The sequence below is a fragment of the Corynebacterium jeikeium genome, from assembly GCA_003955985.1.
Classification (GTDB): domain Bacteria; phylum Actinomycetota; class Actinomycetes; order Mycobacteriales; family Mycobacteriaceae; genus Corynebacterium; species Corynebacterium jeikeium_D.
This window is the reverse complement of sequence record CP033784.1, coordinates 1-57,671: the sequence shown is the minus strand read 5'-3', so window position 1 is coordinate 57,671 and position 57,671 is coordinate 1. Positions and strand designations below refer to the sequence as shown.

General features: G+C 58.2%; 47 protein-coding genes and 1 pseudogene (1 of these 48 running past the window's edge). 23 read left to right on the top strand and 25 right to left on the bottom strand.

Features of this window, described 5'->3' with window-relative positions; genetic code table 11:
* Window positions 1–269, bottom strand: partial view of a hypothetical protein gene (locus EGX79_00240; GenBank protein ID AYX80751.1) — the 5' portion only. The gene continues 64 nt to the left of window position 1, outside the view; only the first 269 of its 333 coding nucleotides appear in the window; the start codon lies at window positions 267–269; its stop codon lies off the left edge, out of view.
* Between the two features lie 4 nt (window positions 270–273).
* Window positions 274–2,877, bottom strand: a complete 2,604-nt coding sequence (gene gyrA, locus EGX79_00235) for a DNA gyrase subunit A (protein ID AYX80750.1) — start codon at window positions 2,875–2,877, stop codon at window positions 274–276.
* A gap of 181 nt (window positions 2,878–3,058) precedes the next feature.
* Here gyrA and EGX79_00230 point away from each other — a divergent pair, with 181 nt between their 5' ends.
* Both EGX79_00230 and EGX79_00225 read left to right on the top strand, forming a co-directional pair.
* Window positions 3,059–3,286 (top strand): CopG family transcriptional regulator, encoded by a 228-nt coding sequence (locus tag EGX79_00230; protein ID AYX80749.1) that lies wholly within the window; start codon window positions 3,059–3,061, stop codon window positions 3,284–3,286.
* Window positions 3,283–3,621: a hypothetical protein gene (locus EGX79_00225; GenBank protein ID AYX80748.1), complete on the top strand. Its 339-nt coding sequence runs from the start codon at window positions 3,283–3,285 to the stop codon at window positions 3,619–3,621. Before EGX79_00230 ends, EGX79_00225 begins: the two co-directional genes overlap by 4 nt.
* A gap of 13 nt (window positions 3,622–3,634) precedes the next feature.
* On the opposite strand, the gene EGX79_00220 is transcribed toward EGX79_00225, so the two are convergent.
* The 7 genes from EGX79_00220 to dnaA form a co-directional block, all read right to left on the bottom strand.
* The gene (locus tag EGX79_00220) at window positions 3,635–5,587 is read right to left on the bottom strand and encodes a phospholipase C, phosphocholine-specific (protein ID AYX80747.1); all 1,953 of its coding nucleotides are present in this window, start codon (window positions 5,585–5,587) and stop codon (window positions 3,635–3,637) included.
* Between the two features lie 47 nt (window positions 5,588–5,634).
* Window positions 5,635–6,510, bottom strand: a complete 876-nt coding sequence (locus tag EGX79_00215) for an alpha/beta fold hydrolase (protein ID AYX80746.1) — start codon at window positions 6,508–6,510, stop codon at window positions 5,635–5,637.
* A gap of 95 nt (window positions 6,511–6,605) precedes the next feature.
* Complete coding sequence (gyrB, locus tag EGX79_00210; protein AYX80745.1) at window positions 6,606–8,645, bottom strand: DNA topoisomerase (ATP-hydrolyzing) subunit B; 2,040 nt, start codon at window positions 8,643–8,645, stop codon at window positions 6,606–6,608.
* Window positions 8,646–8,934: 289 nt separating this feature from the next.
* Window positions 8,935–9,597, bottom strand: a complete 663-nt coding sequence (locus EGX79_00205; GenBank protein AYX80744.1) for a DUF721 domain-containing protein — start codon at window positions 9,595–9,597, stop codon at window positions 8,935–8,937.
* A 5-nt stretch (window positions 9,598–9,602) separates the two neighbouring features.
* On the bottom strand, window positions 9,603–10,802 hold the full coding sequence (recF, locus tag EGX79_00200) for a DNA replication/repair protein RecF (protein ID AYX80743.1): 1,200 nt from the start codon (window positions 10,800–10,802) through the stop codon (window positions 9,603–9,605).
* 9 nt (window positions 10,803–10,811) lie between these two features.
* Window positions 10,812–12,002, bottom strand: coding sequence for a DNA polymerase III subunit beta (locus EGX79_00195; protein AYX80742.1), 1,191 nt, complete (start codon window positions 12,000–12,002; stop codon window positions 10,812–10,814).
* A gap of 502 nt (window positions 12,003–12,504) precedes the next feature.
* A complete protein-coding gene (dnaA, locus tag EGX79_00190) occupies window positions 12,505–14,253 on the bottom strand; it encodes a chromosomal replication initiator protein DnaA (protein AYX80741.1) in 1,749 nt (582 codons plus the stop codon).
* A gap of 694 nt (window positions 14,254–14,947) precedes the next feature.
* On the opposite strand from dnaA, the gene EGX79_00185 reads away from it, so the two are divergent.
* The 8 genes from EGX79_00185 (at window position 14,948) to EGX79_00150 (ending at window position 21,468) form a co-directional block, all read left to right on the top strand.
* The gene (locus EGX79_00185) at window positions 14,948–15,085 is read left to right on the top strand and encodes a 50S ribosomal protein L34 (GenBank protein ID AYX82659.1); all 138 of its coding nucleotides are present in this window, start codon (window positions 14,948–14,950) and stop codon (window positions 15,083–15,085) included.
* A 20-nt stretch (window positions 15,086–15,105) separates the two neighbouring features.
* The gene (gene rnpA / locus EGX79_00180; GenBank protein AYX80740.1) at window positions 15,106–15,486 is read left to right on the top strand and encodes a ribonuclease P protein component; all 381 of its coding nucleotides are present in this window, start codon (window positions 15,106–15,108) and stop codon (window positions 15,484–15,486) included.
* Entirely contained in the window at window positions 15,446–15,778 is a 333-nt protein-coding gene (yidD, locus tag EGX79_00175) for a membrane protein insertion efficiency factor YidD (protein AYX80739.1), read from the top strand. Before rnpA ends, yidD begins: the two co-directional genes overlap by 41 nt.
* Window positions 15,779–15,864: 86 nt before the next feature.
* Window positions 15,865–17,013, top strand: a complete 1,149-nt coding sequence (gene yidC, locus EGX79_00170) for a membrane protein insertase YidC (protein AYX80738.1) — start codon at window positions 15,865–15,867, stop codon at window positions 17,011–17,013.
* Window positions 17,014–17,228: 215 nt separating this feature from the next.
* Complete coding sequence (gene rsmG, locus EGX79_00165) at window positions 17,229–17,969, top strand: 16S rRNA (guanine(527)-N(7))-methyltransferase RsmG (protein AYX80737.1); 741 nt, start codon at window positions 17,229–17,231, stop codon at window positions 17,967–17,969.
* A 278-nt stretch (window positions 17,970–18,247) separates the two neighbouring features.
* Window positions 18,248–19,204 carry a ParA family protein gene (locus EGX79_00160; GenBank protein ID AYX80736.1) on the top strand — a complete coding sequence of 319 codons (957 nt, stop codon included), beginning with the start codon at window positions 18,248–18,250 and terminating at the stop codon, window positions 19,202–19,204.
* A 21-nt stretch (window positions 19,205–19,225) separates the two neighbouring features.
* Window positions 19,226–20,503, top strand: a complete 1,278-nt coding sequence (locus tag EGX79_00155) for a ParB/RepB/Spo0J family partition protein (protein ID AYX80735.1) — start codon at window positions 19,226–19,228, stop codon at window positions 20,501–20,503.
* Between the two features lie 11 nt (window positions 20,504–20,514).
* Entirely contained in the window at window positions 20,515–21,468 is a 954-nt protein-coding gene (locus EGX79_00150; protein AYX80734.1) for a hypothetical protein, read from the top strand.
* Between the two features lie 26 nt (window positions 21,469–21,494).
* Here the strand turns inward: EGX79_00150 and EGX79_00145 are convergent, their stop codons facing one another.
* From EGX79_00145 to EGX79_00115, 7 genes are all read right to left on the bottom strand, one after another.
* Entirely contained in the window at window positions 21,495–22,679 is a 1,185-nt protein-coding gene (locus tag EGX79_00145; GenBank protein ID AYX80733.1) for an N-acetylmuramoyl-L-alanine amidase, read from the bottom strand.
* 410 nt (window positions 22,680–23,089) lie between these two features.
* On the bottom strand, window positions 23,090–23,410 hold the full coding sequence (trxA, locus tag EGX79_00140; GenBank protein ID AYX80732.1) for a thioredoxin: 321 nt from the start codon (window positions 23,408–23,410) through the stop codon (window positions 23,090–23,092).
* A gap of 393 nt (window positions 23,411–23,803) precedes the next feature.
* Window positions 23,804–24,742, bottom strand: coding sequence for a thioredoxin-disulfide reductase (gene trxB / locus EGX79_00135; protein AYX80731.1), 939 nt, complete (start codon window positions 24,740–24,742; stop codon window positions 23,804–23,806).
* A gap of 164 nt (window positions 24,743–24,906) precedes the next feature.
* Complete coding sequence (locus EGX79_00130) at window positions 24,907–25,557, bottom strand: sigma-70 family RNA polymerase sigma factor (GenBank protein AYX80730.1); 651 nt, start codon at window positions 25,555–25,557, stop codon at window positions 24,907–24,909.
* Between the two features lie 148 nt (window positions 25,558–25,705).
* A complete protein-coding gene (locus EGX79_00125) occupies window positions 25,706–29,326 on the bottom strand; it encodes a hypothetical protein (protein AYX80729.1) in 3,621 nt (1,206 codons plus the stop codon).
* 27 nt (window positions 29,327–29,353) lie between these two features.
* A complete protein-coding gene (locus tag EGX79_00120) occupies window positions 29,354–31,891 on the bottom strand; it encodes a hypothetical protein (GenBank protein ID AYX82658.1) in 2,538 nt (845 codons plus the stop codon).
* Window positions 31,892–31,897: 6 nt separating this feature from the next.
* On the bottom strand, window positions 31,898–32,746 hold the full coding sequence (locus tag EGX79_00115; GenBank protein ID AYX82657.1) for an NUDIX hydrolase: 849 nt from the start codon (window positions 32,744–32,746) through the stop codon (window positions 31,898–31,900).
* Between the two features lie 169 nt (window positions 32,747–32,915).
* Here EGX79_00115 and EGX79_00110 point away from each other — a divergent pair, with 169 nt between their 5' ends.
* Genes EGX79_00110 through EGX79_00095 form a run of 4 tightly spaced genes read left to right on the top strand, consistent with a single transcriptional unit; the run spans window position 32,916 to window position 36,141 of the window.
* Window positions 32,916–34,358 (top strand): CCA tRNA nucleotidyltransferase, encoded by a 1,443-nt coding sequence (locus EGX79_00110; GenBank protein ID AYX80728.1) that lies wholly within the window; start codon window positions 32,916–32,918, stop codon window positions 34,356–34,358.
* Window positions 34,358–34,999: a YqgE/AlgH family protein gene (locus tag EGX79_00105; GenBank protein AYX80727.1), complete on the top strand. Its 642-nt coding sequence runs from the start codon at window positions 34,358–34,360 to the stop codon at window positions 34,997–34,999. Before EGX79_00110 ends, EGX79_00105 begins: the two co-directional genes overlap by 1 nt.
* A complete protein-coding gene (locus tag EGX79_00100) occupies window positions 35,000–35,794 on the top strand; it encodes a branched-chain amino acid ABC transporter permease (protein AYX80726.1) in 795 nt (264 codons plus the stop codon). It begins immediately after the preceding gene.
* Window positions 35,791–36,141 (top strand): branched-chain amino acid ABC transporter permease, encoded by a 351-nt coding sequence (locus EGX79_00095; protein AYX80725.1) that lies wholly within the window; start codon window positions 35,791–35,793, stop codon window positions 36,139–36,141. Before EGX79_00100 ends, EGX79_00095 begins: the two co-directional genes overlap by 4 nt.
* A gap of 51 nt (window positions 36,142–36,192) precedes the next feature.
* Here the strand turns inward: EGX79_00095 and EGX79_00090 are convergent, their stop codons facing one another.
* From EGX79_00090 to EGX79_00075, 4 genes are all read right to left on the bottom strand, one after another.
* Entirely contained in the window at window positions 36,193–37,032 is an 840-nt protein-coding gene (locus EGX79_00090) for a hypothetical protein (GenBank protein AYX82656.1), read from the bottom strand.
* A gap of 62 nt (window positions 37,033–37,094) precedes the next feature.
* Window positions 37,095–38,225, bottom strand: a complete 1,131-nt coding sequence (locus EGX79_00085; protein AYX80724.1) for a DUF695 domain-containing protein — start codon at window positions 38,223–38,225, stop codon at window positions 37,095–37,097.
* Between the two features lie 108 nt (window positions 38,226–38,333).
* Window positions 38,334–39,317, bottom strand: coding sequence for a bile acid:sodium symporter (locus EGX79_00080; GenBank protein ID AYX80723.1), 984 nt, complete (start codon window positions 39,315–39,317; stop codon window positions 38,334–38,336).
* Between the two features lie 71 nt (window positions 39,318–39,388).
* Window positions 39,389–40,000, bottom strand: coding sequence for an SdpI family protein (locus EGX79_00075; protein ID AYX80722.1), 612 nt, complete (start codon window positions 39,998–40,000; stop codon window positions 39,389–39,391).
* A gap of 60 nt (window positions 40,001–40,060) precedes the next feature.
* Between EGX79_00075 and EGX79_00070 the strand changes: the two genes are divergently transcribed.
* Window positions 40,061–42,979 (top strand): leucine--tRNA ligase, encoded by a 2,919-nt coding sequence (locus EGX79_00070; protein ID AYX80721.1) that lies wholly within the window; start codon window positions 40,061–40,063, stop codon window positions 42,977–42,979.
* 70 nt (window positions 42,980–43,049) lie between these two features.
* Here the strand turns inward: EGX79_00070 and EGX79_00065 are convergent, their stop codons facing one another.
* The 5 genes from EGX79_00065 to EGX79_00045 form a co-directional block, all read right to left on the bottom strand.
* Complete coding sequence (locus EGX79_00065; protein ID AYX80720.1) at window positions 43,050–44,426, bottom strand: IS30 family transposase; 1,377 nt, start codon at window positions 44,424–44,426, stop codon at window positions 43,050–43,052.
* Window positions 44,427–44,568: 142 nt separating this feature from the next.
* Window positions 44,569–44,985, bottom strand: a complete 417-nt coding sequence (locus tag EGX79_00060) for a hypothetical protein (protein AYX80719.1) — start codon at window positions 44,983–44,985, stop codon at window positions 44,569–44,571.
* A 43-nt stretch (window positions 44,986–45,028) separates the two neighbouring features.
* Window positions 45,029–45,961, bottom strand: coding sequence for a universal stress protein (locus EGX79_00055; GenBank protein AYX80718.1), 933 nt, complete (start codon window positions 45,959–45,961; stop codon window positions 45,029–45,031).
* A gap of 158 nt (window positions 45,962–46,119) precedes the next feature.
* Window positions 46,120–46,611, bottom strand: a complete 492-nt coding sequence (locus tag EGX79_00050; protein AYX80717.1) for a MarR family transcriptional regulator — start codon at window positions 46,609–46,611, stop codon at window positions 46,120–46,122.
* A 521-nt stretch (window positions 46,612–47,132) separates the two neighbouring features.
* The gene (locus tag EGX79_00045; protein ID AYX80716.1) at window positions 47,133–48,218 is read right to left on the bottom strand and encodes an inositol-3-phosphate synthase; all 1,086 of its coding nucleotides are present in this window, start codon (window positions 48,216–48,218) and stop codon (window positions 47,133–47,135) included.
* A 655-nt stretch (window positions 48,219–48,873) separates the two neighbouring features.
* Here EGX79_00045 and EGX79_00040 point away from each other — a divergent pair.
* From EGX79_00040 to EGX79_00005, 8 genes and pseudogenes are all read left to right on the top strand, one after another.
* Window positions 48,874–51,351 carry a penicillin-binding protein gene (locus EGX79_00040; protein ID AYX80715.1) on the top strand — a complete coding sequence of 826 codons (2,478 nt, stop codon included), beginning with the start codon at window positions 48,874–48,876 and terminating at the stop codon, window positions 51,349–51,351.
* Window positions 51,352–51,543, top strand: coding sequence for a hypothetical protein (locus EGX79_00035; protein ID AYX80714.1), 192 nt, complete (start codon window positions 51,352–51,354; stop codon window positions 51,541–51,543). It begins immediately after the preceding gene.
* Between the two features lie 311 nt (window positions 51,544–51,854).
* On the top strand, window positions 51,855–52,142 hold the full coding sequence (locus tag EGX79_00030) for a 30S ribosomal protein S6 (protein AYX80713.1): 288 nt from the start codon (window positions 51,855–51,857) through the stop codon (window positions 52,140–52,142).
* 121 nt (window positions 52,143–52,263) lie between these two features.
* Window positions 52,264–52,830 carry a single-stranded DNA-binding protein gene (ssb, locus tag EGX79_00025; GenBank protein ID AYX80712.1) on the top strand — a complete coding sequence of 189 codons (567 nt, stop codon included), beginning with the start codon at window positions 52,264–52,266 and terminating at the stop codon, window positions 52,828–52,830.
* Window positions 52,831–52,930: 100 nt separating this feature from the next.
* Window positions 52,931–53,383 carry a 50S ribosomal protein L9 gene (locus tag EGX79_00020; GenBank protein ID AYX80711.1) on the top strand — a complete coding sequence of 151 codons (453 nt, stop codon included), beginning with the start codon at window positions 52,931–52,933 and terminating at the stop codon, window positions 53,381–53,383.
* A 735-nt stretch (window positions 53,384–54,118) separates the two neighbouring features.
* Window positions 54,119–55,711, top strand: coding sequence for a replicative DNA helicase (gene dnaB / locus EGX79_00015; GenBank protein AYX80710.1), 1,593 nt, complete (start codon window positions 54,119–54,121; stop codon window positions 55,709–55,711).
* Window positions 55,712–55,853: 142 nt separating this feature from the next.
* The gene (locus tag EGX79_00010; GenBank protein AYX80709.1) at window positions 55,854–57,050 is read left to right on the top strand and encodes an acyltransferase; all 1,197 of its coding nucleotides are present in this window, start codon (window positions 55,854–55,856) and stop codon (window positions 57,048–57,050) included.
* Window positions 57,051–57,139: 89 nt separating this feature from the next.
* A pseudogene (locus tag EGX79_00005) lies at window positions 57,140–57,671 on the top strand (FAA hydrolase family protein).

Here is a 57,671-nt window from a genome sequence, read left to right as displayed (position 1 = left end):
ACCGCGCCGAGAGCCATGAGCCCAATCGACAGCACCCACCACAGCGCTCCTACAGCGGCCGCCAGGCCAAGGACGAGACCCGCGCTGATGGAATCCTCCCCGCCGACCATTTCACTAATCGGAGCGAGCAATCCCATCCCGGAGAGCAAGAGGTAGAGCAGGCCAACCGCGGCAAGCCAGACGAGGAAGCAAATGAAACCAGTGGCCGCCGTAATGCGCATGGCGGACCAGGGGCTCACCTTGTCGACTACCAAGTTAGTTTCGGCCATGCGCTTACTCCTTCTCCGCCTCCGAGTCACCGGACTCGGCAGCACCGGTGCTCTTGGTGGCGCCGGTGCGCTTCGGGACTACGTCCAGCGTTCCGGCCTCAGAGACCTTAGAAGCGGTCTCCTCGCCCTCATCTTCGACGTTGCGGTCGATAGCCAGCAGTTCCACACCGTCAGCGAGGTTGACCAGGCGCACGCCCTTGGTGGCACGCGAGGTGGCGCGAATCTCGTTGACGTTGGTGCGGATGATGTCGCCGGCGGAGGTGACAGCGAAGATTTCGTCGTCGTTGTCGACCACCAGGGCGCCCATCAGCGGACCACGCTTCGGGTCGTACTTGAGCGTCAGCACGCCCATACCGCCGCGGTTCTGCGGGGTGTACTCGCTGAGCTTGGTCTTCTTGCCGAAGCCGCCGGTCGTTGCGACCAGCAGGTTGTGCTCTTCCTCGACCACGACCATGCTGAGCAGCTTGTCGTCGCCCTTGAAGCGCATGCCCTGGACACCGGCAGTGGCGCGGCCCATCGGGCGCAGCGCGTCGTCGGAGGCGGTGAAGCGGATAGCCTGGCCGCGCTCGGAGACGAGCAGCAGGTCATCGTCAGCAGAGCACAGACGGGCACCGATGAGGGAGTCGCCTTCGCGCAGGTTGATGGCAATCAGGCCAGCGGAACGAGCGGACTCGTAGTCCTCCAGGCGAGACTTCTTGACCTTGCCCTCGCTGGTGGCCAGCACCAGGTACGGGCTGTCCTGGTAGCTCTGAATCTGCAGCACCTCGGCGATGCGCTCCTCCGGCTGGAACTCCAGCAGATTGGCGACATGCTGGCCGCGGGCGGCACGAGTGGCCTCCGGCAGTTCGTAAGCCTTGAGACGGTAGACGCGACCCTTGTTGGTGAAGAACAGAATCCAGTCGTGCGTGGAGCAGACGAAGAAGTGGCGGACAATGTCGTCCTGCTTCAGGTCCGCACCGCGCACGCCCTTGCCACCACGGCGCTGGGCCTTGTAGGCATCGACCTTGGTGCGCTTGGCGTAGCCCGTGGAAGTAATGGTCACAACCACGTTTTCGCGGGCGATGAGGTCCTCTTCGGTGACGTCGCCCTCAGCGGCCACAATCTGGGTACGACGGTCATCGCCGTACTTCTCCACTACCTCGCCCAGCTCTTCCTTAACGATGGCGCGCTGACGCTCCGGCTTGGCCAGGATGTCCTTCAGGTCGGCGATCTCGAGCTCGATCTCAGCCAACTCGTCAATGATCTTCTGGCGCTCCAGAGCAGCCAGACGACGCAGCTGCATCGCCAAAATGGCGTCAGCCTGAATCTCGTCGATTTCGAGCAGACCCATCAGGCCCGTGCGCGCGGTATCAACCGTGGCAGACCGGCGAATCAGGGCGATGACCTCGTCCAACATATCCAGGGCCTTGACCAGGCCACGCAGGATATGGGCGCGCTTTTCCTTCTCGTCCAGGCGGAACTGGGTCCGTCGAACGATGACCTCAATCTGGTGGGCGACATACAGCGTCACCATCTGGTCAATGCGCAGCGTACGCGGCACACCGTCGACGATGGCGAGCATGTTCGCACCGAATCTGGTCTGCAGCTGGGAGTGCTTGTACAGGTTGTTCAGCACCACACGCGGTACGGCGTCGCGCTTGAGCTTGACGACGATACGCATGCCCCACTTCAGGTCGGATTCATCATCAATCGAGGCAATGCCCTGCAGACGACCATCCTTGACCTGATCCGCGATGTTGGCAATCATGCGGTCCGGGTTGACCTGGTACGGCAGCTCAGTGATGACAATCGACTGACGGGTGCCCTCCTGCTCAATCGAGGTCACACCGCGCATGCGAATCGAACCACGGCCGGTGGTGTAGGCCTCCTTGATGCCCTTGTCGCCGACAATTTGGGCGGCAGTTGGGAAATCCGGGCCCTTGATGCGCTCCATGACCGCATCCAGCGTGGTCTTTTCATCCGCTTCCGGGTTGTCCAGGCACCAGTTGATGGCATCCGCGACCTCACGCAGGTTGTGCGGTGGGATATTGGTGGCCATACCGACGGCAATACCGCCAGAGCCGTTCATCAACAGCTGCGGGACACGCGACGGCAGAATAACCGGCTCTGTCGTACGACCGTCGTAGTTCGGCTGGAAATCGACGGTGTTTTCGCGAATGTCGCGCACCATTTCCATGGCCAACGGCGTCAGACGGGCCTCGGTGTAACGCATAGCTGCGGGGCCGTCGTCACCGCGGGAGCCGAAGTTACCCTGACCGTCGACAAGCGGATAGCGCATGGACCACGGCTGCGCCATGCGCACCATGGTGCCGTAAATAGCGATGTCGCCGTGCGGGTGGTAGTTACCCATCGTGTCCGAAACCGGCTTTGCGGACTTCACATAGCCGCGCTCCGGGCGGTAGCCGTTGTCGAACATGGCGTAGAGAATGCGGCGGTGCACCGGCTTGAGACCATCACGGATCTCCGGCAGCGCACGGCCAACAATCACGCTCATGGCGTAGTCGATATAGCTCGACTGCATCTCTTCATTGATGTCGATCGGGCGAACCTGGTGGCCCAATACTCCACTTCCGAAAGATGAGCCGTCGTTGTTGTTATCGTCGCTCAATGACTGCTTCCTTTACTTAAAAGAGGTTCGCATCCATTCTACAGGGCTTTAGAGCCCGCTTTACGACGCCGTGTGCAACTTTTCGATACCATTGTGGTATCAAATCTGGGTTTTAGGCCTGATAGCGAGAAACAAACTAGCGCAGTTAAGAAGCGCAGTTAGATAGCAGGGAGCAAATGCGATGGCGATGACCTTGAGGCTCACGAAAGAACAGGACACCGCCTTGGCTCTGCTGGCGCACATGGAGGGCGTGTCTAAACACGAGGCCGTCATTCGCGCCATCGAATCCGCCGCCACGAGAGCCCTTCAACAAGGTCAGGCCCGGGAAATTACGGCAAGCGTAATTGATACCGACATGGCGCTGCTGCGAAAGTTGAGCTCCCCAAGGCCCCGCGGAGTACAAGAATGAGCGCGCCCCAGATTCAGCCTCTCAGCGAGGCCGCTATCCTGGCGGCTACCGATGAACTGGTGGCCACAGTGCCGGAATTGGCCGACGCTACACTTGCGAGGCCGTGGACAATCAGCGCTATTGTCGCCGCCAGCTCAGGAGTCATTGCTGGTCACCGTAGCTTTCCCGCGATTTCTGCGGCAGCGCAGGCGGTCGCTTACGCAACGTTTCACGTGAAACCACTAAGTTTTGGCAACACCGCACTGGGCGCACTACTTGCACACATACTCCTCACCACCAACGGCGAAGAGCTGTCATTCGCAGAGACGTGGGAGCTAGTCAAAGGTGGCACTTAGCCGGGGACAGGGCCTAGTCACCCTTTCGGGTAAACGGGCTCGTCGGAATGCGATTGCCGGACTCCAGCCGGCCCGTGTAATACGCCGTGGCCTCACCTTCAGTCAGCTCGACCTCGTACCAGCCATCACGGACATAATCAGCCGTCCGGTCTTGCCCGCCAACCAGAACACGTCCCGCCGCGTGCTCCAAAGTGACTTCCGGCAACGCCTTCGCCGTCTTGCTGAATACACGCAGGAAGCGGTCCGGGCCGCACACGGTAAGTTCGCGCTCCAGGAGTCCAATTCGCAGCTCTAACGTACCGAGCACCGTGTGATGCTCCACCCTATTGCCACTGTAAACAGCAAAAACAGCCTCACGGGAACCGTCATTGACCAGTACAAGATTGCCGTCTTTGAGGTAGGCGTGCAGCCGGTACGGTGTCGGCAGCGCGGTCGCCTGCTCGGACTCCTGCACAGGATAGTCACCGGCCGGCTCCGCCTCCCAGCGCTTCACAAACTCCGGCGCTGGTCCCGGCTGCTCTGGAAGCTGCATTCCCGTAGACGCCGAGAAGTCCAGTGTGGATACCAAATCACCACATACCCGACGACGCCAATCAGTGATATTTCCGCAGCTCACGCCGGTGACTTGCTCCAGGAAACGGATCACCGAAGTGTGATCGAAGACCTCTGAGGACACCAAACCACCCACCGACCACGGTGAAATGACAGTCATCGGGACGCGGAAACCGAGCCCCTTCGGCTTGCCCAGGTACCACTCCCCCGGCTCATTCTTCGGCGGCAACGGCGGCACCACATGGTCGAAGTAACCATCAAACTCGTCAAAGTTAATCAGGAAGACGGTCTTGGCCCACACCTCCGGGTTGGAGGCCAACGCATCCAACAGGCGGTAAGTGATATTCGCCGACTGAATCGGCGAGGACGCTCCCGGGTGCTCGCTTTCCGCAGACGAAGGCACAATCCAGGACACCTTTGGCAGCTGCCCGGATTCAACATCCCGTCGGAAAGCGTCGGTTAGCGTGCCCGGCTGGCGGCGGTCCAGCGCGCGATCATAGAGATCCCGTTCCGCCTCAGGCAGCTTCTCCACAGCGGCATTCAGGCGGTCGACCATCTCCTGCTGCTCTGCAGTTGGCGGCATCCCATCGCCCAGTTCCAGCAGCTTCTCGTGGAAACCCGTCATGTCGAGCCCAGGCAGCCCGGCCTCACGAATGACCTTGCGGCCAATATTTCGAAACGCGGCGAAGAAATCCAGGTTGTTGTCCGTGTAGTTATCCCACTCCTGGTAAACGCGCCATGGCACCCCAGCCGCCGAGAGATCCTCGGCATACGTGCGCCACCTGTACCCCGGGTGCGTCGGCTCGTACGCCGCATTGCCAACCGCTCCAGTCCCCCACGGTTCCCTTCGGGTATCACCTGAAAACAGGTAGTTGCGGTTCGGGCTTGTCGACGTAGGCATCGAGGAAAAGTAACCATCGCAGATAGTGAACGTCTCTGCGAGAGCGAATTGGAACGCGATGTCCTGGCGGTCATAACAGGCCATCGTGCCCTTACCCTTGGCCTCGATCCAGCCGTTACAGCGGCCGCCATTTAGTGCAACCTGCCCGTCTTCCCAACCGTGCGGCAAACTTGCAATGTACTCCACCGAGAGATCACCGCGATTAGCGGCGTTGCGAATCAGGTATGGACTGACCCCACTCTGGTTGAAAACGCCCGGCAAAGCGGAATTGTCGTTGTACCCCCGCACACCTCGGAGCGTGCCGAAGTAGTGATCAAAAGAGCGGTTTTCCTGCATCAACACGACAACGTGCTCAACCTGGTCGAGGGAGCCAGCCGGTCGGGGCTGCGCGAGTGCATGGAGCAACGATGGCGGCAGCAGCGTGCTCGCAGCGGTGACAGCACCGACTCCAGCGGCGGTCTGCAGGAAGTGCCGACGGGAAAATTCAGATATATTTTTAGGTGAAGTTGCCATAGGCATCTACGTTAAGAAGCGCAGATTACCAGCCGGCGAACTGCCGCTTAATTCTCCTCGATAAATCGCTCGAAACGGTCAACCACAGCCTGTGGCTCACGCGCCCACCGATTATGGCCAAGGCGCTGCTCAATGAACTCGTACTTCGCAGACTTAGGCAACATCCGAGCTAGCGCTTGCGCAGATTCCGCTGGGCAATCACGGTCACCGCCACAGTTCAGCAATAACGCTGGGGTAGTTACTTTCGGCATCTCAGCGGCATAGTCGATGTCTGCACCCCGTGGTCGCAGAAAGCCCGTGCGCGAGAAGCGCGCCCACTCCACCACATGATTGCGAGCCTGCCGACCGTAACCAGCCACATCGAACCTGCCTGCCGGCCAATAACCCAAAATCTGGGATACCACCTGCATAAATGGTGCACCGTAACGAAGCCGCTTGTACTCGTTGCCAGTAAAACACCTATAGTGCGGGGTGCCGGATCCGACCATCACCACGCCGGCCACATCCGCTTCCGGTCGGGCCAAATACAGAGAAGCAATCTGGCCGCCCATGGAATGACACAGCAAATAAACGGGAAGCTTCTCCCCTGCTGCCAGATGGTCGAATTCCTTCCGAGCACAAGCCACCGCCAAGGGATAATCCACCGACGCGAGATCCTGGTAGCCCCAATTGTGACGGCGGGTGGCCACCGCAGTTTGGTTACCCTGGCCGCGCAACTCCGAGGTCAGGACGCAAAAACCTCGACGCTGTAACTCTTGGGCAATCGGCCGGTAGTAGCGAGCACCCATGCCAAAGCCCGGCCAAATAACGACAATGCCCCGAGGCGAACCTTCGGGAAACCGAAGCGCCATCGGGGTCACGGAGCCATCTGGCAATGTCTCCTGCACAATACGTGGCTCGACTGGCGGTTCCCCGTTGACCATGCTTCCCCGAGTATCTTCCATTTCATAAACATTAATGGCTGAACGGAGGTTTTGTCAGGGGAACCGACAAGCCGATAACCAGACTTGGTATCGGCTTAGACGTCGAGGAAGCGAACGTCCTTCGCATTACGGGTGATGAACGAACGTCGTGAAGCGACGTCATCGCCCATCAGAATGGTGAACAGTTCGTCCGCCTTCTGCGCGTCCTCGAGGGCGACCTTACGCAGCACGCGGTGATCCGGATCCATGGTGGTATCCCACAGCTCAGCGGCGTTCATCTCACCGAGACCCTTGTAACGCTGAACACCATCGTCCTTGTTGATCTTGCGGTTGGCAGCCAGCCCCTCTTCCAGCAGCTGATCGCGCTCAGCATCTGAGTAGGCGTAGCCCGGCTCACCCTTGGCCCACTTGAGCTTGTACAGCGGCGGCTGGGCGAGGTAGACGTGCCCTTCATCAATCAGCGGACGCATCAGGCGGAACAGCAGCGTCAGTAGCAGCGTGGCAATGTGCTGACCATCGACATCGGCGTCGGCCATCAGCACGATCTTGTGGTAGCGCAGCTTCTCGATGTCGAACTCGTCGTGAATACCGGTGCCCAGCGCCGTAATAATGGCCTGGACCTCGTTATTCTTCAGCGTCTTATCCAGGCGCGCCTTCTCGACGTTCAAGATCTTACCGCGTAGCGGCAAAATGGCCTGGAACAGCGAGTTTCGGCCTGCCTTTGCAGAACCACCTGCGGAGTCACCCTCCACGATGAACAGCTCGGACTGCTTCGGATCCTTCGAACGGCAGTCCGCCAACTTACCCGGAAGACCGCCAAGATCGGTCGCGGACTTACGACGCACCAGGTCACGAGCCTTACGAGCCGCCTGACGGGCATGTGCCGAAGCAATGGCCTTGTTAACAATGGCCTTGGCCTCGGCCGGATTGGCCTCTAGCCAGTGACCGATGTGCTCATTAGTCATGCGCTGGACGAAGGAACGCACCTCGGTGTTACCCAGCTTCGTCTTCGTCTGGCCCTCGAACTGCGGATCGGCGACCTTCACCGAAATCACGGCAGCGAGACCTTCACGGCAGTCCTCGCCGGAGAGGTTGTTTTCCTTCTCCTTCAACAGGCGGTGCTCACGCGCATAGCGGTTCATCAGCGATGTCAACGCAGAACGGAAGCCCTCTTCGTGCGTGCCACCCTCAATGGTGTTAATGGTATTGGCGAAGGTGTGCACCGACTCGGAGTAACCCGAGTTCCACTGCATGGCGATCTCGACCTCATGGCCGTCACCTGCAGCATCGAAGGAAATGATGGTCGGGTGGATGATGTTCTTCGACTTGTTCAGAGTCTCGACATAGTCCCGCAGACCATTCGGGTAGTGGAAGACCTTGCGGCGCTCCTTCGGCTTGGTGGTCTTCTCTGCCTTCTCCTTCTGCTCCTCAACCGCATCCTTGGCGATCTCAGCGGATTCGGTCTCCGCCTGCTCCGCCAGAGCCTCGGCCTCGAGCTCCTCCTCGGAGACACGCTTGTCCACCAACGTGATGGTCAGGCCCTTGTTCAAAAACGCCATCTCGCGCAGGCGGCGAGAAATGGTGTCGAACTTGAAATCGGTGGTCTCAAAAATCTCCGGGTCCGGCCAGAAACGCTGCGTGGTACCCGAGCCGCGCGTCTTCTTACCTCGGATAATTTCTTCCGGAACAGCCTGGTCGAAGTTCTGGTACCAGGTGTAGCCATCGCGGATGACCTCGGTTTCCATACGCGTCGACAGCGCGTTAACCACCGAAATACCCACACCGTGCAGACCACCGGAAACAGCGTAGGACTCGGAGTCAAACTTGCCGCCGGCGTGCAGCTGAGTCATAACCACCTGCACCGTCGGCATACCCGACGGGTGCATTTCGACAGGAATACCACGGCCGTTATCGCGGACCTGAACGCCGCCGTCTTCCAGCAGAGTGACCTCAACATCGGTGGCGTAACCCGCCATCGCCTCGTCGACGGAGTTGTCTACAACCTCCCACACCAGGTGGTGCAAGCCACGCTCACCAGTTGAGCCAATGTACATACCCGGCCGCTTACGCACGGCCTCGAGGCCCTCGAGGATGGTAATCGATGAGGCGTCATATTGATGTTCGGTAGCAGCCACGGTTCGGCGCGTCTCCTATTCTTGGTTCTCTCCCCGCGCAACATTCGTCAGCGCGCGAAAAATAGGCCGGCGGTCAAGCGCTATCAGCGCCAGCCAGAACTACATAGGACTACTAGATAGGTCTGGCTAGTTTGGAAGTCGATAACGTCTCAAGAACCGCCTGCCGGTTTTCTCCTGCCCATCTTACCCCAACGTAGTCCCCTACTGTGGATATAGCCGATGCGCTCAAAGGACCAAATTTCGCAGTTTTACGCATACCGACGGGTATTCGTAGACCGTTTACCGACCTTTACCCGTAAGTATCACGCGGTCCTCGGCCCTCGATGTGCAATTTGCCCTTGCGCCAATTCGGCGCTTTTGGCCCAAGCACCTTAATTTCCTCAACCACTCCATCCCCGACGCGTTCCGCAATCGACTTCAAAACCTGTCGCTGTGCTAGCCGCAGCTGTGTTGCCCATGCTGTCGATTGGCACTCGACCACCAAAGTGCCGTCCTTGAACTCCTTGACCTGGGAGTGTTCCGCGACAACCTTGCCGACCATCGAATCCCACTCCGTCATGATCACACCGTGGGCAATATGGATCTGCCAGCCGCGATCAACTACTGCCTTATTCAGCACCGCACCAATCGGCGCAGGTCGACGGTCATATTTCCGGTACAGCCGAATCCCCGCCTCCTTCAATAAGCTCGGCGAAATCACCGTACCGGCACGATCTCGTACCACTGCTTGCGCTGCCCGCTGCTTATCGACGTCCGCAACAATCCCCTCCGCGGCCTTCACAGGCACACGGCTATCGAGGCCAGACCACGAGCCCTTCTTCTTCGGTGGCCGCTGGAGATTCGGTAACTTGTGACCGCCCTCCTTAGCGGCATCGCGCATGCGGAAGAAAGCGTCGCTGATCAGGTCCTTTTCTTCTTCCGGTGAGTTATCCGGCTCCATGTTCTCGACCATACCCGTCACTCTTCCGCGACTGGGTTTTCATCCAGCAGTGAGATTCTCCCCTGCTCAGTCTGCGCCACCGTCACCGTGTGATGAGTGACAGAAGAATCCTCGACCAGTGCCTGAGGCAACTCCTCCCCCACCGCCGAGGTGATCAACACCTGCTCAGCCTGCTGCGCGATTTCCATGAGAGCTTCCCGACGATGCCGGTCGAGCTCCGCAAACACGTCGTCAAGCACCAAAATCGGGTCGGGTCCATCGGCCCGGAGCAAAAAGTACGCGCCGAGACGCAGCGCGAGTGCAAAAGACCAGGTTTCGCCGTGGCTAGCAAAGCCCTTGGCGGGGTCATTGCCGAGAATGAGGTCGAGATCATCGCGATGCGGACCAACGAGACAGGAACCGCGCTCAATCTCCGCGGTGCGGCGCTCCGCCATCTTCGTCAGCAGCAGTGCCTCGAGCAGCTCCGGTTCGCTGGGCAATGGCCCGCCATCCAGGCTGTCGACCTTCGGCGCATAGGCAATCGTGGCTGGGCGCGAGTGCGGGGCAAGCGTGGCATAGGCCTCGCTGACATGCTCGGAAAGCTCGGCGATCAAATCCATGCGCGCAGCCATTAACGCCGCTCCCACCTGCGCCAATTGCGCATCCCAGGTATCCAGCGTGCTCAGTGCGGCCTGCCCCTCCGAGGAAGAATAGCCACGGCGCAGCGTCGAGCCCGCCGACTTCAGCAGCGCATTCTTCTGACGCAAAATCTTGTCATATTGAATGCGGATACCGGCGGACAGTGGCCGTCGTAAAGCGAGCAAATCATCGATGTATCGGCGACGGGAAGCGGGCTCGCCCTTGACCAGCGTGAGATCCTCGGGCGAGAAAAAGACCGACTTGACGATCCCCAGCAGCTCCCGCGGAGACTTCAGCCGCGTGCGATTAATCTGCGCTTGATTCGCGCGATGCGGATTGATGAGCAGATGCGCCGTCAGCTCGCGGCCATCATTGACTGCCGTCGCCGAAATGCGTGCCGACGGGGTCCCCGAACGAACCAGCGGAGCATCCGTAGACACTCGATGCGAGCCGAGCGTGGAGAGATATCCAACGGCCTCAACAATATTGGTCTTGCCGTAGCCATTTTGCCCGGTAAATACGGTAATTCCAGGCGTGAACTCGACTTCCAACTCCGGCCAGGAGCGGAAGTCCCGCAAGGACAAATACCGAATGTGCATAGCCGCAAACTAGCCCGGCAGGCGCACAGGCATCAGCAGGTAAGTGAAGTCGGTCTCCGGCGTTGGGTAGAAGCCGTCCTCACCGAGCTCCGGGATAGCTTCCGGCTCTGGAATGAGAATCGCGGGACGCGACGGCTGCGTAAAGCCCAGCAGAACGCGGTGGGAGCGAACAGCGCTGAGCCCCTCGAGCAGGTACTGCGGGTTGAAGGCGATCAGAAGTGGTTCCCCATAGAAGTTGCAGGCCACAGTCTCTTCTGCGTGACCGACCTCGTCGCCATGAGCGGAAAGGACAACCTGGCCGTCGGAGAAGTCCATGCGAATCTGCGCACCGTGATCCGCCATCAGAGACACACGACGGATGGCATCCTGCAGCTGGTCAACACGAGCAACAGCCATGGAGGAATGCTGCTTCGGCAGCAGCGGACGGAACTTCGGGAACTCGGCGTCCAGCAGTCGCGTGGTAGTGCGACGAGGATCGGCGAGGATAGCCAGCAGACCTTCGGAGCCGACCTCACGATCATCAGATCCGTCGCCGAATGCCAAGGTCACTGGCTCGCTGGAAGTGGTATCGAGAGTGCGGGCAGTCTCCGCGAAGGTCTTTGCCGGGATGAGCAGCTTGGTCTCCCCCTCCGGGATCTGCTCCCACTCGAAACTGCGAACCGCCAGGCGGAAACGGTCGGTGGCAGCGAGAGTGACCTCGTTACCTTCGGTTTCCATCCGGATGCCGGTCAGCATCGGCAGCGACTCATCCTTGCCGGCAGCGATAGCGACCTGACCAATAGCCTCAGCCAACAGAGCGGCATCGACAGTGCCGGTAGCAGCCGGAGCTTCTGGTAGCTGAGGGTAATCCTCCAAGGTCAGGCTTGGTAGCTCGAAGCGGGAAGAACCACAGCGAACGATGACCTTCGTGCCATCAAAGTGCATCTCTACCTGCTTATTCGGCAGCTTAGAGACAATGTCAGAAACCAACTTGCCATTGACGGCGAAGCGACCGGGCTCATCGACCTCTGCGCTAATACGAATCTGAGTCGAGACCTCGTAGTCATAGCCAGCGAGCTGCAGACCATTGTCATCCGCGAGAAAAATCATGCCACGCAGAATCGGCTGAGTCGGGCGTGCAGGCAGGTTACGAGCAACCCAGCTCACCGCACCCGCGAGATCGTCCTTAGCCGCGCGAATACGGACTTCGGTCTGCTCCATCGTTCCTCCACCGGTATTGGATGTCTGTTATTAGCCGTCTTTTGTGTTGTCAGCACGCTATGTCAGCGCACATGACTGGAGTTACAAAGATTCCATCGTACAACTCTACTGCAGACTGCCAAAGACCTCACTGGCATTCTTGTAGTCCGTCTAGTGCTTAATCCTAGTTCTTGCTCGTTCTTGGCATTTATGAAGTTGTGCGCGAGAGGTTGCTTGCCAGAGGTTGTGCGCTGGCCCCCTTTTATCTAGAAGTTTCTAGAGATTTTTAAAGTCGGGAGTAGTAATAGGGGGTGTGCACATTGTGAAATTACATGATTCCCGCTGGTCTTCACTGATTTCGCGCTGTGGATAACCAGTGCGTCTAACTGTGGATAACTTGGGGTGTCTGTGGATAGTGTTCGGGCTTCATCTTTCATCCACAAAATTTACGAGTTGTCCACAGCTCTGTGCACGGAAAAACCGCAGTTAATAACAAGAATTCCGCACGCCGAGCCCAAGGTTTTTAAGCCGTGCCGCGAGCTCGGTCTCGAATGCGTGTAGTCAGGTCGTTGACCTGGTCCTTTGAGGGCTTCTTCTCCTGAATTTCCTTAACAATCTTGCGTTCAGCGTGCAAAACCGTCGAATGGTCACGATTTCCGAACTCCCGGCCAATCGACGGCAACGAAAGCTCAGTGAAGGACCTTGTCAAGTACATCGCGATCTGGCGAGCATGAGCGACCGGGCGAGTCTTACCCGGGCCCACCAAATCCGCAACCGTTAGGTCGAAGTACTCAGCGGTGGTGGAGATGATGATCTCCGGGGTAATCTGCACCTCGATTTCGTCGGCACCGAGGATCTCCTGCGCAAACTTCAAGGTCACAGGCTCATGAATCATGGATGCGTGAGCGCTAATCTGCAGTAGACGCCCCTCGAGCTCACGAATAGAAGACGAGGTGTTCTCCGCGATGTACTGGAGTACATCATGCGGAACGACCAAATCAGACAGCTGTGCCTTCTTCGACAGAATTGCGATTCGCGTCTCCAAGTCCGGGTATTGCAGATCCGGATTGAGCCCCCACTGGAAGCGGGTACGAAGGCGATCCTCCAGGGTCTTAAGCTCGCGTGGTGGGCGGTCCGACGACAGCACAATTTGGTGATTGGACTGGTGCAGGGCATTGAACGTATGGAAGAACTCTTCCTGTGTACCTTCCTTGCCCTCCAAGAACTGGATGTCATCGATGATGAGCATGTCCAAATCGCGGTAGCGACGCTTGAAGGATTCCTGGGCGTCGTCACGCACGGAATTAATGAAGTCGTTGGTGAACTCTTCCGAAGAAACGTAACGAACCCGCAGGTTAGGGTACAAATGCTTGGCGTAGTGACCAATGCCGTGGAGCAGGTGCGTCTTGCCAAGACCCGAACCGCCGGAGATAAACAGCGGGTTGTAGGTGCGCCCCGGAGACTCTGCAACAGCGACGGCGGCTGCGGCGGCGAACTTATTCTGCGGACCAATAACAAAGGTTTCGAAGGTGTAGTTCGGGTTGAGGGTGGGCTCCTCGAAAGGCATGCTCATCTCGGTTGGAGTGCCGTGGCTCTCGGAGCGGAAAGGACTTGTGACCTGGCGCTGATCAGCAATAGTCATCGGATTCTCGGCAGATGAGTGCGAAAGCCCCTGCGCCATTGAATCCACTGCGTCCATCGATCGGTGCTGTGACTGGGCACTCTGCTGATTATGGACATTCTGCTGGTGTGTCTGCGGCACCTGTGGCGTCTGCGTCGATCCCTGGTGCTGCTCGTGGCGATTGAAGTCATTCGCATCTGCACTGGGGAACGGGTAGTTGCGGCCAGATTGCTGTTGGTGCTGCTGGTTTGGCTGTTGACGCTGAGCCTGCTGCGGACGCGAAGCTGCAGATGGCATCTGCCCCGAGTGCTGTGCAGATGGTTGAGTGGTCTCTGCTGCCTGGCTATCTTCAGCGTCGTCAGCAGGATCGGCAACGGTGATGACCGTTTCCAACTCCTCGCCGGTCAGCGAGGCTAAGACGGCCTCGATAATGCCCTTGAGCTCTTCTTTTACCAGTGCCTGCACCACTGGCGATTGAGTGCTGAGCAGGAAAAAACCTGGAAAGTCACCAGTGTGCGTCACTGACCGCAGCAGTGCCTTGTGTGGCGGGCGTAGTGGTGCAATGCCCAACTCCGGCGCACCTTCTGGTGAAGTCAGGATAGAAACGACCTGCTCCCAGAGTCCACCTGGCAATTCTGGTTGTTCGCTCACTGTGTGAATGTCCTTTTACATGTTTACGTTCATCAAATTTATCGAGGCGACCTGTTTTTGTGGAGTGTTTTTGGCATGGCGAGAGCGCCATATCTGCCCATTTGGGGGCTATTTCTTGTAATTCGCCCTGTGGGGTGTTTCTACACAAGGTGCTATACGCCCCGAGCAGGACTTCCACATGTTTGTCCACACCTGTGGATAAACCTTGTCGCTAATTGACTAACAGTTTATCCACAGTTTGCCCACAATGAAAAATAGCCCCCTAGTCTGCGTTTACCTAGGTAAACACGTTATTTCCCCTGCTCGCTGTGATTCATGGTGTGGAAGTTATCCACAGCTGATGGGATAAACGCCCTGTGGATTGCAGTGCATAGGTTAGTATTTCCACAGGTCAACATCGGTACCGTCGGAAAACTTGGAAAATGATTCTCCAGGTAAATCCGGCGTGTTGATTTGAATTTCTCGCTCGATTCGACGTAACCTATCTGGGTGTTTCATATCCATTGAGATATGAGTCCGAGCTTGTGCTTGGACCCGACAGAACGCATGTAGCTTTCAATCTGTCGGTAAGTAATTTTTCCGTGCATCACGGGAATGCGTCAGACGCATCGCTGCCTCGCACTCGAAGCGAGGAGTTTACTGCGGTGTGTTCAGCGTGGACTCGTGGTCGTTTGAGTTTCAAGGAGTGTCAACCGTGTCGAAGCGGACGTTCCAGCCGAATAACCGCCGTCGTGCACGCGTGCACGGCTTCCGTACCCGTATGCGTACCCGTTCCGGTCGCGCCGTTGTGGCAGCACGCCGCAGCAAGGGCCGTGCCCGCCTGTCCGCTTAAGCAAGAGGACACCGATTTCGGTGCTCCCTCAGAGCAATAAGCTGCGTTCTTCGCGTGACTTCACGGTCACCGTACGACGTGGACGCCGAATCGGACGCAAGACCTTGGTCTTGCATATTCGTGACACCGCCGCTTCTGGCGGTGAAGATAAGACCGATACGCAGATTGCCAGGTTTGGTGGTCCGCGTGTCGGTCTTGTCGTATCTAAAGCTGTGGGCAACGCCGTGACTCGTCACGCTGTATCCCGCAGGCTCCGCCATGTTATGGCCGCGGCCGCGCAGAATCTTCCGTCCACCATGGACATTGTCGTTCGCGCGCTGCCTGCATCTGCCACAGCCACCAGCCAGGAGCTGTCCCACGATGTGCAATCGGCACTCGCCACATACGAACGTCGGCGCTAATTCGCTTGACGACGGCCCCCTCGCTCAGACCCCCGGCGCACGTGTGGCTGAGAGGGCGATTCTCTTCTACCGCCGTCGTATCTCTAATCTGAAGCCCACGAGCACATGTCGTTTTGAACCGACGTGCTCCGCATATGGTCTTGAGGCTGTGCGCCGTTTCGGAGCTATTCGTGGCCTGTGGCTGACTTTCTTGCGCATCTTCCGTTGCGCACCCTGGCATCCGGGTGGCTGGGATCCAGTTCCTGCCACATTCCCCGGCCTGGGTTCGTGGTTGAGGCGAATGCACAGGTAACCTCTAGTAATGCTTAGCCTTTGACGGGGCTTTGTAGACGAAGGCGCGAGTGCGCTGTCCCCTAAAGAACGGAGTGATCTTAGACCGTGCTCAATTTCGTGTATGTGCCGATTTCGGCCATCCTGTGGTTCTGGCATAAGGCCTCAGGTTTCCTATTCGATCCCTCCTCGGGTATCTCCTGGGTGCTGGCCATTATTTTGCTTGTGGTCACCATCCGTATCCTCCTGTTTAAGCCGATGCTGAACCAGCAGCGTTCTGCCATCAAGATGCAGCAGCTCGCTCCTGAGATGCAGGCCATCAAGGAGAAGTACAAGAACGATCAGCAGGCTCAGGCTCTTGCTATGCGCCAGCTACAGAAGGAAATGGGTGTCAACCCGCTCGGCGGCTGTCTGCCGATTCTGGTTCAGATGCCTGTGTTCATTGGCCTTTTCCACGTGCTGCGTTCGTTCAACCGAACGGGTACGACGGGCAATGCGCTCGGCATGTCGGTGGAGCAGAACTGGAATACGCCTAACTACGTCTTCGGTGTAGATGAGGTGCGGTCCTTCCTGCTGGCTCGTGTGCTCAATGCTCCACTGTCCAGTTCGGTTGGTATGGGTGAGGATCAATACGCAGCCTTTACTGTGCCTGGTACGCCTGCGGACTTCACCCGCATGGACATCATGATCGTTGCCATTCCGCTGATTGTTATCGCGGCACTTGCAACGCACTTCAACGCTCGCATGTCTGTTGACCGCACGCGTGCCCGCCAGGAAGCCGGTCTGGTGAAGCGCCAGGAAGGCGTTATGGGTCAGCAGATGGACATGATGAACAAGATGATGCTTTGGTTCTTCCCAATCATGATTCTTGTTACCGGTGCTTTCTGGCACATCGGCCTTCTTGTCTACATGGTGACTAACAACGTCTGGACCTACTTCCAGCAGCGCTACATCTTCGGCAAGCTGGATGAGGAAGAGAAGGAAGCTGTCGCAGCTAAGAAGGCTGCCAAGCGCGAGGCACAGGAGAAGCTCGCTCCGAAGGTTGGCCAGAAGCCAATCAATCCGAAGAAGGGTGGCAAGCGTCAGGCAGCGCAGAATGCGCAGCAGGCGCAGTCCGGTCAGGCCTCTGCAGCGAACAAGGCTTCTAGCCATCTTCCGGATGGTAATTCGGGGAAGGGACAGCAGGGCCCAGTCTCGAAGCCAGCGCCAGGACAGAAACCCGCAAATCGGAAGAACCGGAAGCGGAAAAAGAAATAGCTGAAGTGGAATCGCCCTTCGTCTACATAAGTTAATTAATCGAAACGCCCCGCAGTTGATGCGGGGCGTTTTTGCTTGCCTTGGTACTCTATCGCGCAGACAACGTCGCTGTTATTACAGGCATGTAATTTTCTGTGGGGCCTGGAGTTTGGCATCCAACTCCGGTCAATGTTTCACGTGAAACATGGCTGTTGCACTGTCGTACACTAGGGGTAATGAAAAGCTCGACGGGTGACGGCACAGCTGCCCCATTGGAAAGGTTAGTGGAACTGTTGAGTAACTCCGCGAAAGACGTCGATAATCAAGAAGCCTCCGCAGGTTTGGTCGATCCGGATCTGCGTTCGGTGATAGATACCGTGTTTGGAGGGAATGCCGATCGAGCATACCGCTACCATTCATGGTTGGCTGAGGAGGCTACAGTCCGAGGTTTGATTGGGCCACGTGAAACTCCAAAGCTGTGGGATCGGCACATTATCAATTCTGCGGTAGTTGGAGAAGCGATAGGCAAAGGGCTTCTAGTTGCGGACATTGGTTCGGGGGCAGGCTTGCCCGGGATTCCGCTTGCTCTTGCACGACCAGATTTGAAGGTGGTTCTTGTGGAACCATTGCTGCGCCGTACGACTTTCTTGAACGAGGTTGTGGAAGATCTCGAGCTGGACAATGTGACCGTGGTTCGCGGCCGCGCTGAGGAGAAAGTGGTTCGCGCTGAGGTTGGCCAAGTAGATGTCGTCACTTCTCGCGCTGTTGCCCCTCTTGGGAAATTGGCGGGCTGGTCGCTTCCTTTAGTTAAATCCGGAGGCGCGATGGTTGCACTGAAGGGTGGAACTGCGCAAGAGGAGATTGATCGGGACGCAAAGCTTATTGCCAAGGCGAAGGGAACTAATCCCCGCGTTGTAGAGGTTGGCGGTTCCGTGTTGGGAACTTCGACGTACGCCGTGATTATTCAGAAGAAGTAGGTTGTAAGTCCCCCTCCCCTACTCCACTGCCGGTTCGCTTGTGTTTTGGTTTCGACATTGAGGCGCGTAGTGCCGTCGGGCTAGAGTGGGATAAGTATCGCGGTATGGCAAAGTCCTACCGGCCAAGGTGGATGTTTCACGTGAAACATTTCCACAATCGTCGGCGTCTAACGCTTGTTGGGGCTTGATGATTACGCTTTTGCAGATAGTTACTAAGTTTTTATTCGCACTCCAGTGGCCATGATTGGTGATTGCTGTGCTTGTAAGGGGAATAGTTAATGAGCCGGAAGTCCTGGCAAGACACACCCATCGCTGCGGCAGCTCAACGGGCAGCGCAAGTTAAGGCCCCGAACCGTTTATCGCTTCCACGCCCCGAACGCCCGCGCCGTATTACTATCGCCAACCAGAAGGGTGGCGTGGGCAAGACCACTTCGGCAGTCAACATCGCGTCGGCGCTCGCGCGGCATGGTCTCAAGGTGCTAGTCATCGATAATGACCCGCAGGGAAATGCTTCTACGGCCCTGGGGATTGAGCATGTTTCCGGGACCCCGTCGACGTATGAGCTTCTAATTGGCGAACTACAGATTGACGATGTCATCCAGCGTTCCCCTGAATCTGAGAATCTCTTTTGTGTGCCAGCGACATTGGACTTGGCGGGCTCCGAGATTGAGCTGGTCTCGCTCCTGAACCGTGAGCGCCGACTTCTCGATGCAGTGTCAGATCAGTACCTGATTGACAACGGCTTTGACTTTCTCATTATTGACTGCCCTCCTTCGCTCGGTCTGTTGACTCTGAATTCGATGACTGCCGCCAACGAGGTTTTGATCCCGATTCAGTGTGAGTTTTACGCCTTGGAGGGTGTGACTCAGCTGATGAATAACGTGCAGATGATTCGTCAGCATCTCAATCCGGAGCTACATATTTCTGCTGTGCTGCTCACTATGTTCGATGGCCGCACCAAGCTTTCGGAAGAAGTTGCCAATGAGGTTCGTAACTACTTCGGTGAGGTTGTGCTACGTAATCTCATCCCTCGATCTGTGAAGGTATCGGAGGCGCCGGGATATTCGCAGACCGTAATTTCCTACGATCCAGGGTCTCGGGGCGCAGTTGCTTATCTTGACGCCGCGAAGGAATTGGCAACGCGTGGCGACTATTCAGCAGTTTCGGGTGGAAGTGCGATTGGGCAAAAACCAGCTTCCTCCCCTACCCCGTCCAATTCCACTGAGACAAATTAAAGCCACTAGGAGTAGTTACCGATGTCGAATCAAAAAAAGGAGAACCGCAAGGGAGGGCTCGGTCGCGGTATCGCCGCGCTGATCCCAACTGCTCCGGCGGCTAACCCCTCGGTAGGTGAGAGTGCCGCGGATATTATCTTCGGTCCCCGCCGTACCCAGGGGACGAAGCAGCCTGGAAGTAGCGGAGTTGCCGACGTACTGGGGGCAGCCGCGACGGGATCCGGCACCTCGTTGACTGAAGGGAAAAACGCCGGAAAATCTGCAAAATCCGGCCAGAGCAAACCTCATACCAATGAGGCGCAGAAACGTCACAGTGACAATAAGACTATTGGTAAGTGTAGCGATGTTTCACGTGAAACATCGCCCTCGACGACATCGGGAGTAGCGGACCATAGCGGCGCCAAGCCGACCGATGTTGACACTTCGGCCGCAAACGAGTTTGGCGCGACCTATCGCGAAATCAACTTGAAGCTGATCACGCCGAACCCGAAGCAGCCACGAGAGGTCTTCGATGAGGAGCCCCTAAATGAGCTCGCTCACTCTATTCGTGAGTTCGGTCTATTGCAGCCGATTATCGTACGACCAATCTCTGAGGATAGTCGTGCGGCCGCACTCGAGGCAGCGCGCAAGGAAGATCCGAACGCGCCGCAACCCGAGTTTGAAATCATCATGGGTGAACGGCGCTGGCGTGCTTCTCAGCGAGCTGGGGTCGACACGATTCCCGCCATCGTTCGCGATACTCCAAACCAGGACATGCTTCGCGATGCCCTACTAGAGAACATCCATCGCGTTCAGCTGAACCCACTCGAAGAGGCCGCTGCGTACCAGCAGCTACTCGAAGAGTTTGGTGTAACTCAGGCAGAGCTGGCGGATCGAATCGGTCGCTCGCGGCCCGTTATTACCAACATGATTCGACTCTTGCAGTTGCCGGTGGAGGTACAGCGACGAGTAGCGGTCGGTGTTCTGTCGGCTGGTCACGCACGTGCCTTGCTTGGAGTTAAGGCAGGTAAGGAAGAACAGCAGCGCCTCGCCGAGCGAATTGTTGCTGAAGGACTATCCGTCCGTGCGACCGAAGAAGCAGTGACATTACTCAATGCCGGCGAGCGACCGAAAAAGCAGCACCGCGAGCCCACTCCGCAGCCGGAGGTCCTTCACAATTGGGCTGACCGCCTGTCCAATTCTTTTGATACGAAGGTGACTGCCCAGATGGGCAAGCGTAAGGGCAAAATCGTTATCGAATTCGGCAACCTCGAGGACTTTGATCGCATCATGTCACTGATGCATCTCGACGAAGAGTAAACCCGGTTACTGTGACTGAAGTATTCATCGAGAAAATTTCGCTGGCCGACATCGAAGGAATCTATCCAGAGACGATGTTAAGCCTGTTTTGGGAACAGGGCATGGAGCATATCCGTACAGCAACTGCCCTACCCCAGTTCTCGACTGAGCCGCGCGAACCTAATTTGGACCCCAGCACGCCAGAAGAGGATGAAGCGCTCAACGGTGATTTAAAGCATTCGGACGGCCAACCCCCTACTCGGCCAGGCGGAGCTAGTGAAAGCCTCTTAAATGGCGATTTAAGCCCTGATTTAGCCGCCCAGGTGCGCTTGGAGAAGGAAGCATGGCTCAATACCGTCTACCTTTCCTGGGGACCGTGCGGATATTCACTACGACGAAAGCCACCGGCATCACTTATCGATGGGAAACTTGAGACCGTCGGCACGCTGCTCTTTGCTCCGCCACGCTTCTGCCCGACGACATTTTCCATGCCTTCCGGACCAATATCGCCGGATGCGATTGCGCTGACGAGTCTGCATTACAACGCTTTAGAGGTTGACGATGACATGCTCCGCGTGCTCATTGTGACCGCTCTGCACAAGCTCGCGCTGCGCGGGATTTCAGCGGTAGAAGCGTTTGGTTGCAGTGGCACGGCGGATTCTATGTCGGCATCCACGCCGTCGTCGCCAACGCCTGACGACGGTACGGAGAATCTAATCGCTGATTTCGAAGCGCAACTCGAAGAAAAGCTGAATCCAAAGCCGTGTATTTCAGATTCGTTGGCGGCGATTAACCATAACGCCGGTGATTTGATTCGTACGCGAACCCTTCTTGACTCCGGGTTTCGGGTGGTGACTCCACATCCGATTCATCCGAAACTCCGTATCGAGTTGGATGCGGAATTGGACTGGGACGAAGAAATCGGCCATGCGTTGGATCTAAGTGCGAAAGAACCCTTTATGCGCTCAAAGCTGTTCAGTCTTTAGCGCTGGGTTTCATTGGTCAGCCGTGTTTAGGCTTTTTCCTCTTCAATCAGCTGCGCAAAGCTGTAAGCGCCGGTCATTGGCTGCTGCTCTTCATCGCCCAGGTACAGACGCTTTACAGCGACAACGATAGATTCGGCAATTACGTCCCGCTGATCTGGGGAAGAAAGAATTGCGACGTCATCCTCGTTGGTCAGGTAACCAACGGCGACTTCCACCGTGGGCATCCTGGTCAGACGGAGGAGATCCCAGGTACGGGCGTGCGAGCGGCAGTCTACCAGGCTCGTACGGGCAACAATCTCTCGCTGGATAAGGCCAGAGAGCTGTTCGCCCAGAATGGAGTTGGAGCCCTTCATCGAGCCAAAGTAAAAGGTCGCAATACCGCTGGCGCGGTTGTTGTGATAGTGGTCAGCCTGCAGGGAGATGAAGACGTCAGCGCCAAATGCGTTGGCCATCTCAGCGCGATCCTCGATGGACGGATTGTCGGTACGAGGACGAGACAGAATAGTCTCTGCACCTGCCGCGACAAGGCGACCCTCAATGCGAGAGGCCAAATCCCAAAGAATCTCTTCTTCAGAAATCTGACCGTAAGGGCCGTCGACCACAATGCCGGGCTCCCCTGCCCCAAGACCTGGATCAATGACAATGCGCTTTCCAGAGAGCTTCGGCCCCATCGTGCGCAGTATTTCCTTCTCGTGGAAGGCGTTTACAGAGCCACCAGTAACCCTCCTGCCCAAGTAGCTGAGCGCCCGGAGAGTAACGGGACCACAGATACCGTCGGGCTCCAGCCCGTAATTGAGCTGGTATTCACGTACAGAGGCATCGGTCTTCGGGCCAAAGTGGCCGTCTACTCGGGCATCGTGGAAGCCGAGTTCCTGCAAGGTAGCTTGGAGAACGCCTACGTCCTCACCGGTCATTTGTGACAGTGGATCGTAGGACAGTACGCGGGTGCCCAGAGTGTACGAGGCTTCTCGCAGTAGGCGCAGGGTGCTGTCGCGGATAATCCCGTCGGCATAGACACCGCGGGACTGTTGGAACGCCAGAAGAGCGTTGCGCATGTCCTCATCAAAGAGGTCATCGTCACCAGACCACTGAGGCGAGTTCTCCTCCGCGGCTGAGCCCTCCCAATTGGGCAGAAGCCCAAGACGAGCCAGGGTAGAACGTACCTCGGCTACACGAGGTGACCTATCGCCCACCTTCAGAAACTCTGGCACGAAAACTCCCTTCCGAACTCCACAATTATGTTTAGGCCGTTGTGGGTCCTCACAACACTTAATCAGTATTACTGGCCAGTGAGCTAAACGAAACTTCAGTTAAGAAATCCCGCGCACTCTCAGAGGATATGGTCAGCAATACCTCTCAAGTTGGCGGCAACCTGGTTCCTTCACGGTATTAAGGAAGACGTAAACCGCCATTTCCAGCAAGATTACCAGGTCGCAGGCGCGAATTGATTGTTACGAGGGCGCGTCGGCTAGCCCGACGGCAGAACCCCAGGACTAACTCTAAATCACAACCACAACTTCAGTCACATCATAATGGGGTGTGTCCAACGAAGGTGGCAGTGGCGAAGTGACGGGTGGGCAGTCGTAACCTCGTATCGGATAAGGAGCAACCCCAAGTTCTTTTAAAGGTGCTTTTCGATGAGCGACGTGATTGAGCCCTTCGGGCGGACTCCGCGAATCTCTTCGACCTTCTTGCCGTCCTTGAATAGGAGCAGGCTTGGGATGGACATAATCTGGAACATGCCAGCCAGTGCACGCTCCTCATCGACGTTGACCTTGGCGATGACGGCCTTGCCATCGAGCTCGGTCGCAACCTCGTCCAAAACGGGAGCAATCTTCTTACACGGGCCACACCACTCTGCCCAGAAATCAACAAGCACCGGCTTATCGGATTCGAGGACATCGGACTTAAAGGTGTTGGCGGTGACGGTTACCGGAGCCATGAAATTCTTCTCCTTAGAATGAGCTCGTTTGAGTTCTTAGTGGTTTTGTTTTGTGGTCTTGATTCTAATTTTTCAACCTAGCTTCTTCAGCCTCGCGTACGGATTTGGCGCTCAAGGCGTCAAAAATTAGGGCTTCCGGTGGTGCGAGTGAAGTACTAAATTGTTAATTAATGGTGTTCTTGAGAACGCTGCAAGTGCTCGATGAGTACGGGGCGTACCGGGCTATAACACGTCCCGCTGCACCCTGATTGAGCTACAGCTAACAACAATTGGGCTTACCGACTATCGGATATTCCCCATAGTTGGATATCTGCAATCGTAGGGCTTATCCAACAATTGCGATACCCCAACTATTAGGTGTTTATCCAGCTAGTGCGACTGCCCTGCTGTCATCTACCGAGTAACAGTTTCCAAGTAGTGCTCAGCATCCAGCGCAGCCTTGCAGCCAGAACCAGCGGCGGTAATTGCCTGCTGGTAATGCGAGTCAACAACATCGCCCGCCGCAAAGACGCCCTTGAGAGAGGTCTGGGTGCTCGGAGCGGCTACCTGAATGTAGCCATTCTCATCGCAATCCAGCTGATTGCGAACCATCTGCGAACGTGGCTCGTGGCCAATTGCTACGAACATGGCAGTCACATCCAGGACGGACTTCTCACCAGTGACGGTGTCTTCCAGCTCGAGACCGGTAACCGAACCCTTGTCCTCACCAAGAACCTGGGACACAACCTTGTTCGTCGCAAAGCGAATCTTGTCATTGTTCTGCGCGCGCTCGACCATGATCTTCGACGCACGGAACTCATCGCGGCGATGGACAATCGTCACCGAGCGGGCGAACTTGGTAAGGAAGGTTGCCTCTTCCATTGCGGAGTCACCGCCGCCGATGACGGCGATATCGTGGTCGCGGAAGAAGAAACCATCACAGGTGGCACAGGCGCTGACACCATGACCAAGCAGCGCCTGCTCACCCGGAGCACCGACATAACGCGGAGCGGCACCGGTTGCCAGGATGACAGCGTGAGCCTTGTGCTCTTCTTCGCCAACCCAGACAGACTTGATATCGCCGGTGAGATCCATGCGATCGACAATCTCCATGCGCAGGTCAGCGCCGAAGCGCTCTGCCTGTGCGCGCATCTGATCCATCAGCTCTGGGCCCATGATGCCCCCGGAGAAACCTGGGTAGTTCTCCACATCGGTAGTCGTCATAAGCAGGCCGCCAAACTCGATGCCCTCGAACACCACAGGCTTCAGGTCGGCACGGGCTGCGTAGGTGGCAGCCGTGTAACCGGCGGGACCGGAACCGACGATGATCAGGTCGTGAACGATATCGCTCATGAAGACTCCTATAATTTTTATCTCTCACATCACATGGCGCACAGTGATGCTCAGTAGTAAGCAAATTTTTCAGCTCCGGGAAAGAAATTACCGGAACCAGCCACCTCAACCAACGTGAGGTTAGCCATCTCTATTCCCCCAGCCTCTCCCCTGCTCCGCAGTTGTTAGGCCACCTGCACTTCTTCCAATTGTCGCCGAAGCGTACGACGCGCCCGCGCCCGCCGAGACTTCAACGTCCCGCTCGGCTGCCCAATACTGCGAGAGGTCTCCTGCAGCGAATATCCAAAGATGTCCAAGTACAGCAGGGCATCCCGTTGATCCGTTGGCAGCTGCTCCAATGCGGCGGCCATAGTCACACGTAGCGGAACATCCGGGCAGGGAATCGGCTGTGAACTCATAAACGTCTCAAAATCCTCCTCCTTATCGCAGAGAGGGATCTCCCCGAAACGACCGCGGTTGTGGTCAATACACGCATTCTTCACGATGCACGTCAGCCACGTCGCCACCGTCGAACGCCCGCGAAAATTCGCCGCCCCCGCAATTGCCCGCGCCAGCCCCTCCTGTACCCCATCCAAGGGATCGAAATCATCCCGACGATAGCGCCGCGCCATCGCTACCAACTGCGGATAATAACGCCGTGCCAACACCGCGAACGCGCGACGATCCCCCGCCAGGTGCGCCTTCAATAATTCACGATCGACCTCGTCCGCAGATGCATGCTTTTGCATACCGACGACGCCACAATCCCCCAGTCGCCGACCCATGCGGGCCTTACGGTGACTGTCCCCAATTCGATTTCTTCCCCCAAAGTTCATGGCTCCTATGCAAACACGAAACCCGCGCTCTCCGCTTGGCAAAACTGCCGTGGAGACCGCGGGCTGTGGATGAATTTCAAAACGTCCCAGTAGCTGTGGATAACTTGGGACAACTTGAACTGTTGCCACCTAAGGCAAGCTCAGAGCGTTATTCCGTACCACGCACCTGAATGTCGCCAATAGCAACTGGCAGCAACGAATCCGGAGATTGCTCAGCCAGATTGCGGTCGCCGACAAGTGGGTTGTCCGCATCGGAATTCTGCGACTCAGCATCTGTATCAGCATCTGTATCAGCATTCGTATCAGCATCAGTGTCTGAGTTGCTGTCGGCTACCGCTTCCGCAGCCGTCGGCAAGCCGGAGATCCAGACAACAAGGTTCTTCCACTCAGTGTCGCGGCTATCAATTTCGATAGTTGTCGTACCTGAGATGGCGGTTGCGCTACCGAGAACCGTTGTGTCATCCAAGTTTGTCGAGTCAGCATCGCGTAGGCCGCGAACTTCAATGTGTGCGCCCGGGGTCGCAGAGACCTTAAGCTCTCGAATGGTTGCCGGTTCATCCAGAGTGACCCGAATACCAACACCAGGTTTAAAGTCCTCTGGACGATTGCCGAACTGGCTGAGGTAAGTAGAAGTTACCCAGAAGCTTTCCTCGTCATTATCGATGGTCAGCTCAGCCATGTCCGGATTGTCCGGACCTGCTGCAGGGTTGTCGGTGTCGGCTTGCCACTCGCTAGCGTCGGCAAGCGAGAGCGTCGTGACCGGAGCCGGACCGCGTCGTACGGACTCGGAGTTAATCGGTGCGTCCGAGGAACGGTTAACCAGTCCAAAGATGCCCGCGGCGATAAGTGCACCGACAATGACTACACCGACAACGACTGCGCCGGTGCTGAATGCGCGGGTGCGATTCTTGGTGTGGTGAGCGTTTGATTGGGCTGCACCGTCGGCATCGACGGATTCGCGCGCACCGGTGTCGGGGTCGATTGCGAGAAACTCCGAAGAGTCGGGGCCGAGCGCTGCAGTGCGCAAATCCTCCGCGAGTGTGCGAGCTGGCGACTCCTTTTGGTTGAAGTTCTCCGGGCGAACCTGCTTCGCGCGGTCGATGGCAGCAGAAATATCGGAGGGGATATTTGGCAAGTTGTAGAACAGCTCGTCGATGACAGAAAGCAACGCGTTGTAGTCCGAACGTTGCGAGCTATCGGGCAAAACGACGGGGAAAGCGTCGTAGATGTGGCCGTCGCTGCTGATGCGCAATTGTCCAGGCTTGTTTGTCAGGCCAAGGCAGCGTCCAGATTCGTGGGCGTCGGCGATTGTCTCGGCAAGTGATGCTATTGCGAGTGCCAGGGCATCCGGGTGGGCGGCCTGATCGAACCGCTCAATACCGATACTGCTGGTCCAGTCGGCGACGATGAGCACCTCGGTGCGTGTCTTCGCCACACTATGAATGTGGGACATCCCGGTGCCAGCCAGGTCACGCAGCTCATTGGTCGTCGTGGCAATCTTCTGGGCGGCAACCGATGGCGAAGTGTCGTAGTACGGCAGTGCAATCGTGTCGACGAAGACGAGTGCGACATCTGAGTTGTTGGGATCGCCCATATCCATGGCGCGCCACAGGCGCAGACCTGGGTAGGTCGCGACTTCAGAACGCAGACGGAAACGACCACCTGAGACCATCTCGCCGGGTACATAGCGGGTTGGGCGAGAACCCTGCGTCGGCATCGGCGGCAGCAGCGGCGAAGCGGTGAAGCCCTCGTTTGCCAGACCCGTGGCCTCGCCGATCAGGTTCGACGGGGCAATCGAGAAAGCATCAGCGGCGAAGCCACGTTCGCGCTCCATATCCTCACGGTCGGCGACGGCATTGTCGGCTGCATGAGGCTGCGGAGCAAAGCGACGTAGACCCGGAATGCGGCCGAGGAAGCCACCCAGAACGCGGACCTCTTCCAATGGAGCCTGAGCGAGCACCAGGCCGGTACCGATGAGGAAGACCACGCCGGTGACGATGGTCTGCAGTAGCACACCGAAGGAACCGAAGAAATCGAACAGCACAAGGTCGGTCAATGCGAATGCGCCCCAAGCAACGGCGACACCGACAAGCGACGCCCCCAGTGCCCACAGCACGGTGTGGACGGTCGCCTTACTGTCCAAGTGTCCGAGAGTGCGGCGCAAGAGCAAGAAGCCAATTATTGCGCCGGCGACGAAACCGAAACCGTTGGCGGCACCGAGCAACACGACGACGGTCTCATCGTCAGAAGCCAGACGAGGAGCGAAGAACGACAGAATCACCTTGACGGTGGTAATGCCGAGGATGATGAAAGTCGGGGTCCAGGCCTCTTCACGGGCGTAGAAAACACGCAAGTGCAAAAGCACAATGGCGTATGGAATAAGCGAGAACGCCGAGAAGGACAGCGTCCAGCCGAGAATCTCTGCGGTTTCGCGGGGGAACTCCAGATACGCGAAAAGACCGACGGCGATGGGGCGGCCGAATGCGGTGAAGAAGGCAACGATCGGCACCAGCGCAATCATGGTCAGGCGGGTACCGATGGACAGATCTCGGACCACTGCCCCATCGTTGCCGTCGGCTGCATTGCGGGACAGTCGCGGCATGATGGCGGTCAGCAAGGTAACGCCGATGATGCCGTAGGGCACCTGCAACAGCAGCCAAGCCTGCTGGTAAATCGTCGGCGCTGCCTTGGAGGCAGTCGAGGCAATATTGGTGGTGATGAAGTAACCAGCCTGGGAAATTGCCACGTAGGTGATAATCGCGACACCCATGCCGGTGAACTGTTTGATGCGGTCGTCGATACCCCACAGCGGACGCAAATCAATGCCCGCGCGCTTGAGGTAGGGAATCATGATGGCTGCCTGAATGACGACACCCAGGGTGGTACCAAGACCCAAAAGCAGGATGTGCGGATCGGAGAGTGAACCGTCCGAATCCGGACTCAACTGGCCGGGCAGGAACAGATATAGCAAGAGCGTGGCAATGGCCACGACGTTGTTAGCGACAGGTGCCCACGCACCGGGTTTAAAGATTCCCTTGGTGTTTAGCACCGCCATGAGCAGCGCAAATATGCCGTAGAAGATAATCTGCGGCAATAGTAAGAACGCAAATGACGTTGCCAGCGGAACGTTGACCTTACCGGCCTCGTTAAGGCTCAATCTGGTCAACAGTGGCGCACCTATCACCGCCAGCACCGTCACCACTGCCAACAGCGTCATAGAGACAGTCAAGAGACGTCTAATGAAGGCGGCACCGTGATCTGGATCCTCCTTCTCCGCGCGCACCAACACTGGCACCACCAGAGAAGTCAGCACTGCGCCGAGGACGATTTCCGTAATCAGGTTCGGCAGTGTGTTGGCGACGTTGAAGGCTGAAGCCACAGCCGGACCCAGCGTCGCGCCGATGAGCAGGTTTCGCAAAAAACCCGTAATGCGCGAAATCAGGGTAGCGATTGCCATCGAGCCCGTGGAGGCGACGATGTCCGAGTTCGACTGTCCCTGATTTGCGTCCGCCGTCGAGCCTGCGGAGGAATCGCTGGAAGCGGTTGCTGTCGCAGTTGCCGCCTTTGCTGGCGATGGTGATGCCGATTCCGTCATCGCGTCAGCGGCGGTATCGGCATTTGCCTTATGGCCGGATACGCGAGTTAGGTCCGGGGCCGCTTCGGCCGGCTGAGATTCAGCCGTTGGCCGCGCCGCCGGAACTGGGGCCGGTGGCGCGGGGCGACGAATGCGGCCTCGAAGTCCAGATTTATGCGCGTCTGAGTCAGTCACATGTCCTATTGTTGCTTAAAAGGGGGTCTATTTCCGAAAGTACTGAGACCGTTTTGCGGCAAAAAACCCACCAACAGTGACGATGACGAGGGTCACGATAGCCAAAACCCCAACCGAAGCGCCCGATTGCACGGAAATACTCACTGATCGAGAAATCGGCGTGCCGCCAGGTGATTCGAGCCACAGCAACAGGTTGTGGGAGTTGTCTCCACTATCCCGTGGCCGGTCTCCCTCTGGAGCATTGGTCGCCGGAGTGGATTCTGCATCATCACCCGACTTCGGAGTGAACTGAACAGTCACCGACCCCTTGGCGGGGATGGCGGCCTCATACTTCTCCTCCAACACCGAATCTCCAGCGCCGACGCGCACGAACGCGGGAACCGGCAGCGGCAGGCCATTACGAGCCAGCACCGCAATCGGCGACAGCTGCGTTGCGCGGGTGTAGACACCGCCGGGAGCTACCAACGTCACCGAATTGCGCAGGCGTCGATTCATAATCAGTGCCTGGTCGCTGAGTTCTTCGCTCCGCCGCTGCACGTCAGTTGACTGCAGCTGATTTCGCCGGCCGAGAGTTGTAAACGAGCGCAGCAAGTCGTGCCGCAGGGGACGGGTGAATTCATACCGCGTCAGCGCGACATTGGGATCGTTGGACATGATTGTGGTCAGGTCGGTGATCTCGCGGGAGGCCGTCTGAGCCTTCTCCACGAGCGTCTCACTCACTGGCGCGGGATCGGCAAGCTTGTCAATTGGAGTAACCGAGCCCGCATCCAGGTCGTGAGCTGAAGCGGTGATGGAGTCCATCAGCGGAGTCAGCTCAGCCAGGTTATCGTCCACGGCTTTCCTGACCGCAGCCATGAAATCTTCAGCGTCGCTAGCGCGTGGATCCCAACCGGACGGCGGTGCTGCCACCACAGCCGCGCGAGGGTCATCCGAATCAGTCAATGATTGGAACAGAGTGCCAATCGCTGTCTGCATCCGTGCAGCTTCGGAGTCGATTCGGAAATCGTAGCGTCCGAGCAGATTCGAATACGCCACAGTCTGGGGAGACCGTCCTGTTGCAGCCAGAGAGGTTGTCAGTGCCCCAGGGAGGGCGAAGGCGCGGCTACCGTCGGCAAGCACGCCACTATGGCCGGGGCGCAGTGTCTGACCATCGGCGGTGACGGCGGTGTTGTCTGCGACTAACACGGTGGTGTCGTGCGCGGCTTCGGGTGGAGTGGGCGACGGTGGCATCGCCTCGCCGGTATCTACGCGGTCTTCGAATGCGCGCTCCGGGGCGGTCCCGCTCAGGGCCGTCGCCGCCGAGTACAGCGGGGCGCTTTCCGACGTCACGTATCCCTCGGCCGGCAAATAGAGGCCCGGCAGTGCCTGAACGTCCAAATGCTTGGCGATAGTCTGCCGACCAGCGGCGAGTGCCTCCATCGAAAGCTCGTGATCCCCCACGCGAGCCACGGCGCTGGCATCGGTGCCGCCCCACGGCAGTGACAGTGTGCAGGTGTCCTGTGTGAGATCGTGCAGCCGATTGAGCCAGGCGGCAGCATTGTCACTGGCGGGCATATGCGTGAGATTGGTGTCATCCGCGTTTCCCCAGGAATCCCGCAGTCGCGGAGAGGACTCCACAGGACTTGGGCGGCTGGTGCCAATCCAGTAGTCGCGGGTCATCCTGGAGATTGCGTCGAGGGTCTCCGGGTCGATGGCGATGCAGGTTGATTCCCGCAACCTCTGCCCATCCGGGCCGGCAAAGCCCTTTTCCAACGAGGTGAGCAAACCGTCGAGGCGGCCACCGCGTTCGAGAGACTCGGCCAAAGAATTGTCGGTGAGGATGAGATTCGGCGACGAGGGTGCGTCACCGGTCTCACCGCCGACCAGTGGCACTGGCTGGCTGATGGGCCAAATCAGCGAAAACGGCACTGGGTCGCGGCGGGTGGGCGCATCGGAATTGTCGGTCTCATCGTTGTCGTTCTGATCACCGGCAGGCGGTTCCGGCTCATCACCTTCCGCTTGCGGATCCGTCACCGGAAGCAGTGCGCGTGTTTCCGCCAGCAGGCGGTCGATGTCATCTGCCGGTTGCCCGTTAGCATTGATGAGCAGCGGAAACGTGCCGGCTTCCGTGATGTCGAGTCCTTCTGGAGCCGGTGCGGAGATAGGAACACTTAGCGTAACCTCACGCTTCTCCCCCGCTTTCAGCTCGATGGGGGCACTGAAGGTCCCAGCCACATCAAACACCGATTCAGGCTCAGCGAGAATCGTCCGCGCATCTGCAGAGGAAGCCAGTGCGCCGGCCCGCTGTGGGCGCAGCGCAACATTGCTGATATCCGCATCGGAGGTGTTGTGCACCTGCACCTTGATGGTCAGCGTCGAATGTAGAGCCGCGACATGCGGAGTGAAGCTGGTTATCGAAAGCCGAAGGGGGCCCTGTTCACCGACACGATTGGTGCCACTGCCCCACAACTGCTCATCTTGCGCAAAAGCTGGGGGCGCAACGGTCGTCGGCAAGCACAGTATGAGCGCTGCGGTGGCGGCCGTGACTTTACGAACAACATTTCTTGGCAACTGCAACCTGAACATGCGCAATCACCTCGGCGTCTGCCGGCCTGCTCGCTTTTCCGCGCGGGCGAGATCGGGCAGCAGATTGTGCGCGCGCCGGGCCAGTTTGCGTTCGTCAGCGTAGGCCAACCGTTCCACCAGGGTATCCACAGGAACCCACATGACTTGGGTGACCTCGGGGTCTTCGTCGTTCAGATCGCCATCGACGTAGCGCAGAAGGTGATGGTGCACGGTCTTGTGAATTCGCGTGCCATCGGAGACAAACCAGTAGTCAATCACACCGAGCTCTTCGATGACCTCGCCGCGAATGCCCGTTTCTTCCCACACCTCACGTTCGGCGGTGGAATCGAAAGCTTCGCCGGGTTCGACATGGCCCTTAGGCATCGACCACAGCAGGCGCCCGCGACGATCGTGCCGACCAATGAGCGCGACATAAATCCGTGACAGGTTGACCTTGCCGCCATCTCCGACCGCCTCGGCAAGCCCCGAGACGACCAGTCCGCCCGCCGAAGTCTCAATCGAGGTCTGCATCGGCGCTGCATTTTGCGCGCGCGACGAGTGCGCGCGGCGATTGTTCGTGCGCTTCGTCTGTGCGTGACGACGGCGATTGTTCCTATCCTGACCGTTCTTACGGCCACCGCGGTTGTTCGACTGCTTCGAGGGTCGTGCCGACTTCGGTGATTTGGAATTTTTCTTGGCGCCACCGGAGTTTGGCTTGGCCTTTTGGGGGCCATTGGCACCGGAGCCACTACGTTTTGCAGAATTTCCGCTGGTAGTAGCGTTGCTCGTGTTGGTGGACGAGGAAACGCCACCTCTTCTGCGCGGTCGCCGACGACGTCGACGGCTCTTCGCCGCCGAGTTGTCATTGCGTACCACGTTGTTCATTCCACTTAGACTACCGGGTTTATAGGTATAAGCGGGTATTGTGTCGGTCGTGACACAATCGACTCCTTCAACGACAAATGGTGACCAGCCCGGGGGGACTACACCTCCCGGTGCTACTCCGGCGGCTGCTGACGCGGACCCAAAGGTGCGCAGGACGGCAATGCTGGCAGTGGCGGATCAGGCGATCGCCAAGGAGTCTGAGATCCTCGATTCGCTGGCAGCTGCGTTTAGTGCAGCCGGCCATCGCCTGTACCTCGTGGGCGGTTCTGTGCGCGATGCTCTCTTAGGGCGACTGGGCGTGGATCTCGATTTCACCACCGACGCGCGCCCGGAAGTGACGCGCGCGATCCTCGATGACTGGGCGGATATTGTCTGGGATACCGGCATTGAATTCGGCACACTCTCCGCGGAACGGCATGGCCGTCAGGTGGAGATCACCACATTCCGTGCGGATACGTATGACCAGGTCAGCCGCAATCCGGAGGTCACTTTCGGTGACACGCTGGAGGGCGATCTAATTCGCCGTGACTTCCGCTGTAACGCCATCGCCGTGGAGCTCCATGGTGACGGCACCCGCACCTTCCTCGACCCGCTCGGAGGTTTCGAGGATCTTGTCGCGGGTGTGTTGGACACCCCGGGGGCGCCGGAGGTCAGTTTTGGCGACGACCCCCTGCGGATGCTGCGTGCCTGCCGCTTCGCATCCCAGCTGGGGTTCGACGTGGCACCGCGTGTGCTCAAGGCGTTGAAGGAAATGTCCAGCGAAATTGACCGCATCACGGTCGAGCGCATCTCCACCGAGCTGAACAAGCTCATCCTGGGTGCGGACCCAAGCCGAGGTATCGACCTGATGGTGGAATCGGGGTTGGCCGACCGCGTGCTGCCGGAGATCTCCGACATGCGCATGACGCAGGATGAACACCGCCAGCACAAGGATGTCTACCAACACTCTCTGCAGGTCATGCGGCAAGCTATTGACCAGGAAGAACCCGGTGAACCGGACCTCGTACTGCGCTGGGCGGCACTGCTGCACGACTGCGGCAAACCCGCTACCCGTGCCTACAACGAGCAGGGAAACGTCACCTTTTACCAGCACGAAGTTGTCGGCGCGAAGCTGGTGCGACGCCGCCTTCGGAAACTGAAGTTCCCGAAGAAGACCAACCACGAAATCTCGCAGTTGGTCTACCTGCACATGCGCTTCCACGGCTACGGCGAAGGCAAGTGGACGGACTCGGCGGTGCGACGTTATGTCAACGATGCCGGAGATTTGTTGGAACGACTCAACAAAATCGTGCGGGCCGACTGTACGACAAGAAACCGTCGTAAAGCAGCACGCCTCGCACGCGCCTGCGACAGCCTGGAAGCGCGAATCAAGGAGCTCGCTGAGCAGGAGGACCTCGCACGCGTCCGCCCCGACCTGGATGGCAACGAAATCATGGAAATTCTGGACCTGAAGCCCGGCAAGGAAGTCGGACAGGCCTGGAATTACCTGAAAGAGCTGCGATTGGAGTCCGGTCCGTTGGAGCGTGAGGATGCTATCTTGGCGCTGAAGAAATGGTGGTACGAGCAGTCCGGTGAGCAGGCTGAAAGCGAAAGTGAGAGCTAATGGCATCGATTAATCCGGAAAATCTCTACGGCGACCGGCTTTTTACCAGCCTTGAGCGCAACGACCCGGCTGCCGGGATGCTGCTGCTCGCAGCACCCGGCATGCTCTCGCCGGAGTTTTCCCGCTCGGTGATTTTCCTTATTGAGCACGATGAACACGGCACCCTTGGTGTCGATCTCACACAGCGTTCGCAGACGCCGGTGCACAATGTGCTCGAGCCTTGGGCGCCGCTGATGGCCAAGCCGCCGGTGCTCTACGTCGGGGGTCCGGTCAACCAGACACAGCCAATCTGCATTGGTGTGGTGCGAAATGGTGCCACCCTCCCAGAGGAGACCGACAGTATTACCGGTGCCCCGCTGATGGAACGCATCGCTCACAGGTTTGCGCTGGTCAACCTCGGTGCGGAGCCGGAGGGCGTACGCGACCGCATAGATGGCGCACGCATCTTCGCCGGTTACGCAGGCTGGGATCCGGGGCAGCTGGAAGACGAGCTCGAGCGCGGTGACTGGTACGTCGCCCCTGCCCTGCCCTCAGATGTACTCGCGCCTGCTGCCGCGGACATCTGGGGTGATTGCATGCGCCGTCAGCCCTGGCCGCTGCCACTGTATGGCACCTATCCCGTAGATGTACGTGACAACTAGATGAGTGAGCACATCAATACCGAAGGAAACAGGGCTGAAGGAAGTAGCGCCACAGGAAACAGCGACCGCAGCGACATAGCTGCCGGCATCCGGCAGACACTGCCTGTGGGCATGGGCCTCATTCCGCTGGGGCTCGCATTCGGCCTGCTTATTGCACAAACTGGCTTTAGCTGGTGGTGGGCACCCATCTTCTCCTTCGTGGTCTACGCGGGGTCGATGGAATTCCTCGCTGTCGGCCTGGTTATGGCGCATACGGGTCTGCTCGGCTGTGCCGTGACGTCCTTTATGGTCAACTTCCGCCACGTCTTCTATGGGCTGACGTTCCCACGCGACCGGATACAGTCTCGTCTCGGTCGCGCATACTCCACATACGCGCTTACCGACGAGTCGTATGCCATCGTCTCTGCGGCAAATGCGGACGAAAAGATGTCGGGCCACCGACTGCTGACGATTCAGATTCTCTGTCAGTTACTGTGGGTGGGCTCCGGTATTGTCGGGGCTCTAACCGGCGCAGCACTGCCCGAGGGTATCCGCGGTGCCGAGTTCGCACTGGTGGCGCTCTTTACGGTGCTGGCCATGGACGCGTTTGAGACTTCCAAGGATTGGTCACTGCCCCTGTCCGCTATCGTCTGCACGCTGGTGGGCTGGCTGATTAACCCGAACCAGATGCTGGTTATCGGACTGCTGATGTACTTCGGCCTGCTGCTGTTGCGCGTGTGGTCACCGCGGGTGGATCGGGTGATGCGCATGACGTCGGCAAGCAAGCCGCGTACGACGGAGGGAGAGCGAGCATGACTGCGTTGCCCGATTCCGGCTATGTGCTTGCCGCGCTCTTTGCGATGGGAGCGGTGACAGTTGCGCTGCGTGCGCTGCCGTTTGCGTTCGTGCGCACTCTGAAGGGGTCTCCCCTGTTCGAGTTCCTCGGCACGACCATGCCGGTTGGAGTCATGGTGGCGTTGGTTGCCTACACCGTCTTCGGGCGGCTAGGACTCAGCGGTGAGAGTGGCGACCCCGGCGCTGCCTGGGCCGTGCCCGTAGCGCTGGCCGTCACCGTTGGCCTGCACTGGTGGCGGCGCAACACCGTGATTTCGATTTTTGTAGGCACGGCGCTGTATATGGTCCTCGTGAACCTTGTCGCGTGAGGTGCGCTGTGTGTGGGACGGTGCCAGCGGACCAGTGGCTAGCGGCAGTGGCTAGAACTGTGCCGGTACCTGACCAGTGAAGTCCGGTAGTCCCGGAATCTGGGGCAGCTGCGGGGATTCCGGCAGATTCAGTAGTTCGCCGAGATTTGGGCTCTCGGGCAGGTTCGGGACGCCTGGGATGTCCGGCAGCGATGGAGTGCCCAGCGTGCCGTCGAAGGCATTCTGAACATCGCTGGTGTGAGTTTCCTTCGTGCCGTAGGTGTTAGCAGCGACGCTGAAGTCAGGTCCAATGGATGCCGAGGCGTGAACGCTCTGGCGGTCATCGGACCAACCCCACTTTGTGCCAATAACACCCGGCAGCGTGGCGGTGCCGTAATCCTGACGGTAGTCATCCGCTGCCACAGGTGACGCGGTGCTCATAGCAACCAGAACCGGGTCAGAAGTGTTCTCACGCTTCTTGGCCTCCAGGAACTTCACAGTGTCCGCGCTGGACGTAGTTGAATTTCCCCAGTGACCTGCATCGTGGGTGTTGCTGAGGCCGTATTCACGCGCAGTGGCGTTGATGGAATCCGGGTAACGGCCATAGAGCTCACTGGCGATATTGTCATCGGAGTAGCGAATCATCTCTGTGGCCTTCGCCTTGTCCGCTTCTGTGCCATGTTTGAAGACGTAGTCCGCAATGTAGAGCTTGACAATCGAAAGCCCCGGACGAGCTTCATTCTCGTTCGCCGTACCGTAGTGCGTGCCACTTGGGGTGTGGGTAAAGCTGATCTGGGTTCGCCCCGGAGCATCAATAGTGCCCTGCGGAGTCAGTTTTGGCTGCGGAGCCGCAGCGACGTTTCCAGCTGCCAGCGGAAGGCTGGTGACAGCGATGACACCGGTAAGACCCATGCGAATCGCGCGGGAAGGCCGTGGAGTAAGACGATGACGAGCGTTCATAACAAAAAACCAATCTACACGCGCAGGTGGCCGACGCGCTGCCAAGCTGGATCGTAAGCGGTGTCGACAACGTGCTCTCCGTCGGTCCACGTCTGCGCAACAGCTCGCAGACCCGCCTCCGCATCAGATGCCGGGTCAATAAAGAAGTGCAGCAGAGCCATACCGTCGGACTGCTCAGTTGCGACAAAAATACCCTTGTCCTCAGCGATGGCTTCAGCGGCAGCGGTATTGAACTCGGAGAGGGATTCCTTCGACTCGTCCGTCGGCAAGCCCTTGTCGTCAATGTGAGCGAGCATGAGCTGAATCAGCACATGCTGCGTCATAGTCGGGCTCACCAGCTGCGTAATCGGAGCGCGAGTAGCGACGACGAGCGGCTGGCCGTTGGCTTCGGCATCAATGGTGAGCCACTCCGGGCACTCTTCCGCGAGCTGCTCGACGACACCGCCCAGCTCCGGTAGCGGGATAGCATCTTCCGGCTCCTCGCCAGCGAAGGCGAAACCGCGCAGCCACAGGCCGAAGTCCTCCTCTCCCAGAGCCAGCTGCAGCAGTGTGAAACCTAGCTGAGCTACCAAGCGCTCACCGTCCTCCAACTGAGCAATTGCCGGGAACAGCGGGTGGAATAGGCGAACGTCCACTGCCCCATGACCACTGCTAACAGCCACGCGGGCGTCTGCCGGATCGACCTCGGCGGGAGCATCGGCCTCGAGAGCACCCTGTGCAACCAACGTAGCTGCGACATCCCCCAGCGACAGCTTCATCGCCGGATCCGCCTGGCGGAGGTCGGTGAAAGACCACACCGCGCCGTCGTCAGGCGCGGCCTCCAGCCAACGGCGAGCGACCGGGCGCAGCTCCGGATCGCCGGCAGCGCTCACAGTCAGAAGATGGCGAGAATACGGAGCGCCAGCCTCAAACCCCCAGATGAGCCGGTCATTAATAGCGGCGATGCGGCCGCCGACCTCCTTCTGGACATCAATAATGTCCACATCGGCGGCGTTCGGGGCACCATCGATACCGAGCTGGACACTAAACATCGAGTCGAGCGCATCGGCGCCAAAAGAGTTCCACCACGACCAGAACTCATTGATCGCGGTCTCTTCTGCGGCGCGCTGTTCCGGGGAGAACGGAGCCGGATTCTCGTTAGCCATGCTGAATCTCACACTTTCGTTTGCTCGTTTAAAACCGAACCTTATGTTGTGCGCCCCAGTATATGTGCCAAGCCGGATTCGCCCCTCGGGTCCATGCGCTAGACCGCGTTAAGCGGGTTGTGGCTCCGGCTCAGCTTCTGCTTCCTTGCCCCAGCGAGCGGCGTAGACCGCACAGATCATCAGCTGAATCTGGTGGAAAATCATCAGCGGCAAAATGTAGAGGCTGGCATCGGCACCGAAGATAACGGCAGCCATGGGCAGACCGGTGGCCAGGGACTTCTTCGAACCGCAGAACTGAATCGCAATGCGGTCCTTGCGGTCGAAGCCCATCTTATTTGCGATGAATCCGGACAACCGCAAAACGAATTCCACCAGCACGACCGAAAGCACACACAGGATGACAATGTCCCCTGCCGGCACCTTCGACCAGATGCCCTGCACCATGCCCTCGGAGAAGGCTGCGTAAACGACCATTGCGATGGATAGGCGGTCAACGTTCTTAGTCGTCTTCGCGGCGGCAAACTTCAGGGTCCAACGGCGAGTGAGCTGGCCGATTGCGAATGGCAGCAGCAACTGCAGCGAAATATCCAAGAACACCGACGAATCCACATGAATGCCGCCACCGGTGGCCATCAACAGCATCACCAGCACCGGTGTGACCACAATGCCCAGCAGGTTAGATGCCGAGGCACTGACGATGGCGCCGGCGACATTGCCCTTGGCGATGGACGTGAAGTTCACACTCGACTGCACCGTCGACGGTGCCAGCGTCATGTACAAAATGCCCAGGTAGAGGCCAGGAGAAAGAATCCAATCCAGGGGTTTCATCAGCAGGCCGAGGATTGGGAACAGCACGAATGTGAAAGCCAGAATGGTTATGTGCAGCCGCCAATGCTTAACACCGGCCAACGCATCCTGCGGGCTCAGGCGCGCGCCATAGAGGAAGAACAAGAAGCCAATGGCGATCTTTGTGGCCCAGCTGAAAACCTCAGCGGTAGTGCCGCTTGCAGGAAAAATAATCGCCAGTATCGCTGCAGCAACGATACCGACGATGAGGGGATCTGGACGCCAATTCACAATTCGTTGCCACATGGACAAATAGCTTAGTGGGCAACCAGATGTTGTCTTACTATTTTGCAGAAGCTTTTCTCTGCAATAATTTTTTACTTCTTCTGCTCAGCTGCCTTGCGCAGCGCATCCTTGTCCACAGGCTTGAAAGTGGCATTCGCGGATGAGCCCTTGTCCGTGCACAGTCCTTCCAGGCCACAGGAGCTGCAGCCACCGGAGACACCGCAGTCTGCTGCCGGGTTGTCGGAGCAGCAGGCATCATCAGCCGCAGTGTCGGCGGCATCAGTGGCGGCGGAGTCACAGCCACAGCCGCTGTCACCGTCACCGCACCCACAACCGGAGCCGGACTCGGCGGAGACCTTGGCGTCGTAAAGCGCGATGGTGTGCGAGCCGATAGCCGCACCAATGCCGAGCATGGCGATACCGGCGAGCAGAGCGACGGCGTACCACAGCCACATCCAACCAGAGGCCTCCGGGCGGATGGCGAGGAAGCCGAGCATGGTGGCACCGAGGAAAGCGACAGCGGACACAGCCCACGGCGGGCCGGCAACGCGGTGCGTAATATCCCAGTTTTCCTGGGACTTTCGAGCCTCAGGCGCACGAATTCCGATCCAGTTATTACCCGGTAGCTTCGCCGACCATGCCAAACCAGCGACAACGGCTATGCAAACAGCCAGAACCAGGGTAATTACAGGGATGACAATCATGCTTCCAATTTATATAGGTGGTTGAGCACGTGCCAAACGCACCTATTAGACTGTGAGACCATGACCAACAGCGAAAAGTCCTCGTCCTCGGCAGAAGCCACCGACTACCGCTACTCCCCCGAGCTGGCGACTCAGCTAGAGGGAAAGTGGCAGGCGTATTGGAAAGATAACGGCACCTTCTACGCCCCCAACCCGGTGGGCGATTTGGCAGCTGCCGACGGCTCGACTCCGCCGAAGGACAAGCTTTTCGTCCAGGACATGTTCCCGTACCCGTCCGGTGTCGGTCTGCACGTAGGCCACCCGCTGGGATACATCGCCACCGACGTCTTCGCGCGCTTCCACCGCATGCAGGGCGCAAACGTGCTGCACACCCTGGGCTACGACGCCTTCGGTCTGCCGGCGGAGCAGTTCGCAATCCAGACCGGTACGCACCCGCGCGTGACGACGGAAACGAATATCGCCAACATGGAGCGACAGCTGGGCCGCCTGGGACTTGGCCATGACCGCCGCCGTGTTTTCGCGACCACTGACCAGGACTACTACAAGTGGACGCAGTGGATTTTCCTGCAGATTTACAACGCCTGGTTCGATGAGGATCAGAAGAAGGCCCGTCGCATCGATGAGCTGATTCCACTGTTGGAGTCGGGCGAGATGGCTACCAAGGACGGTCGCGTCTACGCTGAGCTCAGCGAGACCGAGCAGCGCGAAGCAGTCGACGAATTCCGTCTGGTTTACCAGTCGAATTCGATGGTCAACTGGTGTCCGGGCCTCGGCACTGTGCTGTCCAACGAAGAAGTGACCGCCGAGGGCCGTTCGGAGCGCGGTAACTTCCCGGTGTTCCGCAAGCGGCTGGGCCAGTGGATGATGCGCATCACCGCATACGCTGACCGCCTGGTCGACGACCTGGAGCTGCTGGACTGGCCGGACAAGGTCAAGTCCATGCAGCGCAACTGGATCGGCCGCTCCCGCGGTGCCGAGGTCGACTTCACAGCCGAGGTCGGCCCGAAGGTCTCCACCAAGATCAGGGTCTTCACCACTCGTCCGGACACTCTCTTCGGAGCCTCTTACATGGTGCTCGCTCCTGAGCGCGAGCTGGTGGATCAGCTGGTTGAAGCCGGCAGCGGTTCCTACGAGGGCGTGGATGAGCGCTGGACCTTCGGCAAGGAAACCCCAGCCGAGGCCGTCGCCGCTTACCGCGCCGCAATTGCCTCCAAGTCCGACCTGGAACGCCAGGAGAACAAGGAAAAGACCGGTGTCTTCCTGGGCGCTTACGCCACCAACCCGGTGAGCGGTGAGCAGGTGCCGGTATTCATTTCCGACTACGTCCTGATTGGCTACGGCACCGGTGCCATCATGGCTGTCCCGGCCCACGATGAGCGCGACTACGAGTTCGCCACTGCCTTCGGTCTGCCAATCCGCGAGGTCGTCGCAGGTGGTGACATTGCAAAGGAGGCGTACGTCGGTAACGGTACGTGCGTGAACTCCGCCAATGATTCCGGCCTGGACATCAATGGCCTGGACAAGGACACCGCCATCGCCACCGTCATTGAGTGGTTGGAGAAGGAAGGTGCGGGTCACGAGAAGGTCCAGTACAAGCTGCGCGACTGGCTGTTCGCCCGCCAGCGCTACTGGGGCGAGCCCTTCCCCATCGTCTACGACGAGGACGGTCACGCCCACGCGCTGCCCGAGTCCATGCTTCCGGTCGAGCTGCCAGAGGTCGAGGACTACAAGCCGGTCACCTTCGACCCGGACGATGCTGACACCGAGCCAAAGGCTCCACTGGACAAGGCCACTGACTGGGTCAATGTCGAGCTCGATCTCGGCGATGGCAAGAAGAAGTACCGCCGTGACACCAATGTCATGCCGAACTGGGCAGGTTCCTCCTGGTACCAGCTGCGTTACATCGACCCGAATAACGCTGAGGAGTTCGTTGACCTGGAAAACGAGCGCTACTGGACCGGCCCTCGCCCGGAGACTCACGGTAAGGACGACCCAGGCGGCGTCGACCTCTACGTCGGTGGCGTCGAGCACGCAGTGCTGCACCTGCTCTACTCCCGCTTCTGGCACAAGGTCCTCTTCGACCTCGGCTACGTGACCTCCAAGGAGCCGTATCGCCGTCTGTTCAACCAGGGCTACATCCAGGCTTACGCATACACCGATGCCCGTGGTGTCTACCAGCCGGCGGATCAGGTTGTTGAGCGCGATGGTAAGTTCCTCATCCCAGGCGGTGCCGAAGACGGCTCTGACCTGGAGGTCTTCCAGGAGTACGGCAAGATGGGCAAGTCCCTGAAGAACGCCGTCTCCCCCGACGAGGTCTGCGACAACTACGGCGCTGACACCCTGCGCGTCTACGAGATGGCCATGGGTCCGCTGGACACCTCCCGCCCGTGGGCGACGAAGGATCTGGTCGGCTCGCAGCGCTTCCTCCAGCGCGCTTGGCGCCTGGTGGTCAATGAGGACTCCGGTGAGCTCGCCGTCACGGACGCAGCGCTTTCCGACGACGACCTCAAGGCGCTCAACCGCACCGTGGAAGGGGTTACCTCTGACTACGCAGAGCTGCGTGACAACACGGCCGTCGCAAAGCTCATTGAGTACGTCAACTACCTGACTAAGACCTACGGTTCGACCGGTGCCCCGCGCGCCGCCGTGGAACCGCTGGCCCTCATGCTTGGCCCTGTGGCACCGCACATCGCGGAGGAACTGTGGAGCCGTCTCGGCCACACCGAGTCCCTGGCACACGGTCCGTGGCCGGCAGTTGACGAAAAGTGGCTGGTCGACGACACCGTTGAGCTGCCAGTTCAGATCAACGGCAAGGTTCGCGCTCGCATTGACGTGGCTACCGATGCTTCCCGCGAGGACATCGAGGCCGCCGCGCGTGCCGACGAAAAGGTTGTCGCAGCTGTGGAGAACGCCGGTGGCAATATCGTGAAGGTCATTGTCGTTCCGGGCAAGATGGTCAATCTAGTTGTGAAGAAGTAGCCGGGAGGCTAATGCCTACAAGAAAGTGTCTGGGTTTATGTCAGTTTGAAGCCTAAAATCGGCGGTAGGGTCAGGCGGTCATTGCATCATGGATAACACCAGAGATTACCTCCCGGGGAGTTAACCCGTCGAGCACTACCCGTGGCCGGTTATTCAGCAATGCTTCCGCCTCGGCGACCTCTTGGTCGGTGACATCGGTAAAGTTGGTGCCTTTGGGGAAATAAAACCGGATATCCCGGTTCATCCGCTCATTGCTACCTCGCTGCCACGGCGAATGCGGATCGGCGAAAAACACCTGGATATTCTCCGCGACAGAAAACTCCGTGTGTTTGGCAAACTCCACTCCCTGATCCCAGGTCAACGTCGAAATCGTGGTGTCCATCGACTCTTTGAGCCGACGAATCATCCGTACCATCACCTCATTGACACTGGCGGCAGTATGGTCAGTGCCGAGTCTGCCGAGCAGCACAAACCTGCTGCGGCGTTCCACCAACGTCGCTAAAGCACTGGTGCCATCTGCGCCAATAATCAAATCGCCTTCCCAATGACCGGGTACCGCACGATCATTGGCTTCGGCTGGGCGAAGTGAAATATTGGCATCATGAGTCCAGCGTTTTCCACGTGGCTTGGGCACCCCTGCGAGAAGCGAGCGGGGTTTACGCCCTGGCCGGGTAGTCCGGCAGGACTTTTCAAACACAAGTTCTTTGCGCAAGCTGCCTGCCCCTTGTACGTAAAGGGCCTGGTAAATCGACTCGTGGCTAATAGTCATGGACGTATTATCACCCCACAGTGCAGCCAACCTGCCACTGGCCTGACGCGGCGAGGCGCCACGGTTGAGCAGATTGACAACCTGGGCGCGTAAGAATCGATTGTCATCGAGTTTGCGCGGCTTTGGACGAGCAAGACGCCCGCGGCTGGCCTGATCAGCGTGATAGGCATCGTAGATACCATCGACGCTGTTGCGTGCGATTTCACGACTGATAGTGGATTGACTACGACAGACTATCTGGGCGATACGCCGGTGCGAATGACCTGCCCGCAGGCAATCGGCAATAAGTAAGCGTTCGGCCAGCCCTAGCCGCCGACCAGCGCCAACACGAGATACATCACCAGGTGTTATCCGACTGCGGGTATTCATAGTGGTTAAACTAGCCCGCCGGTTATACACCGTGGTTGTGCACACCCCAGCCTGCGCGGCAATCTCGGCAACACTATATGAGCCGGCCATAAGCATCTCGTAGATCACGCGATGCTTATCCATCATCGATAACTTCGGGCAGTGCGATTGGTGCTGAATCGCAATTCCGGCTTGTCGCGCCCACCGCCTGACAGTTGGTGAGGGAATCGCTAAATCGCGTCCAACTGCGCTTGCTGATGCCCCGTTGGCAATGTGTTGAAGCGCAATGGGTTTGATGGCACTGTATTTCGTTCGGCGGGTTTGCTTCACTACTTCTCCTGGTCGAAAGTGGTGATGCATTCACCGCCTGAACCTACCGGCTCAAATTTGACATAAACCCAGACACTTTCTCGCTTGAGACTTTCTCGCAAAAGCCTCAAGGGGTGGCTCCGAGGCTGGCCGCCTCTTACCCCTACTTAACGCCCAGAATCAGGACGCCGAATGTGGAGAGCATCCACATCAAAGTGAAGGGCATGAGCACCCAGCACATAGCGAGCCACGCGCGCCAGTTGCGGAAGTTCTTCCACTCCACGTAGGTCTGCCAGAAGCCCAAAAGGCAGCCGACCAGGGAGATTACGCCCGGGACAACGGGGAAAAGGATCTCCCAAGTGCGGGAGCAGAGGAAGCTGGACTTACCCGCATCACAGGTGGGGCCACCGACAATGGCGCCGGCGATGCCAATAATGAGGCCCGCGAGCAGCGTCGTAAGAATCACACCCGCGGTGTAGATGTAGGCGCGCTTGCCGGAATACATCTTGCGCTCAAGCTCGTCGAAGATTTCATCCTCATTGCGCTCTGGTGTACTGCGCTTCGGTGAATTATCCACCATCTGCTCCCCTCGCCTCTAAATGCCGTCTGATGTGCCTGCCATACTAGGCCGGAGTAATCAGCATTGGCACCGGGCTGTGGCGAACGATGTGGTTAGTCGACGAGCCGATGAAAATTCGCCCGAATGGGCCAAGAGTAGACGAACCCAAAACGAGCAAGTCTCCCTTTTTCCACTTGATGGACTGAATGGCCTCTTCCCAACCGTTGCCGGAGGCTACTTCCGCATCAATGGAAAGGTCTGGGTAACGGGTATGCGCGCGGTCCATACCGCGGTCGAGCAGGCCCATAGCCTGCTCGCGCCACTCAATCATCAGGTCAGAGGAGGGGCCGTAGCCGTTCTCCGTCGGGTACATGGTCGCACCACGCGGCGTAAACGAGACCAAACGCAGGGGAACTTCCCAGCGATATGCCAGGTCAGCAGCCTTATTCAATGCGTGGTGCGACTGTGGGGTGTCAATGTAGCAAATGCTGACACGGGTCACACCGTGCTTAGAAAGCTTCGCGCCGGGGATCGCCAATCCCAGCGGGATTGGCGAGTAATGCAGCAGCGCATCAGAGGTTGATCCCGCAGTAAAGCGACTGCGGTTCTTGGCGGTCCAGTCCTTGGTATTGCTTCGGCGGGTGCCAAGCAAAACCACATCGGCTTCGAATTCTTCGGCTTCGTTGCAGATAGTTGTGGATTCGCTGGAGGATTCGATGATCCGTACGGCATCGTCGTCAAGCATGCCCTTGCGCAGGCCAGCGAGCTTAAGCTCATCCTTGATGATTTTTTCAAGAGACTCGGTTTCGTGGGAAACCCAGGAGTCATTGGTGCTCAACCGAGCCAGTGAGGTCAGCGGCCAGCCGCGCGACAGTGCGCTGACAACGCGAATCTGCACCTTCGTGGTGCGAGCTAACCAAGCGGCGTAAGCAAGCGTTTCGGTGCCGTACTCGCCTGGACGCCACGCAATCATGATACGAAGCGGGCGGGAAGCCATCGCTAATCCTCCTGTGATTACTCAGAAATATCCAAGTGGTGCTTCTGGGTAATAGCCTACGTGGATAGGCGGGCATATTTAAAACGGCACCGAGGACGTGTAAAAGCTATGTATCCTGCCTGTGGGCTTAAAGCGGGCAGGGCTAGCTGGAAAAGAGACTAGACGCTTGGGTTTGTCTTTGGGTGCTCCGGGTAGTTTTCGAGGATCTTGGACAGAATCGTCTCAAGACCAGCACCAAATTCCAGCTCTTCCTGGGTCAGCGTGCTGAACATCTCCGCCATCTGCTGATTGCGCTCTTCAGAAACACGGTGCAGCTCTTCACGGCCACGGTCGGTCAGTTCAACGCGGACGCCACGGCGGTCTTTGCTGTCGCGGACGCGCTCCACCATGCCGGCGACCTCCAAGTGGTGCACGGCGTTGGAGGCGGTGGGCATGCGGATGGCCTCGGCCTCAGCCAACTGGCTGATACGGCAGGCGCCCAGTGCCTCCAGGGTCATCATGATGGACAGCTGCGCGCGGCTGAGCTGGGACTCCGAGGAGCGGCGGCTGTAGAGCAGCTCAGCGCGAGTCAGGAGAGGGCGAATGCGCTTAGCGAGCGACAGAGGAGTAACGGCATCAGGATTGCCAATCGAGCCCGAAGATAATGTCATAGCGACGATGTTATATGCGAACAGTGCTAGTTGCCAATACGAAATTTATTTGGGGTGCTATTTATTTTTCTACAACTGGTGATTTCGGCGATGAAATCACCAGGAATTTTCCACCAAACATCTAAAACCCCAGTACAAAACATTAAACCTATCTGCGTATAAGGTTTTTCGGTGCTGGCAGAAACCCCCTAAAGTGTCACTTCTTCTGTACTTAGAACGTTGGGTTGGAGGTAGCCATACGGCTACTTTCGCGAATGCTTTTGGCTTGTGATATGTCTCGCAGATTCATCCTCGCGGGTGTATTGCTTTCTGCTTTACGACGACTGCAGCGCACGCATCCATGGCGGGGACGAGATGGGCGCAGCAGCGAGTAGGGCGAGAAGGCGTGGAAGAGACGCGGGGAGGATAGGGGAGAGAGAAGCACAAAAGCGCCAGCGGCTACCGCATGGGTAACCGGCTGGCACTTTTCAAGGCACATGCTCTCGGAGCTGCTCGCTTGTACTTTTGAGTGCTTGTACCTTTTAGTCTTCGCCCTTGATGAATGCTTCGAGCTGTGCTCGCGCAACATCGTCGGCAAGCTGCTTCGGCGGGGACTTCATCAGGTAGGAAGAAGCGGCGTAGACCGGGCCGCCGATGCCGCGATCCTTGGCGATCTTGGCAGCGCGAACAGCATCGATGATGATGCCAGCGGAGTTCGGGGAGTCCCAGACCTCGAGCTTGTACTCAAGGTTCAGCGGCACCTCGCCGAAGGCCTTGCCCTCGAGTCGGACGTAGGCCCACTTGCGGTCATCCAGCCAGTCCACCCAGTCCGACGGGCCGATGTGGACGTTGCGGTCGTCGATCTTGCCGGCCAGCGGACCGGTGAGATTGGAGGTGACGGCCTGGGTCTTGGAGATCTTCTTGGACTCGAGGCGGTCGCGCTCGAGCATGTTCTTGAAGTCCATGTTGCCGCCGACGTTGAGCTGCAGGGTGCGCTCGAGGCGAACACCGCGGTCCTCAAATAGCTTGGCCATGACGCGGTGGGTGATGGTTGCGCCGACCTGGCTCTTGATGTCGTCGCCGACAATCGGAACCCCTGCGTCTTCGAACTTCTTGGCCCACTCCGGGTCGGAAGCGATGAAGACCGGCAGGGCATTGACGAAAGCTACACCAGCGTCAATGGCGCACTGTGCGTAGAACTTGTCAGCCTGTTCTGAACCGACCGGCAGGTAGGAGACCAGGACATCGACCTTGGCATCCTTCAGCGCCTGAACAACGTCGACCGGTTCAGCCGGGGATTCGTCGATGGTGTCCGCGTAGTACTTGCCAACGCCATCCAGGGTCGGGCCGCGCTGAACCTCAACGCCGAGAGTCGGGACATCGGCAATCTTGATGGTGCAGTTCTCGGAGGAAACAATGGCCTCGGAGAGGTCCTTGCCGACCTTCTTGTCGTCAACATCGAAAGCTGCGACGAACTCGACATCGGAGACGTGGTAGTCGCCGAAGACGACGTGCATGAGGCCAGGAATGGTCTCATCGGGCTTTGCATCGCGGTAGAACTCGACACCCTGCACCAGGGAGGAAGCGCAGTTGCCGACGCCGACGATAGCGACGCGAATTGAACTCATTTGGTAATTCTCCTTGAAACTATGTGCTCGGAGGCTTTGACCTCGCGCCGGGAACTCACACCGGGAACTCGCATCAGGACCTAGCATCAGGACCCCGCGCCAGGGCCTTACGCCAGCGGTGCGGCCGTGAGTGGGTGCACGCATTGAGGTAACGAGCGTGACGTTATACCTTTATGCGTTTTTTGCCGATGCCCGAACCGTGAGGGGGCATGTGTTTACCGATAAAGCGGGGGTGAAATCAGCCCGCACGCGCCTGCTAATCTGTCTTCGTGATGACATGGCAGGGCGAGATCGATCACTCCTTGCTCAAGAAGCAGTTATTGGAGCAGTGGCGTGCAGGGGAGATTTCACGGAAATCACTCTGTGATGCCGATGCTCGGCTGGTCGCTGCCGCGCGTTTTCACGGCAGAAAGCCCCAGGAAGAGTGCCCAGTATGTCGCAAATTCGACCTCCGACTCGTATTCTGGGTGTTCGGAGAAAACTTGGGCCGTCGTTCCGGCTCTGCTTGTACTGAAAACGAATTATCCGCAATAGTTAATGAATATGGTTCGTGCACCGTCAAAGAAGTTGAGGTGTGCCCCGACTGCAAGTGGAGTTTCCTGACCCGGACACTTCAGGCAGCTCGAGAAGAGTCAGAAAACTAGGGAGAGCACCCGTGAGCAATGATCGACCCGATAGCCCAGGCGGTCCTAACAGCCCTCACGAGGGCCAGGGTTCTAATTCATCAGGCGAGTGGTGGGATCAGCCGGATGCTGATTCCTTCAATACGCACGCACGCTCCGATGACGCATCGCTTGACGACGATTCCAGCGACAGCATTGATGCTGTTTCGGTCGGTGGCAGTGACGAGGGTCTGGCTACCGATTCAGAGATGACGTCGGCAAGCGAGCCGGACCCGGAGAAGGGGCAGTACGCCCCAGATGACCATGAACCAGATGACCATGAAGAGGAAAGCTCGATGGCGCAAGAAGAACAGCCGACTGATAATAAGCGGCGAATTTTAGCGTGGCTCGGTCTAGCCGTGGCGCTGGTCGTGCTGTTGCCGGTAGTTGTGTTCGGTGTTGCTTATGCGACAACGGACGTGCCGGAGCCAGAGGAGTTGGCCAATAGCCAGATTGCGGTGATTTATGACCGCAGTGGTGAAAAGGAAATCACGCGCATCGTCCCCGAGGGCGGTAACCGAAGCAACATCACTATCGACAAGGTGCCGGATGCTGTACGCAATGCAGTGCTGGCAGCTGAGGATCGTGATTTCTATACCAACCCGGGTTTTTCCTTGACTGGTTATGCCCGTGCGGCTCTGGGAGTCGTGACTGGTAATTCCAGTGCCGGTGGCGGCTCGACCATTACGCAGCAGTACGTCAAGAATGCTGTGGTGGGCAATGAGCGCACGCTGACCCGTAAGGCCAAGGAACTGGTCATGTCGGCGAAGATGGCGCGGGAGTGGACTAAGGACGAAATCCTTGAGGCCTACCTCAACACGATTTACTTTGGTCGTAACGCATACGGTATCGCGGCAGCGTCGAAGGCCTACTTCGGTAAGGAAGTCGGTGAGCTGAATGCCGAAGAGGGTGCTGTGCTGGCAGCCTCGATTCAGCGTCCATCTGCACTGGATCCGTGGACTAACCGCCCGGAGGCTGAGCAGCGTTGGAACTACGTCCTCGATGGCCTGGTGGAGATGAACATCGTCTCGCCGCAGGACCGCGCGGGAATGCAGTACCCGGAGACCATCGATCCGGCGTTGGCGCCGAAGCAGGCTCCGGAGCCCGGCCCGGCTGCCATGATTAAGAATCAGGTTCTGGCTGAGTTGGAGCGCGAAGGTATCTCCGAGCAGGAGGTCAACACTGGCGGTCTACGCATTACGACGACCATTGACCCGACGGTGCAGCAGGCTGCCCTGGATGCGATGGAAAACTACGTCGATCAGTCAACGGGTTTGCGTGCCGCCATCGTTTCGGTGGAGCCGAAGACCGGTGCTGTCCGCGCCTACTACGGTGGCGACGATCCGACTGGTTGGGACTACGCAAACAGCGGTCTGCAGACCGGCTCTACTTTCAAGATTTTTGCGCTGGCAGCAGCTCTCGATCAAGGTATTCCACTGACCGCGCAGTACTCTTCGGCACCTGTGCAGTCCGGTAACGTCACTCTGCACAACGACGGCGGTGCCGGCGGTGGCGTGCTTCCGCTTTATGAGTCCCTGAAGCAGTCGCTGAACACCCCGTTTATTCGCCTGCAGCGCGACCTGAAGAATGGTCCGGATGACACCGCCAAAATGGCTCATCGTCTGGGCGTGGCTGAGTCCATCCCGGGTATTGAAAAGACTCTGATGGACGACAACGGTCACTCGCAGGACGGTATCGCCCTGGGTCAGTACCTCTCACGTCCGCTGGATATGGCCGTTGGTCTGGCTACCCTGACTAACGATGGCGTCTATCAGCAGACTCACTTCGTAGAGAAGGTCGAAAACTCCAAGGGCGAGATTGTTTACGAGTCCAACGCTGACAAGGGCGACCGTCGAGTTTCCAAGGCAGTGGCCACCAATATGATATCGGCCATGGAGCCTATTGCCGGTTACAGCAACAAGCCCTTGAGTGGTGGTCGCCCGTCGGCCGCCAAGACCGGTACTACGCAGTTGGGTGACACCGGCCAGAACAAGGATGCGTGGATGATCGGTTCGACACCGCAGCTGTCGACTGCAGTGTGGGTTGGCAACGTCGATGGTTCGGCGCTCTACAACTCCTATGGTGGCATCATGTACGGCTCGCAAACCCCGGGTGATCTGTGGAAGTACACCATGGATAACGCACTGTCTAACGAGGACTTTGAGTACTTCACCAAGCCGGAGCCAATCGGTGGTGTCGCAGGTGCGCCGCAGTACCAGGCGCCGTCGACCTCTGACTCTGGCTATGACCAGGGCTATGCCCCGGAGACCACAGAAGAGGAGTCGGCCGAGGAGTCGACCTCTGAGTCCTCCGAGGAGCAGCCTGCACCGCTTCCGGTTCCGGGTGGCGATGGCGGAGGCGGTGGCGGCGGAATCGCTGACCTACTGCCCATCCCGATTCCGGGAGGCGGTGGTTTCGGCGGTGGCAATGAAGGCGGCGGAGACCCCGGTAACCCTGGAGGTGGACAGTAAGTGGACACGTGGGTGATTTTCACCATCGTCTGCGTCGCGATTGGCTTCCTGATGTTCGGCACGGCCTTTTGGGGCTTCATGCAGAAGTGGAAACCGGCAATCATTTGGGCTCTGTGCCTGGCAGCTTTCCTATTCGCGACAGTCATTCCGGTGATTATTGCGTTGGCACATGCTTCCTCGACATCAATGTAGGACGCAGGCCAGGTAGTCAGTTGCTAGAGCGTTAACTGCCCACCAAGCACGCGACAACTTCACAATTCAAAGAGGCGCACGCAGTAGCTCTGTGTGCGTCTCTTTCTATTCGGCGCCCTGACACCGCTTGCCAGTACTGCTTGCCGATGGCGCCTGCGATTAGGACATATACCTCTGCCTGCGGTACCCTGGCAGGGTTGCTTGACGCAACGATCCTCCTGCTGCATAGCGGTTGGCATGAAAGACAGTGCCAGCGCACCACGCTGTGTAGCCGAAATACAAGAACTAGACCATAGGAGGTGATGAGGTCCGTGCGTCACTACGAAGTAATGATTATTATCGATCCGTCTCAGGATGAGCGCACCGTAGGCCCGTCCCTGGAGAAGTACCTCGACGTTGTCCGCAAGGAGAACGGCAAGGTGGAGAAGGTGGACATCTGGGGTAAGCGCCACCTCGCCTACCCGATCGAGAAGAAGGAAGACGGCATCTACGTTGTCGTCGACCTCACCTGCGAGTCCGCAACCGTGCTGGAACTCGACCGTCGTCTGAATCTGAACGACAGCATCCTGCGCACCAAGGTGCTGCGGGTTGATCGTTAATCTGCGTCATATTTGCGTAACCAGAGTGCTCGAATGGGACACACCGGTAATGCGAAAGTCGTAGGATAGCGGGCGAAAGCCCCATCATCAGCTCGACAGAATACAACCGAGGAGAAGAAGCATGGCTCAGGGAGACGTACAAATCACGGTGGTTGGCAACTTGGTTGCTGACCCGGAGCTTAAGTACACCCAGAATGGCACCGCCGTGGCGAATTTCCGCGTTGCGTCGACTCCGCGGGTGTACCGAGATGGCCAGTGGGTTGACGGCGAGGGCATGTTCCTCACCTGCAGCCTGTGGCGTGAGGCAGCGGAGAACGCTGTCGAAAGTCTCTCCAAGGGCATGCGCGTCATCGTCCAGGGTCGTCTGCGCCAGCGCAGTTACGAGACCCGCGAGGGCGAGCGTCGTACCGTCTTTGAGGTTGAGGTCGATGAGGTGGGCCCGTCCCTGAAGTTCGCTCGAGCTCAGGTCACGCGCACTCCACGCAACGGCGGTGGAAACTTTGGCGGCGGCAACCGCGGCCAGGGTGGAAATGCCGGTGGTGGTTTCGGCGGTGGCTTTGGTGGAAACCAGGGCAACCAGGGTGGACAGAGCGATCGCGGTTTTGGTGGCGGAGCTCCTGCGGAAGATCCGTGGAACTCAGCTCCTCCGGCCGGTGGCGGCTTCGGCGGCGATGAGCCTCCGTTCTAAACTCCTTCCAGCCACGGCACTACGTGACTAGTTTGCAGCAGATTTAGCATCCACAATTCTCAAAATCTTTTAAAGACATATCCAGCGAAAGGCAGGGATCATGAAGCTGATCCTCACCGCCGACGTTGACAAGCTCGGTGTCGCAGGCGACATCGTTGAGGTCAAGGCCGGCTACGGACGTAACTACCTGCTTCCTCGCGGACTGGCAATTGTTGCCACCCGCGGCGCAGAAAAGCAGATCGAGGGCATTCGTCGTGCCCAGGAGGCTCGCGCTATCCGCGACCTCGACCATGCACGTGAAGTCAAGCAGAAGATTGATTCGCTCGACAACGTCTCCGTTGCTGTGAAGGCTTCGGAAAATGGCAAGCTGTTCGGTTCTGTCACCAAGGGTGACATCGCCGATGCAGTTCGTAAGGCTTCCGGTCAGGCTATCGACAAGCGCGCAGTCGTGCTTGCTCCGAGCCAGATCAAGTCCCTTGGTAAGCACACCGTTGACATCGCGCTGCACCCGCAGATTACCGCGCATGTTTCCGTACAGGTCGTCGCCGCGTAAGTTCGCGGTTTAGAGTTTTTACTTTGACGGCGGCTGACGAGCACCGCGTTTAAAGACTGCGCGGGCTCTGAGGCCCAATGACAACAGCACACGTGAAGCTCTGATCTTTCGTAGTGAAAGGTCGGGGCTTTTCGTGGTTTAAGGCTGGTTTAAAGCCTTTTACGCAGGTGCTGGAAAGAGCGTCTACGACTTGTCCACAGGCTAACGACGATTGCTGTGGATAGACCTGTGGGTAACTTGCCTGGCTGCCGTGGATAACTTTTCTGGAGAGCGCGAGATTTTTATTAATTCATCGTTAATAATCTCCGCATGAGCAGCATCGATGCTAAAGGGGTAGCAGAGGATTACATTTGTGCAGGATTAAGGCAAATACGCACTGACCTGCGTAGATAGAATATTTTCGGATTGAAACTCCGCTACCCCCGTTAACATTCAAGCGGCGGTTTAGGGTTACGGACCGTTCACCTGGACTTTTCTTGATTGTGCACATGTTCTCCCCAGGCTTATCCACAGGTGCTGTGGATAACTTCGGGGATAAACACCGTAGAAGATTGTTTTCTGGGGACTCCAAGGGTACTTTTACAGGTCCATCAATCCGCTCGAACAGGTATAACTGCGGTAGGTAGTCAGGTGTCCACTGCTGGCGGTCGGAACAGACATATTGAGTGTGACGGTCAGTCAGCAACAGGGTTGAAAAGGCACCTAAGTGGTCCAGAAGGGGAGGAGCTGCTCACGATGAGTCAGCCTGTAGGTGATGGTGGTCATTCCGGAGCAGGGGACGAGGCGTCCTCCTACTCGGTAAATTCCCACGATGATTCCTTCGATGACGTTCCGCTGCCCCCGGAACCGCCGGTAGAGGATGCGCCACCGGAGGAGTATTCCTTCTCGCAGAGCTCGGGCAACGGATCGTCGGCAAGCGGATCTGGGGCGCGGGACTGGGAGCGAGACCGTGGTCGTGGCGCTCGTGCGAGTGCGGTCGCGGGCGCGACTTTTGAGCGCACCCCGCCGCACAATATCGAGGCGGAGCAGAGTGTGCTCGGCGCGATGCTGCTGAACTCAGAGGTCGTTGCGGATGTGTACGAGCAGCTGACGCCGGAGGATTTCTACCGGCCAGCGCACCAGACGATTTACTCGGCGATTTTGCACCTCTACGGTGAGTCCTCGGAAATTGACCCCATTTTGCTGGCAGGTCGTCTGGATCGAACTGGAGACCTGGAGCGCATCGGTGGTCCGCTGTACCTGCACACCTTGGCCTCCCTGGTGCCAACGGCGGCGAATGCGCAGTTCTATGCCCGCATTGTTGCGGAGAAGGCGACAATCCGTCGCCTGGTAGAGGCCGGCACGAAAATCGCCCAGATTGGCTATGCGGGCGCGGAGGACACGGAGCCGGAGCAGCTGGTGGATGAGGCGCAGCAGCTCATTTTCAGCGTTGGACGTGAGAACACGAAGAATGACTACGTTCCCATCGCCGATGTCCTGGATGACACGCTGGAGGAACTGGATCTTATTACCCAAAACGGCGGTCTGGCGCAGGGTGTGCCGACGGGGATTACCAACCTGGACAAGCTGACAAATGGCCTTCACCCAGGTCAGATGGTGATTATTGCGGCCCGTCCGGGTGTGGGTAAGTCCACGCTTGCAATGGACTTCATGCGTTCGGCCTCGATTCGCAACGGCATGACCAGCGCAATTTTCTCGTTGGAAATGTCGCGCAACGAAATCATGATGCGCATCATGTCCGCAGAGGCGAAGATCAACATGGCATCTTTGCGCTCCGGTGACCTGGATGAGCGGGACTGGACAAAGCTGGTCGAGGTCGGCGACAAGATTCGTGATGCTCCGCTGTTTATTGATGACTCGCCGAACCTGACCATGATGGAAATTCGCGCGAAGGCACGTCAGCTGAAGCAGAAGCACGATCTGAAGATGATCGTGGTCGACTACCTGCAGCTGATGAGCTCGGGTAAAAAAGTCGAGTCCAGGCAGCAAGAGGTCTCGGAGTTCTCCCGTCAGCTCAAGTTGTTGGCGAAGGAGCTCGAGGTACCGCTGATTGCAATTTCGCAGCTGAATCGTGGTCCGGAAGCTCGCACAGATAAGAAGCCACAGGTCTCGGACCTGCGTGAGTCGGGTTCGCTGGAGCAGGATGCCGATATCGTCATGCTGATTTACCGGCCGGACTCGCAGGAGGCTGACCATGAACGTGCTGGTGAGGCGGATATTATCGTCGCAAAGCACCGTGGTGGACCGACCGGAAGCATTGCTGTGGCCCACCAGCTGCATTACTCCAGGTTCGCCAACCTGGCGGAGGAGCCCAGCGGTTCTCTCTAGGTGCCTGGCCTAGCCACCCAGAATTAGTGCAATCCGGGTGGCTAGGTAAGGTGAGTGACAGTCAATAGGGCGAGTTTTCGTGCGTTGATGGTTTTGAAGGTTTTGAGGGTTACGCGGAGTCGTCGGGAAGCGGGGAAGCACTATGTCACCAACTGCCGCTCCCGTGGCAGCGGAGGCCAAAGCGAAAAGGCAGAAGAGTGCGCCGAAACAGCGCGTCGGTTGGGTAGATGCGGCTAAGGGGCTGTGCATTCTTTTAGTTGTGCTTGGCCATGCCATCACAGAGCTGCAAGCGCACGGTTACTACACGGCGCAGTGGGCGGGGATTAACTTCTTCCTCGGACCAATCCGTATGCCGCTGTTTTTCCTGCTATCTGGGCTGTTCGCCGGCAAGGCACTTAAGGAGTCGTGGCATAAGTTAGCCAATCGCCGAATCTGGGTGATGGTCTATCTCTACGTGATTTGGGTTCCACTGCGTGACTTCGTGCTTTTCCTCATGCCGTATACGCACGTGGATGCCGATGGCATAGTATCTCCGCCGCCGATCACGGACCACAGCGCGTGGGGGCCGCGAATTTACAACACGCTTCACGCGATCATCGAACCAACTTCCTACCTTTGGTTCCTGTGGGCGCTGGCGCTGTTCGCAATTCTCACACGAGCATTTCGCTGGGTACATCCGGTGATTCAGCTCATCGTTACAGGCCTCATTAGTGCATGGGCACCTTTTGCCTCGTCCAGCTGGTCGTGGGACTTTGTCACCAAGATGCTGTTCTTCTACGTGCTGGGCATGTACGGTGCGCCCTGGATTTTCCGGATGGCACAGCGTCGCAGCGGCCTCTCACTGCTAGTGACGCTGACGGCGTTCCTGTCGGTGGCGATCTGGGTGCAGGCGACCTACTCGAGCTTTAACGAAGGCAACGTCGGCTTCACCCGCGTGTACCTGTCCACCACTGGCGCACTGGCTGCAATCAATATTATGGCGATGCTGCAGAACACTCGCCTAGTTGTGCCCTTTGAAAAGGTTGGCGGCCGAACGCTGCCTATCTTCCTCATGCACATTCCAATGTTGGTTGTGGTCATGATTATTTGTGACCTCATTCTGCCGAAGGACCCACATTTGGTCATCATGACGCCGCTGGTGACTATCATTGCGGCGATGCTGTGTCTTGGTCTGCACAGGTTGCTGCTTGCCATCGGTGCCGGGTGGCTCTTTGTCCGTCCTGCGTGGGTAGTGCGCATGACTACGCCGGGGCAGCGTGCCCTTCAGCGCAGTCAGAATCCTTCTTCCCTGCCTGAAGGCGAGGCTCCGCGGCAGCCTAAGAGCGAACCTGCTTCCTAATTCAGCTCAACAAGGCGGTAGCGTGGAACCGGGAGCCGATCAGGCGGCAGAAGTGACACAGAGAATAGCCATGAAGAAATGAGAAAGCCATGCGTCTAGCAACGTTGCGATACCAGGGTGCAACCCGCGCCGCTGTTCTCGGCGACGGCGTAGCGGTCCTTTTTGATGACCACTGTCTCGGAGATGTGTTAGCGCGGCCAACGTGGCGTCGTGAAGCGGAAGAACTCTTGGCGGAGGCGGGGAACAACCCTGACAACGTCATGGCGGAGAGCGCGTGGGCGTTCGCACCGCTGATTACGCGGCCGGGCAAAATCGTCTGCGTCGGCTTGAACTATGCCGCGCACATCGACGAGATGGGGCACCAGCGCCCCGAGGTGCCAACGTTATTTGCGAAGTTTGCCGATGCCGTCGCCGGTGCGAAGGATGATATCCGAGTGCCGGAGGCCTGCGCGGAGAAGCTCGATTACGAAGGCGAGCTCGCGGTTATCGTCGGCGAGACCTGCCTGCGGGTGTCGGAGGAGCAGGCACAGGACGCTATCGCTGGGTACGCGATTATGAATGACTTCACTCAGCGCGATTTCCAGTACGCTACCGCGCAGTGGCTACAGGGGAAGACGTTGC

Bases quoted from the DNA above. Each gene is read 5' to 3' on its own strand.
- EGX79_00130 (AYX80730.1), bottom strand. From the start codon at position 25,557: ATGAACTTTGGGGGAAGAAATCGAATTGGGGACAGTCACCGTAAGGCC.
- rsmG (AYX80737.1), top strand. From the start codon at position 17,229: ATGAAAAGCTCGACGGGTGACGGCACAGCTGCCCCATTGGAAAGGTTA.
- EGX79_00050 (AYX80717.1), bottom strand. From the start codon at position 46,611: ATGACATTATCTTCGGGCTCGATTGGCAATCCTGATGCCGTTACTCCT.
- EGX79_00085 (AYX80724.1), bottom strand. From the start codon at position 38,225: ATGGCTAACGAGAATCCGGCTCCGTTCTCCCCGGAACAGCGCGCCGCA.
- EGX79_00080 (AYX80723.1), bottom strand. From the start codon at position 39,317: ATGTGGCAACGAATTGTGAATTGGCGTCCAGATCCCCTCATCGTCGGT.
- EGX79_00070 (AYX80721.1), top strand. From the start codon at position 40,061: ATGACCAACAGCGAAAAGTCCTCGTCCTCGGCAGAAGCCACCGACTAC.
- ssb (AYX80712.1), top strand. From the start codon at position 52,264: ATGGCTCAGGGAGACGTACAAATCACGGTGGTTGGCAACTTGGTTGCT.
- EGX79_00205 (AYX80744.1), bottom strand. From the start codon at position 9,597: ATGGTCGAGAACATGGAGCCGGATAACTCACCGGAAGAAGAAAAGGAC.
- EGX79_00020 (AYX80711.1), top strand. From the start codon at position 52,931: ATGAAGCTGATCCTCACCGCCGACGTTGACAAGCTCGGTGTCGCAGGC.
- EGX79_00105 (AYX80727.1), top strand. From the start codon at position 34,358: ATGGCATCGATTAATCCGGAAAATCTCTACGGCGACCGGCTTTTTACC.
- dnaB (AYX80710.1), top strand. From the start codon at position 54,119: ATGAGTCAGCCTGTAGGTGATGGTGGTCATTCCGGAGCAGGGGACGAG.
- EGX79_00060 (AYX80719.1), bottom strand. From the start codon at position 44,985: ATGGTGGATAATTCACCGAAGCGCAGTACACCAGAGCGCAATGAGGAT.
- EGX79_00160 (AYX80736.1), top strand. From the start codon at position 18,248: ATGAGCCGGAAGTCCTGGCAAGACACACCCATCGCTGCGGCAGCTCAA.
- trxA (AYX80732.1), bottom strand. From the start codon at position 23,410: ATGGCTCCGGTAACCGTCACCGCCAACACCTTTAAGTCCGATGTCCTC.
- EGX79_00100 (AYX80726.1), top strand. From the start codon at position 35,000: ATGAGTGAGCACATCAATACCGAAGGAAACAGGGCTGAAGGAAGTAGC.
- EGX79_00095 (AYX80725.1), top strand. From the start codon at position 35,791: ATGACTGCGTTGCCCGATTCCGGCTATGTGCTTGCCGCGCTCTTTGCG.
- EGX79_00195 (AYX80742.1), bottom strand. From the start codon at position 12,002: ATGGAGCAGACCGAAGTCCGTATTCGCGCGGCTAAGGACGATCTCGCG.
- EGX79_00010 (AYX80709.1), top strand. From the start codon at position 55,854: ATGTCACCAACTGCCGCTCCCGTGGCAGCGGAGGCCAAAGCGAAAAGG.
- EGX79_00090 (AYX82656.1), bottom strand. From the start codon at position 37,032: ATGGGTCTTACCGGTGTCATCGCTGTCACCAGCCTTCCGCTGGCAGCT.
- yidD (AYX80739.1), top strand. From the start codon at position 15,446: ATGTGCAATCGGCACTCGCCACATACGAACGTCGGCGCTAATTCGCTT.
- trxB (AYX80731.1), bottom strand. From the start codon at position 24,742: ATGAGCGATATCGTTCACGACCTGATCATCGTCGGTTCCGGTCCCGCC.
- EGX79_00045 (AYX80716.1), bottom strand. From the start codon at position 48,218: ATGAGTTCAATTCGCGTCGCTATCGTCGGCGTCGGCAACTGCGCTTCC.
- EGX79_00055 (AYX80718.1), bottom strand. From the start codon at position 45,961: ATGGCTTCCCGCCCGCTTCGTATCATGATTGCGTGGCGTCCAGGCGAG.
- EGX79_00075 (AYX80722.1), bottom strand. From the start codon at position 40,000: ATGATTGTCATCCCTGTAATTACCCTGGTTCTGGCTGTTTGCATAGCC.
- EGX79_00120 (AYX82658.1), bottom strand. From the start codon at position 31,891: ATGTTCAGGTTGCAGTTGCCAAGAAATGTTGTTCGTAAAGTCACGGCC.
- EGX79_00220 (AYX80747.1), bottom strand. From the start codon at position 5,587: ATGGCAACTTCACCTAAAAATATATCTGAATTTTCCCGTCGGCACTTC.
- recF (AYX80743.1), bottom strand. From the start codon at position 10,802: ATGCACATTCGGTATTTGTCCTTGCGGGACTTCCGCTCCTGGCCGGAG.
- EGX79_00110 (AYX80728.1), top strand. From the start codon at position 32,916: ATGCTGGCAGTGGCGGATCAGGCGATCGCCAAGGAGTCTGAGATCCTC.
- EGX79_00155 (AYX80735.1), top strand. From the start codon at position 19,226: ATGTCGAATCAAAAAAAGGAGAACCGCAAGGGAGGGCTCGGTCGCGGT.
- EGX79_00230 (AYX80749.1), top strand. From the start codon at position 3,059: ATGGCGATGACCTTGAGGCTCACGAAAGAACAGGACACCGCCTTGGCT.
- EGX79_00225 (AYX80748.1), top strand. From the start codon at position 3,283: ATGAGCGCGCCCCAGATTCAGCCTCTCAGCGAGGCCGCTATCCTGGCG.
- EGX79_00215 (AYX80746.1), bottom strand. From the start codon at position 6,510: ATGGTCAACGGGGAACCGCCAGTCGAGCCACGTATTGTGCAGGAGACA.